We start from the raw sequence: 57671 nt of genomic DNA on the forward strand, positions 1-57671 counted from the left end.
GGCAACATGGTGGCCGGAGTGCCCGGTGCCCTGAGTAATCAGCCACCTGCCGATGCGTCGATTCCTCAAGATGTTGCTCAAATGAAAGATGGCTCGGTGCTCGGTCAAGGATCGGTACGTAAAGAATCGACACGTAACTTTGAATTGGACACCACCATCAGTCATGAGCGTAAGCAAATGGGTGTGATTAACCGTCAAACCGTCGCAGTCGCCATTAAAGATCGCGCCACCATCAATCCTGATACAGGTGATGTGACGTATACACCTCGCAGCGAGGCGGAAATTAACGCGATTCGCCAAGTGCTTGTCGGTACCGTCGGCTTTAGTGAAAATCGCGGTGACTTGCTCAACGTATTAAGTATGCCATTTGCCGAGCCAGAGCAGGAGCAATTGGCGGATGTGCCTATTTGGGAACATCCTAACTTCAACGATTGGATTCGTTGGTTTGCCAGTGCCTTAGTCATTATTGTGGTGATCTTAGTTCTGATCCGCCCTGCGATGAAGAAACTGCTCAACCCAGCGGGTGATGACGATGACGAAATGTATGGACCAGATGGCTTACCGATTGGTGCCGATGGTGAAACCAGCCTAATCGGTAGCGATATTGATGCAGGTGAGCTGTTTGAGTTTGGCTCTAGTATCGATCTCCCTAACCTACACAAGGACGAAGATGTGCTGAAAGCGGTTCGTGCCCTCGTGGCAAATGAACCTGAACTGGCAGCACAAGTGGTCAAAAATTGGATGATAAATGGCTAACGAAATTGTAAACGGGAACGAAGACGGCTCGATGGATACACCAGAAGTTGATATCAGTTCGATATCAGGTGAAGAAAAAGCAGCAATTTTGCTGCTGAGTTTAAACGAACAAGACGCCGCCGGCATTATCCGCCACTTAGAGCCCAAGCAGGTTCAGCGTGTGGGTAGTGCGATGGCGCGCGCCAAAGACCTCAGCCAAGACAAAGTTTCGGCAGTGCACCGTGCTTTCTTGGAAGACATTCAGAAGTACACCAACATCGGTATGGGCAGTGAAGACTTCATGCGTAATACCTTGATCGCGGCACTGGGTGCTGATAAAGCCAATAACTTGGTGGATCAGATCTTGTTGGGTACGGGTTCGAAAGGTCTCGATTCGTTGAAATGGATGGACCCACGACAAGTGGCGAGCATCATTGTTAACGAACACCCACAAATTCAGACGATCGTACTGTCCTACTTGGAAGCCGATCAATCAGCCGAGATCATCGCGCAATTCCCAGAGCGCGTACGTCTTGACTTGATGATGCGTATCGCCAACCTTGAGGAAGTTCAACCTTCAGCACTGGCTGAGTTGAACGAAATCATGGAGAAACAGTTTGCCGGCCAAGCGGGCGCGCAAGCAGCGAAAATTGGCGGCCTGAAGGCAGCAGCAGAGATCATGAACTACCTCGACAACAACGTCGAAGGTTTGTTGATGGAGCAGATTCGCGACCAAGACGAAGATTTGGCGACGCAAATCCAAGATCTCATGTTCGTATTCGAGAACCTTATCGAAGTGGACGATCAAGGTATCCAGAAATTGCTGCGTGACGTCCCACAAGACGTACTACAGAAAGCCCTTAAAGGTGCCGATGATGGTCTTCGTGAGAAGATCTTCAAGAACATGTCGAAACGTGCTGCTGAGATGATGAAAGACGACATCGAAGCAATGCCACCAGTGCGTGTTGCCGATGTGGAAGCGGCGCAGAAAGAAATTCTCGCCATTGCTCGTCGTTTGGCCGACAGCGGAGAAATCATGCTGTCCGGTGGCGCAGACGAATTCTTGTAATTACAGACAAGCCCCGAGTTGGGGCTTTGTTTCCTTAAGAACAATGAAAACTCAATGACTGAGTTTTACATGTGACCATTCAGAGGTAACCGATCCATGGCTAACGAGAGAAAACGTGGTTTTATCCGCCCTGGTGAAGATGATGCCGTTCCACAACCTCAGCGTTGGGGATTGCCTGATTACGGCTCTGAGGTAAACAAGCAAGCCAAAGAAACGGCGTTTAACTACGATCCTGGCTGGATGCCGGATTTCGAACAACCGGAAGAAGAAGCTGTCCTTGAGTTAACCGAAGAGCAAATCGAACTGATTAAGCAAGGCGCTTATCAGGAAGGTTTGTTCCAAGGTCAAGAAGCGGGCTTTAAACAAGGTTTTGATAAAGGCAAAGAAGAAGGTTTTCAAGCCGGTCATGAAGAAGGCCTTGAACAGGGCAAAAATGAAGGCATTGAAGCGGGTCAAGAACACATCAAGCAGCAGGTCGATACCTTTATTAATCTTGCTAACCAGTTTGCCCAGCCATTAGAGCTGATGAACAACCAAGTGGAAAAACAACTGGTGGATATGGTGTTGTGCTTGGTTAAAGAAGTGGTGCATGTCGAGGTACAAACCAACCCGCAAGTGATCTTAGACACCGTTAAAGCCTCGGTTGAAAGTCTGCCTATTGCTGGGCATCCCATTACGCTGCGCCTCAATCCCGACGATGTCGACATCATCCGCTCTGCGTATGGCGAGGATGATCTCAACTTCCGCAACTGGACCTTACTCAGTGAACCAGCCCTGAACCGTGGCGATGTACAAATCGAAGCGGGCGAATCCAGCGTTAGCTACCGGATGGAAGAGCGCATCAAGCAAGTGATACAGAATTTCTGTGGTAAGAATCGTCACCACGGAGGTGAATGATGATTGCGCTAGCAGAGAGACTCAAAAGCTACAGAGTACAAGGCTTGGGCAGCCGTCCGGTCGCCTCAGGTAAACTGGTGCGTGTTGTCGGTCTAACGCTGGAAGCGACAGGTTGTCGAGCTCCCATCGGCAGTTTGTGTTTGGTTGAAACCATGACGGGCCAGATGGAAGCCGAAGTTGTCGGCTTTTCGGGTGACAATCTATTTCTGATGCCGAGCGAGCAAATCGGTGGCATTCTGCCCGGCGCTAAAGTGACGCCGTTAACCAGCGAAAGTGGTTTGCCCGTGGGCATGGAACTGCTAGGTCGTGTGATTGACGGTGTGGGCAACCCCTTGGATGGTTTAGGCCCAATTTACACCGAACATCGCGCTTCTTTTAATGCGGAACCGATTAACCCCCTTGCACGCAAGCCCATTACCGAGCCGCTCGATGTCGGCTTGAAAGCCATTAACGGCTTACTTACGGTGGGAAAAGGCCAACGTATTGGCCTGTTTGCGGGCTCTGGTGTGGGTAAATCGGTCACGCTAGGTATGATGACCCGTGGTACCACCGCCCAAGTGGTTGTGGTGGGATTAATCGGTGAACGTGGCCGAGAAGTTAAAGAGTTCATCGAAGAAATTCTCGGTGAAGATGGACGCAAGCGTTCCGTCGTCGTCGCGGCGCCCGCGGATGCATCGCCGCTTATGCGCTTAAAAGGTTGTCAGACGGCCCTCACCATCGCGGAATATTTCCGTGATCAAGGGTTGGATGTGTTGCTCCTGATGGATTCATTGACACGCTTTGCCCAAGCGCAGCGTGAAATTGCACTGTCGGTCGGTGAACCGCCTGCCACCAAAGGTTATCCACCTTCGGTGTTTGCCAAATTGCCTGCGCTGGTGGAGCGCGCTGGTAATGGCGGCCCGCAACAAGGCTCGATCACCGCATTCTTTACCGTTTTAACGGAAGGCGATGACCTTCAAGACCCGATCGCAGACGCATCGCGCGCCATCTTGGATGGCCATATCGTCCTTTCACGTGAAATGGCCGATGCGGGTCATTATCCGGCGATTGACGTTGAGAAGTCCGTGAGCCGAGTCATGCCACAAATCACTACCGAAGAGCATGTGCTGATGTCGAAAGCGGTGCGCCAAGTGTTGTCTATTTGTCGTAAAAACCAAGATTTGGTGTCGATTGGCGCTTATAAACCGGGTACCGATCCAGCTATTGACAGTGCTTTCACATTGAAGCCGAAGTTGGACGAATACTTGCAACAACGGATGAAAGAAACCGTGCCTTATGCCATGTGTGTCAACATGTTGAAGAACGTGCTTGGAGTGCAGTAATCGATGGAAAACGCAATGGACTTTCTGCTTGAGCAGACCAAAGAGAAAGAAAACCAAGCGGTGATGGCGCTGAATAAGGCGAAATCGGAGCTGGAAGGTTACTACGCTCAATTGGCTCAAATTGAAAAGTATCGCCTGGATTATTGCCAGCAGCTCGTCGAGCGAGGGCAAAATGGTTTAACGGCCAGCCAGTTTGTTCATTTGCATCGATTCCTCGGTAAACTGGATGAAACGCTCTCTAAGCAAAAGCAAGCAGAAACACAATTTAAACAACAAGTTGAAAACTGTGAACATTATTGGCTAGAAGTGCGCAAGCAACGAAAATCCTACGAGTGGATGATTGAGAAAAAACAGCAAGAGAAACTCAAAGCAGAAGCAAAGCGAGAGCAGAAACAGATGGATGAGTTTTCAACCTTGCTCTATTCACGGCGCTAAATGAGAGAAGTGGCTTGCTTTTTGCAGGCTATTTTTTTAGCTCAATACCAAGGCTGGAAAGCATTGGATTTTAACCCATTTTAGCGCGGCTAAGAGACTCGAATTATGAATGTGAATCTGCAACCCGTTTCCACGACAGCAAAGACCACCAGTCAAAGTGGCGAAAGTTTGGCTGCAACCACCACGGCCGACTCGACGGACTCCAAAGGTTTTTTGCAGACCCTTTCTGAAGTCTTCTCCTCTGGAAAAACGGAAGCGGACGGCAATATCGCAGCAAAAGCATCGCAAGGCGCTCAATCGGAAGGCGTTAAAGGGAGCAGTGCTCTTGATAACACTGCTGAGACAAGTGAGGCAAAGGTTGGCCCATCAGATAGTTCGGTTGATGAGGTGTTAGAGCTTGAGTCAGAAGCAGACCTCTCTTCGTCCCAGCGCGTGGCCGAATCGAAATTAGACCAAGACTCTTCAGCAGGACTTAGCAGTGAAGATGACAAATCGAATCAATCACTTAGTCGCGTAAATACAGACAGTGATGTATTGAAAGGCACTCCTGCCGCAGCAAAAGACACCGTGGCACAAGATGACAACGCCAAGCAAGCGGTGATGCAGGAAGGCTCCAAAATTCTAGGTCAGTTAGAACAGTCGAATGCTGCGCTGAAAGAGACAAGTGGCAAAGGCTTGCCACAAAACGCATCGCCAGACATTGAATCGAGCGCAGCCATTGCAGCTGCATCGACTTCTGTGCAGCCACAACGTGATGCACTCGATGACGAACAAGCGTTGATTGCGGCCCAACAAGGGCAAAGCTTGTCCCACTATTCCGCGCATCTTGATCAACAGGCTGTTAGTCAAGCACAACCTATTGATGCTGCTCATCAAGCTCAAATCATCAACGCGCAAGTGGCCGAGACTGAATTGCCACAAGATTGGCGCGAGGTGATGCCGCAGCCTCAAGCGGGCCACCTTGCTAATAGTGCGGCACTCGGCAAGGACGTTCAGCCAAGTGCTGATATGGATCAACAAGCGTTGCTTGTTAGCAGCGCCATGGGCGTCAATTCGGTGAAAAATAGTGCAACGTCTTCAAGTGAAACACCACAAGTGGTGTCACTCGAGTTGTTAGTGGTCATTGAGCAAAAATTAGCGGCGGCGCAACCTTTAAGTGCGCCTGAGCAAAAAATTCTCGATGGTTTGAAATCGGGTCAAATGGTGGCGGATTTCCCCCCATCAGAATGGACGACAAGATTACCTGTTATCGCGGCTACCACTCAGCCGCAACTTACCCCTTCGGAAGGGGGGAGTGAACGACATGCCGCCATTGATTGGACGTCGCCTCAATCCGTTCAGCCAAAGCATCAAGATAGCGCCGCTGCCAAAACGGCAGGCAGCGCAGCATTAGCGCAAGCGGTGCATACGGCACTTGCTCAGCCCAATACGGCCACAACTGTCCCATTGAGCGCAGACAAAGCCGCCATGGTTCTGCCTGATGGCATAACGGCGAATACGATACCAACCGCGTTTAATCCTGCCGCGTCTCCGGATGTGGCTAAATCTCAAGTGCAATCGATGCAGGCGGCATTAGCGGCGGCTGGCCTTGCTAGCGTAAAAAGCTCATCGAAGCAAACAAGTACTGAGACTCAGGGTGCTCAACCAACGGCCTCTCTCTACAGTGCGCAGACAGTGACTGGGCAAACGAGAGCAGAGAACGTCGCAGCGCAACAACCGTCAATGCCATTAACGCGAGAGTTAGCGAATGAGCAGGTGGCAGAAAAAGTGCAAATGATGATGTCAAAGAACCTCAAACAACTTGATATTCGTCTGGACCCACCGGAGCTTGGCCGCATGCAAATCCGCATGACGATGAACAATGACATCGCCAACGTGCATTTCACTGTCACCAACCCGCAAGCGCGTGACATCATTGAACAAACATTGCCAAGACTGCGGGAAATGCTCGCCCAACAAGGGATGCAATTGGCCGATTCGTCAGTTCAACAGCAAGCCTCTGGTCAGCAGCAGAGACAATACAGTGCTGATGGACAAGGGAATGGACAACAAAGCAGCAGATTTGCCTCTTCAAATGAGGAAAACCTTGAGGCTGACGTTAAACTTGACTTAAATGTCACATCAAAGCGTGATGGAATCAGTTTTTACGCATAAAATACAAATTGTTAAGTTTGATAGGTAGAGCAGCTCATGGCAGAAGAATTGCAAAACGGTGAAGAAGCACCAAAAGGGAAAAGTAAACTTCTAATCATCATCATTGCTGTGGTGGTATTACTCGCCGGTGGCGGTGGTGCTGCGTTCTTTTTGATGGGATCGGATCCTGCAGAAGAGGAAGCCGCTGCACAAGTCCAAGCTCAGCCTGTTGAAGCGCCCATCGCATACGTTAATATCGCTCAGCCATTCGTGTTTAACGTCACGGGTGACAACCGCAATCGAATGGTACAGATCAAAGTGCAGTTGATGGTTCGTGGTACAGAAAATGAAAACCTTGCCCGTTACCATTCGCCGTTGATTGAAAGTTCATTGCTATCAACGTTTGCTTCGGCAACGGTTGAGCAGTTGCGTTCACCTACTGGTCGAACGGAGCTACGTGATAAAGCCACAGATGACATTAAAGCAGCGCTGACGAAATCGGTAGGTCAGCCTGTGATTGAGAAAGTATTGTTTACCGACTTTGTGATTCAGTAGGTATAGCGTGACCGATCTATTAAGCCAAGACGAGATTGATGCGCTCCTTCATGGGGTGGATGATGTCGATGAGATAGACGAGCCGATAGAGGATGATCTAGGCAGCGCCGTTAATTTCGATTTCTCCTCACAAGATAGGATTGTTCGTGGTCGCATGCCGACCTTGGAACTGATCAATGAACGTTTTGCTCGTCATATGCGCATCAGTTTATTCAACATGTTGAGAAAAACCGCCGAAGTTTCGATCAACGGCGTGCAAATGATGAAGTTTGGTGAATACCAAAATACGCTATATGTACCCACCAGTTTGAACATGGTTCGCTTCAGGCCGTTAAAAGGTACCGCGTTGATCACCATGGAAGCGCGTTTGGTGTTTATTCTGGTAGAGAACTTTTTTGGTGGCGATGGTCGCTTCCACGCCAAAATTGAAGGTCGCGAATTTACCCCAACAGAGCGACGTATCATACAGCTTCTACTGAAAATCGTATTTGAAGACTACAAAGAAGCTTGGTCGCCTGTGATGGGGGTAGAATTTGAGTATCTCGATTCGGAAGTGAACCCGAGTATGGCGAACATTGTTAGCCCAACGGAAGTGATTGTTGTGAGTTCGTTCCATATCGAAGTGGACGGCGGCGGCGGTGACTTCCATGTGGTCATGCCGTATTCCATGGTTGAACCCATCCGCGAATTGCTTGATGCGGGTGTGCAATCGGACAAAATGGAAACGGACGTACGTTGGAGCTCTGCTCTGCGTGAAGAGATTATGGATTGTCCGGTGAATTTCCGTGTCAATTTGCTGGAGAAAGATATCTCGCTGCGCGATTTGATGGAACTTCGTCCAGGGGACGTCATTCCGATAGAAATGCCTAAGCACGCCGTGATGTTTGTAGAGGAACTGCCTACTTACCGCGTGAAAATGGGGCAGTCTAACGAGAAACTGGCGGTACAAATTTCCGAAGAAATTGAACGCCCTCATGTGGTGAAAACCGATTTAACTTTCTTAGGGAAAGACATCATGTCTGAACTAGAAAGTGACGACGATGATGATTAATGCTCGCGACTGAGAGCAAAATGTTCGTCTAGTATTGAGTTAAATAGTAAGTAAAAACAGGATAGTAAAATGGCATCAAGTGAAGATGAAAGGCTAGCGGCAGAATGGGCAGCAGCTTTGGGTGAAGATCCCGCAGCGCCTGAAATTGATGTTGACGAAGTATTGGCAGCGCCATTAGAAGAGTTGAAAGATACCTCTGCGCCGATCACCGCCGATGAGCGCCGCAAACTGGATACCATTATGGATATTCCAGTGACGATTTCGATGGAAGTGGGCCGCTCACAAATCAGCATTCGTAACTTACTTCAGCTTAACCAAGGTTCGGTAGTCGAACTGGATCGTCTGGCTGGTGAGTCGCTCGACGTATTGGTCAACGGCACGTTGATCGCCCACGGAGAGGTTGTTGTGGTCAACGATAAGTTTGGTATTCGTCTCACCGACGTAATCAGCCAAACTGAACGTATCAAAAAACTGCGTTAATGCTTATGAGACCAAGCCGTTATCGCCATCGCTTATTTGGTCTTACAGGAGCACTGGTCGCCATGACGAGTGCTCCTCGTGTTTGGGCCGCGCCTCAAGCGCCGGAGCTTGACCTTGCCACCACGTTTGCTTCTCTTCTCCTCGTTATCGCTTTTATTCTCTTTTTAGCTTGGCTGATGAAGCGCATCCAAACGCCAGCATTCGGCCAGAAACACGGCCTAAAGGTGGTGAGTCAAATTGCGGTGGGGACTCGAGAGCGCATCGCTGTTGTTCAGGCGGGGGAAGAACAATTTTTAGTGGGCATCACCAGTCAGTCTATCCAGCTGATTGCAAAATTAGAGCATCCGTTAAAACAGGAGGAGTTGGCTAAAACGGGATTTGCACAACAATTTAGCCAGCTACTGAAAAAGAATGAACAATAAGCAACTTCTGACCACGTTTTGGCTATCACTCAGCTTACTGATGGCATCCCTATTATCCTTTTCGGCTTGGGCACAAGCGGAAGAGACCGCGTTGCCAGCCAATCTTGCACCGGGCGGTAGCGTGACGGTTTCACAAATGCAGAGTGACACCAGTAAGAGTGAATTTATGAGTGTGGGTAGCGGAGGCGGTATCCCAGCGTTCACCATGACCACTAACCCTGACGGCAGTGAAGATTACTCGGTCACGTTGCAGATTTTAGCGTTAATGACCATGCTTGGCTTCTTGCCAGCAATGGTGATTTTGATGACCTCATTCACCCGGATTGTGGTGGTGATGTCGATTTTGCGGCAGGCTATGGGTCTGCAACAAACGCCGTCAAACCAGGTCATTATTGGTATTGCACTCTTCTTAACCTTTTTTATCATGTCGCCCGTGATTAACGAAGTGAATGAACAAGCGGTTCAACCGTACCTGAATGAGCAGCTCACCGCACGCGAAGCGTTTGATGCCGCACAAGGGCCAATGAAAGCGTTCATGCTCAAGCAAACACGCGTGAAAGATCTCGAGACATTCGTCAATATGTCAGGAGAGCAGGCCACCAATCCCGAAGACGTTTCTATGGCGGTGTTGATTCCCGCGTTCATCACCTCTGAGCTGAAAACCGCATTCCAAATCGGATTCATGCTGTTTTTGCCGTTCCTTATCATTGACCTTGTGGTGGCTTCGGTATTGATGGCGATGGGTATGATGATGTTGTCACCGATGATCGTCTCGCTGCCGTTTAAGCTGATGTTGTTCGTGTTAGTCGATGGCTGGAACCTAATCCTTTCCACTCTCGCAGGCAGTTTTGCTTTGTAGCGGTAAGGAGACGCAATGACACCTGAAGTTTTTGTTGAGCTGTTTCGTGAAGCACTGTGGATGGTTCTCATCATGGTGTGTGCCATCATTATTCCCAGTTTGTTGGTGGGTTTGATTGTGGCCATCTTTCAGGCGGCGACCTCGATCAACGAACAAACCCTGAGCTTTTTGCCACGTCTGATTGTGACTTTATTAGCACTAATGCTCTTTGGCCATTGGATGACACAGATGTTGATGGAGTACTTTTTCGCGCTAGTGGAACGTTTTCCGCAAGTTCTGTACTAGGCGGGAGGAGCGATGGAATATCCAACCACCATTATTCTGGACTGGATAGCCAACTATTTTTGGCCTTTCACCCGTATCTCATCCATGCTGATGGTGATGACGGTGACGGGTGCGCGTTTTGTTTCTCCTCGAATTCGTCTCTACCTTAGCCTTGCCATCACCTTGGCCTTAATGCCAGCGATTCCGGCGGTGCCAGAAGATCTCCAACTGCTCTCATTTCAAGGCTTTTTGACCACCTTTGAGCAAATTGTTATTGGTGTAGCAATGGGGATGGTCACGCAATTTATCATCCAAACCTTTGTCCTGTTGGGTCAGATTTTGGGTATGCAATCGAGTTTGGGTTTCGCATCCATGGTGGACCCGGCCAATGGTCAAAACACGCCGTTGCTTGGTCAGTTGTTTATGTTCTTGTCGACCATGTTTTTCCTCGCCACCGATGGTCACTTGAAAATGCTGCAATTGGTGCTGTTTAGCTTCAAAACCTTGCCCATAGGTAGTGGTTCATTGAATGCGGTTGATTTTCGTGAGCTGGCACTGTGGCTGGGCATCATGTTCAAAACCGCGCTGAGTATGTCACTCTCGGGCATCATTGCGTTGCTGACGATCAACCTCTCCTTTGGTGTGATGACCCGAGCCGCACCGCAGTTGAATATTTTCTCCCTCGGTTTTGCTTTCGCCTTGTTGGTGGGGTTACTGATTTGTTGGTACATCTTGGCTGGCTTATACAGTCACTATGAGCTGTACTGGTTGCAAGGCGAACAGCAGGTTTGCCGATTTATTCGTTTGAATTGCTAGGAGGCTGGTTTGGCAGAGTCAGACGGTCAAGAACGTACCGAAGAAGCCACGCCCCGACGGTTACAACAAGCACGGGAAAAAGGCCAAGTTGCCCGCTCAAAAGAGCTGGCTTCTGTGTCTGTATTGGTGATTGGTGCCGTTTCCCTGATGTGGTTTGGCGAAAGCCTCGCAAGGGCGTTGTTCAAAGCGATGGGACGTTTGTTTAGCCTCTCTCGTGAAGAAATTTTTGACCCCAGTAAGCTGTTTGATATTGCCAGTGGCGCATTAAGCGCTTTGCTCCTTCCTCTGCTGCTTATCTTGTTTGCGCTCTTTGTCGCTGCTGCAATTGGTTCCGCCGGCGTTGGTGGCATCAGTTTTTCCGTGGAAGCGGCGACGCCAAAATTATCGAAAATGAACCCACTGAGCGGCATCAAACGTATGTTTGGCTTGCAAAGTTGGGTTGAGCTCATCAAATCAATTTTGAAAGTCGCTTTGGTGACGGGCGTAGCGATCTACCTAATTCAAGCTTCACAGGAAGACTTAATCCAACTCAGTTTGGATGTCTATCCGCAGAATATTTTCCACGCTTTGGACATACTGCTGAACTTCGTTTTGCTGATCAGTTGCTCGTTGTTGATTGTGGTGGCGATCGACATTCCTTTTCAGATTTGGCAACACGCTGACCAACTGAAAATGACCAAGCAAGAAGTGAAAGACGAATACAAAGACACCGAAGGTAAACCTGAGGTGAAAGGCCGTATCCGTATGTTGCAACGCGAAGCCGCTCAGCGACGTATGATGGCGGACGTTCCGACCGCGGATGTGATAGTGACCAACCCGGAGCACTTTTCTGTTGCACTGCGTTATAAGCAGAACAGCGACAGAGCGCCAGTGGTAGTGGCGAAAGGGACGGATCACATGGCGATGAAAATACGTGAAGTGGCGCGCGAGCACGATATTTCTATTGTGCCAGCGCCGCCATTGGCGCGTGCGCTCTATTATTCCACCGAGCTTGAACAGCAGATCCCTGATGGTCTATTTACCGCGGTTGCACAAATACTGGCTTACGTGTTCCAGTTGAAACAGTACCGGAAACGGGGCGGCCATCGGCCGAAACTGCAAGACTATGATCTGCCGATTCCACCCGATCTCAGACATTGATAGTCGGCGATTCTTTTGTTCTTAAGTCTCTTGTCATTATTTTGGCGCATGAGCTGGTATAGAGATTGCTAGCTAGCACTTAATTCGGATGATAAATACAGATGACGACAGTCGTTGTCTTCCATATCAATAACTTAAAGCTATCCATTGAGACGAAGTAATGGCTAAGAAATTTACTCTGCCGTTTGCAGATAAGTTGCCTAAAATCCCCCAACGTTCAGTACCAGCCATTGGCGCGCCGATTATGGTGTTGGCCACCTTGGCCATGGTGGTATTGCCAATTCCTCCGTTTCTACTGGATATGTTCTTTACCTTTAACATCGCCTTAGCCATGGTGGTGCTATTGGTCACGGTTTATACCCGAAGACCACTCGACTTCGCTGCCTTTCCTACCGTTCTACTGATTGCGACCTTGCTGAGATTGGCCTTGAACGTTGCTTCAACGCGTGTGGTTCTCCTGAAGGGTCACGAAGGGGGAGACGCAGCGGGTAACGTTATCGAAGCGTTCGGTAACGTGGTGATCGGCGGTAACTACGCCGTTGGTCTTGTGGTGTTCCTGATCTTAATGATCATTAACTTTATGGTTGTCACCAAGGGTGCGGGCCGTATTTCCGAGGTAAGTGCTCGCTTCACCTTGGACGCTTTGCCTGGTAAGCAGATGGCGATCGATGCCGATTTGAACGCGGGTTTGATAGACCAAGAACAAGCGCGCTTACGCCGTTTTGAAGTGACCAAAGAAGCCGATTTCTACGGCTCGATGGATGGTGCATCGAAGTTCGTTAAAGGTGACGCCATCGCCGGTATTTTGATCTTGTTCATCAACATCATTGGTGGTTTGAGCATTGGTATGGCGCAGTATGATCTCGGTTTCTCCGACGCCATCAAAATCTATACATTGCTAACCATTGGTGATGGTCTGGTGGCGCAGATCCCATCCCTGTTACTTTCTATCGCAGCGGCGATGATGGTGACTCGTCAGAATACCGATGAAGACATGGGTGAGCAGATGCTCTTCCAAATGTTTGATAATCCAAAAGCACTGACGATCACCGCGGCGATTCTAGGCATCATGGGGATTGTACCCGGTATGCCTCATTTTGCTTTCCTGACGCTAGCGGCGATCGCCGGAGCGGGTGCTTACTTTATTGATAAGAAGCAGAAGCAAAAGGCCAAAGAACCGAAAGTGCCCGTGGTGGCAGACAGCAGCAATGCTCCCTCTGTACGTGAACTCTCATGGGATGACGTACAGCCGGTCGACATCATTGGTTTGGAAGTAGGTTATCGCTTGATCCCATTGGTAGATAGAGACCAAGGTGGCGAACTGCTTGAGCGTGTGAAAGGGGTTCGTAAGAAGCTCTCGCAAGATTTTGGCTTCCTGATCCCGCCAGTGCACATTCGTGACAATTTAGAACTCACTCCGAACAGTTATCGAATCACCTTGATGGGCGTGGCAGTGGGTGAAGCTGAAATTCGCCCTGATCAAGAACTGGCCATTAACCCAGGTCAAGTGTATGGCATGATCGATGGTGAACCGACTATCGACCCAGCCTTTGGACTGGAAGCGGTGTGGATTCGACCAGACCAAAGAGAACACGCTCAAGCATTGGGCTACACCGTGGTGGACTCTTCTACCGTACTGGCCACGCACATGAGCCAGCTTCTAACTAACAATGCCTCTCAGCTCTTAGGCCATGAAGAAGTACAGAACTTGCTGGAAATGCTGGGCCGAAGTGCACCGAAACTGGTCGAGAATTTTGTCCCTGATCAGCTCTCGTTGGGCTCTGTGGTGAAAGTGTTGCAAAACCTACTTAATGAAGCGATTCCAATTCGTGACATTCGTACGATTGTACAAACCTTGGCTGAATATTCCTCAAAGAGTCAAGAACCCGACATCCTGACAGCGGCGGTACGTATTTCATTGAAGAGACTAATCGTTCAGGAAATCAATGGAATAGAGCCTGAGTTGCCAGTTATTACCCTGATTCCAGAGCTGGAACAAATATTGCATCAGACCATGCAAGCGTCAGGTGGTGAGTCTGCGGGCATCGAACCCGGTTTGGCTGAAAGATTGCAATCATCGTTGATGATGGCGACTCAGGAGCAAGAGCTCAAAGGCGAACCAGCAGTCTTACTCACCTCCGGCGTGCTGCGGTCCACTCTGGCGAAATTTGTTAAGAACACGATTCCTAACCTCAGAGTGCTTTCGTATCAGGAAATTCCTGACGAAAAACAAATTCGAATTGTACAGGCTGTGGGTAACTGATCTATTAATTAATAACTGATGGTTAAGCCCTGTTTAATGGACGAATGGTTTGAAAATAAAACGATTTTTTGCCAAAGACATGCGAACTGCATTACTCCAAGTAAAAGAAGAACTTGGCGTTGATGCTGTCATCATGTCGAATAAAAAAGTGGCCGGTGGCGTTGAAATCGTCGCTGCGATTGATGGTGACAATCAATCCTCCACTTTTGGCAGCATGCCTAATTTAAGTCGCCGACAAGCGACAGCAACCCCGTCGACAGCAGGGCAATACACTGCGCCTCCCGCACGTAAAGCGACTCGCGATCTTCAAGACGATCGCGTCAGTTTGCAGAGCGAGAAGACCAATGGCGGATCCATGACCAAACGCTTTGCCAACATGCTTAAGCAGTACAGCAATACAAGCGAAGAGAGCAGCTACCGAGATGAATCGGCCGACTCTCTGAACTCATTGCTGGAAAGACAAAATAAGCATCGTGAAGAGCAAAATGGCAATGTCCGTATTCGCGAAAACTCGCCTTTGGCGAAGCTGATTGCGGAAGACCGTCGTATTCCACGCCCTGAGCCTCGTCTTGACCCAACGCGTTACGACCGCCGTAAGCCTCAAACTGAGCAGGAAGAAGGTTCTAACGAGCTAGAGAACATGCGCGAAGAGATGACATCGATTCGTCGTTTGCTTGAGCATCAGGTATCGGGTTTATTGTGGCAGGAAGTGGAAAGAAGAGAACCGCTGCGCGCCATGCTTATCAAACGTCTCGAGCGTATGGGGGTGTCGCCTGAATTGGCGGATCAGATGGCGTGTTACATTCCAGAAGATACCAAGCCTGCCCGTGCATGGAAGGCTTTGCTCGCTTTGGTCTCAGACCAAATTAATGTCACCAAGCAAGATATTCTAAAGCGTGGTGGGGTTGTGGCATTGTTAGGGCCAACGGGTGTTGGCAAAACCACCACCATCGCAAAATTGGCAGCGAGAGCGGCTATGGAGTATGGCGCGAATAATGTCGCGCTTGTCACCACAGACACCTACCGTATTGGCGCTCACGAACAGCTTTCGATCTACGGCAGAATTATGGGATGTCCTGTAAAAGTTGCTAAAGATTCTAGTGAGTTAGCCGATGTAATCTATCAGCTTAGAAACAGAAAACTGATTTTAGTTGATACCGCAGGTATGGGGCAGCGCGATGTACGTTTATCGGAGCAGCTCGATACGCTCATGCAAGAGAGTGGGGAAGTAATACACAGCTATCTGGTACTTCCCGCTACAGCTCAAAGACGAGTGCTGCAAGAGACCATTGATCATTTTCGAAGAATTCCACTTTCAGGTTGTATCCTGACCAAACTGGATGAGTCACTCAGTTTGGGCGAATTTGTCAGTGTTGTGATTCAAAACGCGTTACCTGTGGCGTATATCGCTAATGGGCAGCGAGTTCCCGAAGATATCGTGATAGCACAACCAAAATATTTGATCGCGAAAGCGAATGAACTGCTTGAGAAGTCGACAGAGAATGAACCTCACTACTGGAACAGTGACAACGAAGGATTCTAGGCGGCGGACTACTATGACTGAGAATATGATACACGATCAAGCTAGCGGCCTCCGTCGCTTAACACAACCATCATTGACCAAAGTGATTGCAGTTACTGGCGGTAAAGGTGGCGTGGGTAAATCAAATGTGACCCTAGGTTTGGCCATTGCGATGGCTCGCCAAGGTAAGAAAGTAATGGTACTGGATGCTGACCTAGGTCTGGCTAATGTCGACGTTATGCTCGGAATTCGTTCAAAACGTAACTTAGGACATGTATTAGCAGGTGAATGTGAGCTAAAAGATGCTATTGTTGAAGGACCATATGGTATTAAAATAATACCAGCCACTTCTGGAACACAGAGTATGACAGAGCTTTCACATGCACAACATGTGGGTCTGATTCGTGCTTTTGGTAGCCTAGAAGACGATATGGATGTGTTGCTGATAGATACAGCAGCCGGCATTTCTGATATGGTAATCAGTTTTTCACGTGCAGCTCAGGATGTGATTGTCGTAGTGTGTGATGAACCTACCTCAATTACCGATGCATATGCTTTAATTAAGCTATTGAGTAAAGAGCATCAGGTTCAACGCTTCAAGATTGTTGCAAATATGGTCAGAAGCTACCGAGAAGGTCGAGAATTGTTTGCAAAATTGACGTTGGTCACAGAGCGATTCTTGAATGTGAGCCTCGAACTCGTAGCATGTATTCCGTTAGATGATAAAGTTCGACAAGCGGTTAAAAAACAAAAAATTGTTGTGGACGCTTTCCCGCGTTCTCCAGCCGCCTTGGCCATCAGTTCGTTAGCAAATAAAGCGCTGACCTGGCCAATTCCAAAGAGCCCAAGTGGTCATTTGGAATTCTTTGTCGAACGATTGCTGACACGTAATGCATTTATAGAGGAACCTTTTGGTGAATAAAGCGCTCACTTATGACCAGCATGCAAATGTGAACAGTCAAAAACTGTTCATAGAAAGGTATTCTGTGCTGGTCAAACGCATTGCTCACCATTTGTTAGGGCGATTGCCTCCTAGTGTTCAGGTCGAGGATCTGATCCAAGCGGGTATGATTGGCCTGATAGAAGCTCAACAAAATTATGACGCCTCAAAAGGCGCAAGTTTTGAAACTTATGCTGGCATTCGTATCCGTGGTGCTATGCTTGATGATATCAGGCGTGGTGATTGGGTGCCTCGTTCGGTACACAAAAGCAATCGAGAGATTAGCCAAGCGATAGCCGAACTCGAGGGATTGCTAAACCGAGATCCTACTGATGCCGAAGTAGCAAAGCACATGGGATTGTCTTTAGAGCAGTATCACGGTGCTTTGACAGATATCAATTGTTCTCGCTTGATTGGTATTGAAGATCTTGGTGTGTCGGATGATGTGATCACCTCGGTGGAAGATTCAGAAAACAATACCCCGTTTAAGGGCGTTGCTGATGAATATTTCAGAAAAGCGCTGGTTGAATCAATAAAACAATTACCAGAACGTGAAGCTTTGGTACTTTCGCTCTATTATGATGAAGAGCTAAACTTAAAAGAAATTGGGGAAATTCTGAGTGTTAGCGAGTCTCGCGTCAGTCAGATATTGAGCCAGTCAATGCAACGTTTGCGCACTAAGCTTAGTGCTTGGACACAAAATGATTAAAACACTGATTTTGACATTCAGTGGAGGCAATTTTGAATAAAAACATGAAGATCCTTATTGTTGACGATTTCTCAACAATGCGCCGTATTGTAAAGAACCTGCTTCGTGATTTGGGTTTCAATAACACTCAAGAAGCTGATGATGGTCTGACAGCGTTACCTATGCTGAAAAAAGGTGATTTCGATTTCGTCGTTACGGATTGGAATATGCCTGGCATGCAGGGTATCGATCTGCTGAAAAATATTCGTGCAGACGCTGAACTGAAGCATCTACCAGTGCTGATGATCACCGCAGAAGCGAAGCGTGAGCAGATCATCGAAGCGGCTCAAGCAGGCGTTAATGGTTACATTGTTAAGCCATTCACCGCAGCAACCCTGAAAGAAAAACTAGATAAAATTTTTGAACGTTTATAAACCTCGTTTGAAGATTACTTCGTCAGAGCTGCTATAAGCATTCATGCAATGCCAACCATTATATTGGCAGCTCATAAACGCAGCATGCTTCCGAAGCATAAACGAAAAGGGTCTATTCAGAATGATCTCATTAGAGCAAGCAAAGTCTCTAGTTGAATTACTGGAACAGGGAGAGCAGGCAGCCGCCGATGAGCTGGTTGCGTCAATCTATGAGGAAAAAGGCAATCCAATGCTGCAAGAGATTGGTTCGCTTACTCGAGATCTGCACACTTCCCTGAAGAATTTCAGCTTAGATCAACGGATGACAGAAATTACAAACGATGAAATCCCAGATGCAAGGGATCGCCTTCAATATGTCATCGAAAAAACCGAACTCGCAGCAAACAAGACCATGGATGCTGTCGAGCTCTGTCTCCCAATAGCCGATAATCTTCACGAATGCTTGCTACAAGTCCGTCCTCAGTGGAATGAACTGATGCACGGTCGCATCGAATTGAGTGAGTTCAAGGCCCTTTGCCATCGTATCGAAGATCTTTTAGTTCAAGTCGAAGGCGATAGCACAGAATTACGCGGCCAGTTAACAGAAATTTTGATGGCACAAGATTTCCAAGACTTAACTGGGCAGATTATCCGTCGTGTCATCACACTCGTAAACGAAGTGGAAGGGCGATTGGTCGATATCCTAACGGTGTTTGCTGGAAATAAACCGCCGAAGGACAAAACTCAAGAAACACAGAATCTTGCCGAAAAAGAAAAAAGTGGCAGCGAGCCAGAGGGTCCGATTTTGCACCCCGAGTTGCGTGAAGACGCAGTTGCATCGCAGGATGAAGTCGATGATTTGTTATCCAGTCTTGGATTTTAAAGGTAACGTATGAGCTACGATTTAGACGAAGATATCCTTCAGGACTTCCTAATAGAAGCCGGGGAAATTCTGGAACTGCTTTCTGAGCAGTTAGTAGAATTGGAAAATAACCCAGAAGACAGGGATCTTCTCAATGCTATTTTCCGTGGATTCCATACCGTTAAAGGTGGCGCTGGATTTTTGTCGCTCACCGAGTTGGTTGAAACTTGTCATGGTGCGGAAAACGTGTTCGACGTATTGCGCAATGGCCAACGTTCCGTTTCTCCAAGCCTAATGGATACAATGCTGCGTTCCTTAGACACGGTAAACCATCAGTTTAAAGCGGTTCAAGATCGAGAGCCTCTCGAAGCTGCGGATCCTGAATTGCTCGACGAGCTGCATCGTTTGTGTCGCCCTGAATCGGAAGATGAAGTGGCTGCACCTGTCGCAGAAGAAGTCGTTGTAGCAGAGCCTGAACCTGAAATTATTCCAGAACCTGTTGTCGAAGCGCCTGCGCCAGCCAGCTCCGCGATTTCTTCAGTGGATGAAATCACTCAAGATGAGTTTGAAAAACTGCTTGATGAGCTGCATGGCAAAGGGGCCGCACCCAGCGCAAAAGCAGCTGCGCCAGCAGCACCTACGCCACCATCAGTGAGCGCATCGGTAGATAGCGGTGACATCACGGACGACGAATTTGAAAAACTGTTAGACGAATTACACGGTGCGGGCAAAAGCCCATCGGCGTCTGACTTCCAAGCAACGCCACCACCAGAGCCAGCTAAACCAGCGGCAAAAGCACCAAGTGCTGGTGATAGCGACTTGATGACCGACGAAGAGTTCGAAAAGCTATTAGACGAGCTGCATGGTTCAGGTAAAGGTCCCACCCTTGAGGAGTTGGATTTCGCAACCAAGCCTGCATCAGCAAATGTCGCTCCTGCGCCAGAGCCAGCTAAACCAGCAGCACCAGTTGCGCCGAAGCCAGCGGCGGCGCCTGCACCAGCTCGCGCAGAAGTAAAAGCGCCGGCGGTGCAAGAAGCGAAAGCCCCAGCGGCGCAACAAGCAGCGAAGAAACCACAGGCAGAAGCGACGGTACGTGTTGATACGTCGACGCTGGACACCATCATGAACATGGTTGGTGAGCTTGTACTGGTTCGAAATCGTCTTTTGAGTCTCGGTCTGAATAGTAACGATGAAGAGATGGCGAAAGCGGTAGCTAACCTAGATGTGGTGACCGCGGACCTGCAAGGCGCAGTAATGAAAACGCGTATGCAGCCCATTAAGAAAGTTTTTGGCCGTTTCCCTCGCGTTGTTCGTGACTTGGCGCGTAACCTACAAAAAGACATCGTGCTGGAAATGCGCGGTGAAGAAACGGATCTCGATAAAAACCTTGTTGAGGCGCTTGCGGATCCTTTGATCCACTTGGTGCGTAACTCGGTTGACCATGGTATTGAGATGCCTGATGACCGTGCAAAAGCAGGTAAGTCTCGCACGGGTAAAGTGATACTCTCTGCATCTCAAGAGGGTGATCATATCGAACTCGCGATCATCGATGATGGCGGCGGTATGGACCCAGATAAACTTCGTGGCATCGCAGTGAAACGCGGCATGATGGATGAAGATGCTGCTGGCCGTTTATCTGACAAAGAATGTTTCAACTTGATCTTTGCACCAGGATTCTCCAGTAAAGAGAAAATTTCAGACATTTCTGGACGTGGTGTAGGTATGGACGTGGTGAAAACCGCGATCAATACCCTAAATGGTTCGATTGATATCGATTCAGAGTTGGGCAAAGGAACTAAGATTACCATCAAAGTTCCGTTGACCTTGGCGATTCTACCAACACTTATGGTTGGTGTGGCTGGCCATCCGTTTGCGTTGCCATTGGCTTCTGTAAATGAAATCTTCCATTTAGATCTTAGCCGTACCAACGTTGTTGATGGTCAGTTAACCATCATCGTACGTGAAAAAGCGATTCCGCTGTTCTATCTACAAAACTGGCTCGCACCGAAGTCTGGTAAAGCGCAACTGCGCAAAGGACATGGTCACGTCGTTATCGTACAAATCGGCAGTCAACGCGTCGGTTTTGTTGTGGATACCTTGATTGGTCAAGAAGAAGTGGTTATCAAGCCATTAGACAACTTACTGCAAGGTACACCGGGCATGGCGGGTGCAACGATCACCAGTGATGGGCATATTGCTCTGATTCTGGATGTTCCTGATTTGCTAAAACAGTACGCAGCGGCATCGCGTCTGTAATCAGGGCTTAGTATTACAATAAGGATTCAAATGGCGATAAAAGTATTAGTAGTTGATGACTCCAGTTTTTTCCGACGTCGGGTGAGTGAGATCATCAATGCAGAATCGCGCCTAGAAGTGATTGATGTGGCGGTAAATGGTAAAGAGGCGGTTGAAAAAGCCAAACGCCTCAAGCCGGACGTCATCACTATGGACATTGAAATGCCTGTCATGGACGGCATTTCAGCTGTTCGTGAAATCATGGCGTCGGTACCGACGCCTATTTTGATGTTTTCTTCGCTTACTCATGATGGTGCAAAAGCAACGCTAGATGCATTGGATGCCGGTGCTTTGGATTTCTTACCGAAGAAATTTGAAGATATTGCTCGTAACCGAGATGAAGCCGTTTCGCTACTGCAACAGCGCGTCATTCAGATTGCTTCAAAGCGTGCATTTATGCGTCGTCCCGTGGCCTCTTCTACGCCAGTTCAAGAAAGGCCTCAAAGTACGTTAAATCGCCCTACGACAGGGTTACGCCGTGAAGCGTCGGCTCAAGCTCCCGTTTCTCGTGCACCTGTGGCGGCTAAATTCAGAGCTTCAGGAAAAAAATACCAGCTGACTGCGATTGGTACCTCAACTGGTGGGCCTGTCGCATTGCAGAAAATTCTGACCAAGCTACCAGCAAATTACCCTCATCCCATTGTACTTATCCAGCACATGCCTGCGACATTTACAGCCGCTTTTGCTAGCCGCCTAAATTCACTGTGTAAGATTCAAGTGAAAGAAGCGGAAGATGGCGACGTGCTACAAGCGGGCGTCGCTTATTTGGCGCCAGGTGGCAAGCAGATGATGATAGATGGCCGCCCTGGTGCAGCAAGATTGCGCATTATCGATGGTGGTGAACGCATGAACTATAAGCCTTGCGTGGACGTCACTTTTGGATCTGCAGCGAAAATTTACGCCGACAAAGTTCTCTCTATGGTGTTGACCGGGATGGGTGCGGATGGCCGTGAAGGTGCGCGAATGCTGAAATCGGCAGGAGCGACTATCTGGGCTCAGGATGAAGATAGCTGTGTTGTTTATGGCATGCCACAGGCTGTGGCCAAAGCAGGATTGTCAACTGAAGACCTGCCTTTGGAACGTATCGCCGAACGTATGCTAGTTGAAGTGGGACTAGCATAAGGACAGATATGATAGTTTGGAGTGTTGCAAATCAAAAAGGTGGTGTTGGTAAAACCACCACCACCGTCACTCTAGCTGGGCTACTGAGCAAAAAAGGCCATCGTGTTCTTTTGGTTGACACCGATCCACACGCATCACTAACGACCTATTTAGGCTTCGACCCCGATGCGGTCACCAGCAGCCTATTTGATCTTTTTCAACTTAAAGAGTTTACGCGTGAAGCGGTTAAACCGTTGTTGTTGAAAACAGATGTAGAAGGGATCGATATCATACCCGCGCACATGTCTTTGGCGACCTTAGACCGAGTGATGGGCAACCGCAGTGGAATGGGCTTAATCTTAAAGCGTGCGTTAATCGCGTTGTCCAAAGATTATGACTATGTGCTGATTGATTGTCCGCCAATTCTTGGCGTCATGATGGTCAATGCTCTGGCGGCCAGTGACCGAATCTTAATTCCAGTTCAAACGGAATTCTTAGCCATGAAAGGCTTAGAGCGAATGATTCGTACGCTCGCGATTATGCAAAAATCGCGTCGAGATCCCTTTAAAGTCACCATTGTGCCAACGATGTACGACAAACGCACCAAGGCGTCGTTACAAACGTTAACGCAGCTTAAGAAAGATTACCCAAATCAAGTTTGGACATCGGCGGTGCCAATTGACACCAAGTTCAGAGACGCGAGCTTAAAACGTTTACCCGCTTCGCATTTTGCAGAAGGGAGCCGCGGGGTATTTGCCTACAAACAATTGCTGATTTACTTAGAGAGGTTAGCGATTGATGAGTAGCAAAGAAGCGGTGTTATCCAGTGAAAAAGCGTTAGATGATTACTTCAGCGCACTCTTAGACGAAGAGCAAGAGCTGGAGCTTATTGTTGAAGAGGATGAGCAGACTGCCGATTGGTCAGGGGCATCTTACGAACCAGAACTGCAAATCAAGTATTCAGAGCCAGAGTCTTATAGTTATGCCGAAACAGAGCTAAAAGAATTTGAAGCCCCGAATCTGGAAGATGTTGAACGCTTACTCAGTCAACTTGAGTCAACCAATGTCGTTGACGAATTGGGTCTCGACGATATTTTGGCGCAAAACACCGCGTCCATCGCTGAGCTTCAGCAAGAAGCCAGTCAGGTTGCCGAAGACGTCGCTGTCATCGAAGAAGAACCTGTCGCCATCTTGGAAGAGGAAATCCAAGATTGGACAGTAGAAACCGAGGTGGTTGAAGAGATTCAGGATTGGCAAGTCGATGTCGAGGAGCCAGAAATTGCGCCTGTCGAGATCGAACCTGAAGTTGAAACCATTGAGGCTGAAGTAGAGCAAATCGCCGAAGACGTTCAGGTTGAGTTAGAAACGCAAACGTCTGCTAGTGAACAGAAAGATTGGACGTCGACTCAACGAGATATCGCTTTCCAAGTGCTCTATTTTGACGTCAACAGCGTCACCTTTGCTGTTCCGTTGGATGAGTTGGGTGGCATCCATCAACTGACACAGTTGAACCACTTAATCGGCAGACCGGGTTGGTACCTAGGCTTGCAAACCAATCGGGATCAGCAACTGGATGTGGTTGATACGGCACGCTGGGTCATGCCAGACAAACTGGCTGATGAAGAATACAAATCGAACTATCAATATATTGTCATGCTAGGTAATAGTATGTGGGGTTTAGCCAGCAATAAGTTGCTGGGCACTGAGCTTCTTTATCCAGAAAAAGTGCGTTGGCGCGAGCAATCGGGTAAGCGTCCTTGGCTTGCTGGCATGGTGAAAGAGAAAATGTGTGCTTTAATTCATGTAGACGCATTAATTTCCATGCTAAATGCCGGGCTGGATGTAAAATCATTAAATTCAGAATTTTGAGAAGTCGGGAACGACATTAACGAGGATTAGCCATGTCTCATTCTAACGAAGTAGAAGTTAAAAAAGATCACACAAATGATGAAGTACTTCAGTGGGTGACGTTCCAGCTGGAAGAAGAAACTTACGGCATTAACGTAATGCAAGTTCGTGAAGTGCTTCGTTATACAGAAATTGCACCTGTTCCGGGCGCGCCAGATTACGTTTTAGGCATCATCAACCTACGTGGTAACGTCGTAACGGTTATCGATACACGTTCTCGTTTTGGTTTGATGGAAGGTGAAGTGACAGACAACACCCGTATCATCGTGATTGAATCTGAGCATCAAGTGATTGGTATCTTAGTCGATAGTGTTGCGGAAGTGGTTTACCTACGTTCATCTGAAATTGACTCGACGCCTTCTGTGGGCACAGACGAAAGCGCGAAATTCATCCAAGGTGTAAGTAACCGTGACGGCAAACTATTGATTCTAGTTGACCTTAACAAGCTACTGACTGACGAAGAATGGGATGAAATGGCTCATCTATAATGGTTGAGATGTTTTCTAATAGTCCAGCGTTGCTTGTTGGTGTTGGACTTTTCGTCTTACTGTTGTTGGTTGTGCTTCAGCTACGGATAAAAGCGACGTTGCAAACGCGTTTGGATAGCCAAGGGCAGAAGCTGCGTAGCAGCGAGAAAGAGTTACAAAAAGCGAACAAGCAGCTATTAGAAGTGAGATCGGTTGTTATCGGTTTAGGCCAACGCGTCAGCGAGCAACAAGAGATCATTCAACACTTAACAGAGCGCGTGGTTGAGCTTGAGCAAGCGGATACCGATGGGCGTTTGTATACTCGAGCCAGCAAAATGGTTCAACTTGGTGCAGACGTCAATGAACTGATTAAAGAGTGCGAACTGCCAAAAGCAGAAGCCGAGTTGATGCTTTCTCTGCAAAAGAAAATTGCAGGTAAAGAGAAAATTCCACCGCTAAGCAGCCAATTGTCGGACTTAGACGAAACGGCGGCAAAAAAAGCACCGACGCGTCGTCGATAGTGTGATTTAAACAGTTAGAGAGACAAAAAGAAGCTTCGGCTTCTTTTTTTGTATTTGGCCAAAAATGGCCATTTCTCCATGATTCATGCATCTGAAGGAATAGAGGTGGAAAGTTCAAGGAACTCAATAAAATTGAGAGACTTATCACTCTATAGAGGTAAATTTAAATAAATGTGATAACAGGTTAACAAATTCTCACCAACTGACAAACATAGAGGCTTTGTTATCCTGTCTTGTCACTTATTAGGTGTGTTAATATACCCCTCTAATTTGTGTCGCTATGAAGCCTTATGCTAGAAGTATCCAATTTAACTGCTATTCGCGATGAACGCGTCCTTTTTGAAAATCTTCAGTTTGAAATCAAACCCGGTGAGTTGGTGCAGATTGAAGGTCGAAACGGTACGGGTAAAACAACGCTACTTCGAATCGTGACTGGGCTTGGCGATAGAGATGAAGGCGCCATCAAATGGAAAGGGGAGGCGATCGAAAAAAGCCGCGACCAGTTCCATCAAGACTTGCTTTTTTTAGGTCATCAAACCGGGGTAAAAAGAGAGCTCACCGCGTTTGAAAATTTACGCTTTTATCAATCGATTCATAATTCAGATTCCTCTTCAGAACGGATTTTTCATGCCCTGACTCAAGTTGGATTGGCAGGTCGAGAAGATGTGCCCGTTGCACAATTGTCTGCTGGACAGCAGAGACGCGTGGCGTTGGCTCGTCTTTGGTTAAGTCATCAGATTCTTTGGATTCTTGATGAGCCGTTAACCGCCATCGACAAACAGGGTGTCAAAGTACTTGAGTCACTGTTTTCCAACCATGTTGATAATGGGGGCATCGTAATCTTGACGACACACCAAGATATGTTTGCAGATAGCCCGAAACTAAGAAAAATTAAATTGGGTGATTGAGATGATTGCTGCAATGACAACCATTATTCGCCGTGAGCTGCTTATTGCCTTTCGCCGCCAAGCTGACATTTTGAACCCACTGTGGTTCTTTATCATTGTCATTACGTTGTTCCCCCTCAGTATTGGTCCTGAGCCAAATTTGTTAGCGCGTATTGCAGCAGGCATTGTTTGGGTAGCGGCATTGCTATCTGCTCTATTATCTTTAGAGCGTCTGTTTCGCGATGATTTTCAAGATGGTGCGCTTGAACAAATGATGTTGATGCCGATCCCATTGCAACTTGTGGTGATTTCAAAGGTCATAGCTCATTGGTTATTAACGGGACTGCCATTGATACTGATCAGTCCGTTGTTGGCGATTTTGCTCTCATTGGATTTTAATACGTGGCTTTCGGTGGTACTGACGCTTCTTGTCGGAACGCCAACGCTGAGTTTTATCGGTGCAATTGGTGTGGCGTTAACGGTTGGATTACAAAAAGGCGGTGTATTACTCAGCCTGTTAATCTTGCCTTTGTATATCCCAATTTTGATTTTTGCGACGTCAGCGATTGATGCTGCAGCATTGGGTATGACGTATAACGGCCAGTTAGCCATATTGGGAGCGATGTTGGTCGGCGGTATGACACTGACACCGTTTGCCATTAGCGCCGCCCTGAGAGTCAGCGTTAACTAACTATACCGAGAATGATTAACTGAGGTTAATACAAGATCGGATCAAAGAATTATTATTAAAGCACTGCTAGTGTAACACGCTAAGTTTGTGCCTGAGTGAAGTAAGAGTGAGAACTAAACATGTGGAAATGGCTCCATCCTTATGCAAAGCCAGAAACAGCCTACCAGCTTAGTGGTAAGTTGTTACCTTGGTTTTCCGTTTTAGCCCTGATCTTTTTGACGGTAGGTACAGTGTGGGGACTTGCATTCGCACCCTCCGACTATCAACAAGGTGACAGTTTTAGAATCATCTATATCCACGTCCCATCTGCGATTTGGTCGATGGGTGTGTACATGTCGATGGCCATTGCCGCATTTATCGGCCTAGTTTGGCAAGTCCGTCTTTCTGAAATGGCAGCGTTGGCGATGGCGCCAATCGGTGCTGTTTATACCTTTATTGCGTTGGTAACAGGTGCCGTATGGGGCAAGCCGATGTGGGGTACTTGGTGGGTATGGGATGCTCGCTTGACTTCAGAATTAATTCTTCTATTTCTTTACTTGGGTGTGATTGCGCTTTATCACGCATTTGATGACCAGAAAACAGCGGCAAAAGCAGCGGGCATCCTGGCCATTGTTGGTGTGATTAACCTGCCAATTATTCACTTCTCCGTAGAGTGGTGGAATACCTTGCACCAAGGTGCCACCATTACCAAATTTGCTAAGCCTTCCATTGCTTCGACCATGTTATGGCCGCTGCTAACAAATATTTTGGGCTTTGCGTTTTTCTTTGCCGCGGTGACGATGGTGCGTTTCCGTAATGAAATCATCAGTAAAGAAAGTCATCGTCCTTGGGTGCGCCAGTTGGCGCTTGGCAAGACTCAGTGAGGGTTTTAGATCATGCATTTTGAATCTCTGAGCGAATTTTTTGCTATGGGTGGGTACGCTTCTTACGTGTGGGGCGCTTTTGGTATTACCTTTTTGGCCATGCTGATTCTATTGATCAGCAGCTTACGTCGTAGCGATGCGCTTCTTCAAGAAGTAAAAGCGAAGATAGATCGTCAGGCACGTATCGATGCCGCGAAGAATATGGAGAACACCCTATGAATCCAAGACGTCAAAAGAGACTGGGGATTATTTTAGCGATTTTAATCGGTGTCAGTGCCACTATCGGTTTGATGATCTACGCCTTGAACCAAAACATGGACCTTTTCTATACCCCAACCGAATTGGTGAATGGCAAAGATGATGGCACTAAGCCAGAAGTTGGTCAGCGCCTACGTATTGGCGGAATGGTGGTGATGGGGTCTGTGAGACGCGATCCAGAATCTCTCAAAGTACGCTTTGATCTTGCGGATGTGGGCCCTAAAGTGACCATCGAGTACGAAGGTATCCTGCCAGACTTGTTCCGTGAAGGACAAGGTATCGTGGCTCAAGGTGTCTTAAAAGACGCCACGACGGTTGAAGCGTTTGAAGTTTTAGCAAAACATGATGAAGAGTACATGCCACCAGAAATCGCAGAGGCGATGAAAAAAACGCATGCACCGCTTCAATACTCTGAAGAACAAAAACAAGGAAGCGGCCAATGATTGCTGAAATCGGTCACTTTGCCCTCATCGTCTCACTGGCGATGGCGGTATTATTGAGCTTACTGCCCCTGTGGGGAGCCTCAAACAACAACACCATGTTAATGAACAGTGCACGTCCGCTCTCTTGGGCAATGTTCATCATGCTGTTTATCTCTTTCATCGTGCTGAGTTACGGCTTCTATGCCAATGACTTCACGTTGCAATACGTCGCAAGCAACTCAAATAGTCAGTTACCTTGGTATTATCGCCTTACCGCGGTGTGGGGTGCGCATGAAGGTTCATTGTTGCTATGGGTACTTATCCAAGCCGCATGGACGGTTGCGGTGGCCACATTCAGCCGCGGCATGCCACAAGAATCTGTGGCGCGAGTACTTGCTGTGATGGGGATGATTTCAGTTGGTTTCCTGCTGTTTATTATCGTTACTTCAAACCCATTCTTGCGTACGTTGCCATTCTTCCCAGTCGATGGTCGTGATCTAAACCCACTGTTGCAAGACCCGGGTTTGATTGTTCACCCACCTATGCTCTACATGGGTTACGTTGGCTTCTCCGTGGCATTCTCTTTTGCGATTGCCTCGCTGATGACAGGTCGTCTTGATACTGCGTGGGCTCGTTGGTCTCGCCCGTGGACAACCGCTGCATGGGTTTTCCTGACATTAGGTATTGCACTTGGCTCTTGGTGGGCATACTACGAGCTTGGCTGGGGTGGTTGGTGGTTCTGGGATCCAGTAGAAAACGCCTCTTTCATGCCTTGGCTTGCGGGTACGGCGCTAATGCACTCACTTGCGGTTACTGAAAAACGCGGCACGTTTAAAGCCTGGACAGTGCTACTGGCGATCTCTGCGTTCTCATTAAGCTTGTTGGGTACTTTCTTAGTCCGTTCAGGCATCTTGGTGTCGGTGCACGCGTTTGCATCCGATCCTTCTCGCGGCATGTTTATTCTTGGTTTCCTCGTCTTTGTGATTGGTGGTTCGTTGCTGCTGTTTGCTGTTAAAGGTGCAGCGGTGCGCGTGCGTGGTAATTTTGACTTGGTTTCTCGAGAAAATGCACTACTGGCAAACAACGTACTATTGATTGCCGCCTTAGTGGTTGTGTTGGTGGGTACGCTTTTACCATTAGTGCACAAGCAAATTGGTTTAGGCTCGGTTTCTATCGGCGCACCTTTCTTCGACATGCTATTTGCATGGCTGATGATGCCTTTTGCGTTCTTATTGGGTATTGGTCCTCTGATTCGTTGGAAGCGTGACCAACTTTCACACCTGATTAAACCAATGGCCATTTCTGGTGTGCTGGCATTTGCATTAGGCTACCTATGTGTCTATCTGTTCGCGGATTTCTTCGATGTGATGGCATACATTGGCTGGGTGATGGCTATCTGGATCATCGCAATGCACGGCTTCGAGCTTTATGAACGTGCAACGCATCGTCATCCATTCTTGACTGGTGTTCGTAAGCTACAACGTAGTCACTGGGCAATGATGTTGGGCCATGTTGGTCTCGCAGTGACGGTGATTGGTATTGCGATGGTGCAAAACTACAGTATTGAACGCGACGTGCGTTTGGCGCCTGGTGAGCATTTCCAAATTCAGGGTTACGATTTCTATTTCTCAGGTCTTCGTGACAAAGATGGTCCGAACTACGACGGCTATATCGCAGACTTTGAAATCACTCATAACGGTCAGTACGTCAATACATTGCATGCAGAAAAGCGTTTTTATCGCACTGCAAAATCAATGATGACCGAGGCAGCAATTGACCGTGGCATCACGCGAGATCTCTATATTGCTATGGGTGAGCGCTTGGAAGATAACCGTTCTTGGGCTGTTCGTATTTACTACAAACCGTTTGTACGTTGGATCTGGGCAGGTTCTCTGATTATGTCGTTTGGTGGCTTGTTGGCCATGTCAGACAGGCGTTACCGTTTCCGCAAAAGCAACAAAGCCGAGACGAAAACCAAGCTAAATGAGCAAGAGGCATAAGATGAACAAGAAAATTCTGTTTATACCGTTGTTTGCCTTTATGGCACTGGCTGTGGTTTTTGCCACTCAGTTGGTTAAAAACCAACAAGGTGATGATCCAACCAAGTTGGAATCGGTTTTGGTGGGCAAGCCAGTCCCGACTTTTAAGCTGGAAGATCTGGCTGAACCAGGAAAGCTCTACGACCAGTCGGTTTTCAAAGGTGAACCGCTGCTGCTTAATGTCTGGGCGACTTGGTGTCCAACGTGTTACGCCGAACACCAATACCTCAACGAACTTGCAGGCAAAGGCGTCAAGATCATCGGTATGAACTACAAAGATGATCGCACCAAAGCGGTGGGCTGGTTGAATGACTTAGGCAATCCATACCTCATTAGTTTGTTTGATGGCAATGGCATGCTTGGTCTCGATCTTGGTGTTTACGGTGCGCCGGAAACCTTTATTATCGATGCCAACGGCGTGATCCGTTACCGTCATGTTGGGGATGTAAACCCGCGTAACTGGGCTGAAACACTGGAGCCGCTCTACAACAAATTGGTCGAGGAGGCGAAACAATGAAAAAGCTTCTTTTAGCCCTTTTTGCTGCAATTACCTTCTCGCTTGCGGCACACGCAGCAATTGAGGTGTATGAGTTTGATAACCTTCAGCAGGAACAACAGTTCAAAGAGTTAGGGCACACCTTGCGTTGTCCGAAGTGTCAGAACAACACAATTTCCGACTCCAATGCCGAATTGGCTCAAGATTTGCGCCAGAAAGTGTATGAGATGACCAAAGAAGGCAAGTCTAAGCAAGAAATCGTTGATTACATGATTGCTCGCTACGGAAACTTCGTGACTTACAACCCACCATTGACGCCAGCAACATCCATTTTGTGGCTAGGACCCATTGGGGTTATTGTCATTGGTTTTACTTTGATTGTTTTGAGAAGCCGTAAACGCAAAACAGCCAACCAAGCCGAGGATGAGGCATGGGATGCTGAAAAAGAAGCTCGTCTTAAAGCGTTATTAGACGAAGAGAACAACGGAGACAAACAATAATGACTCTTTTTTGGTTATCCACTGTCGCCCTTACTTTGGTGGCATGCGCATTGATTGCAATGCCGTTGTTAAAGCAAAAAGCCAATAATGACGACGTATTACGCGACGAGCTGAACAAAGCTTTCTATAAAGATCGCCTCTCAGAACTTGAGGAAGAGACATCAGAAGGGTTGGTTGAAGATCAGCAAGATTTGATTGCTGACCTGAAACAATCACTGCTCGATGATGTACCGGGAGAAAAGAAACAGGCTGAAACCAAAATTTCGCCGATGGCCGTCTTAATCCCGTCGGTGATTTTGACTGTCGCGCTAAGCTATGGTCTATACATCAAGTTTGGTGCCTATCAAGATGTGGTGAAATGGCAAGAAGTGAATGCGAACTTGCCTGAGCTTTCGAAAAAATTGATGTCTTCCAGCGCTGAACCGTTAAGCGACGATGAAATGGAAGATCTGACTTTAGCATTGCGTACCCGTCTGCATTATCAGCCTGATGATGCGACAGGGTGGTTGTTACTAGGCCGCATTGCTCTGGCGAATCGCGACGTCAACACCGCAATTGATGCGATGCAAAAAGCGTTTGATCTGCAACCAGAAGATGCTGACATCAAACTGGGTTACGCACAGGCATTAATGTTGTCACAAGACGAAATGGACCAAAATACGGCTCGTTCGATTTTGAGCCAGTTGGTTCGTGAAGATTATGTTGACTTACGCGTATTCTCTTTGCTGGCATTTGATGCATTTGAACGTCAAGACTTTGCTGCTGCCATTAAGTACTGGAGCATCATGCAACAAATGATTGGTCCAGAAGACAGCCGATACGAAATGCTGGCGCGCAGTATTGAAAGTGCCAAGCAGCGTATGGGCGAGAATGTCGCCACAGGTAAGAGCGTTGCCGTTACCATTGAGCTTAGCCCGCAAGTGCAGGCGGATCCGAACTCAGTACTGATCGTCTCTATACATAATGCGGATGGCTCACCAATGCCTGTTGCTGCGGCTCGTTACCCACTGGGGACATTCCCTCGTACCGTGGTATTGGATGATGGCAATAGCATGATGCAAGGACAAAAGCTTTCTAGCTTAAGTGAGCTGATGGTTCGCGCCCGTATCGATAGTGATGGTAACGTGGCAACTCGTGACGGTGACTGGTATGGCGAAAGCGAACCCGTTGCGTTGGGAACACCAGTGACAGTCAGTATTAATAATCAATATTAATCTTGTTGGCTATCAAGTAGAATCATCAAGGTCAGTGAATACTGGCCTTGATTTTTATCTATCGGCAAAATAGTTGCCAACGAAATGGAAATAAAAATGCATTACAAGGGGAAGTCTCTCGCGACACTATTACTACTCTTGTTCGGCTTGGCTGGATGTTCAAGTGTGCCAGACGAACAACAAGAGCAGAACGATGAGGCATCAGCACAACACCACTATGAAGGCGATCCGTTTGAGTCGTTTAACCGCTCAATGTGGACCATCAACTACGATTATCTTGACCCTTATATCGTGCGTCCTGTCTCTTTGGCTTACGTTGAGTACACGCCTGGGCCAGTAAGAGTCGGCGTCGCCAATTTCCTCTCTAACCTCGATGAGCCTTCCAGCATGGTGAATAACATCATTATGGGAAATGGGCAGCGAGCGGTGGACCACTTCAACCGTTTCTGGATTAACTCGACCTTTGGCTTGCTCGGTTTGATCGACATTGCCTCTGCAGCAGGCATCACCAAGCATGATGAAAAAGCGTTTAGCGACGCCGTCGGCCACTATGGCGTTGGTAATGGTCCCTATTTGATGATCCCGGGCTATGGTCCTTACACCGTAAGGGAAGTGACTGATACCGTTGATGGTATGTATGTTCCTCTGGTGTACCTCAATTTTTGGGCTGGGCTGGGTAAATGGGCGCTAGAAGGAATGGAAAAACGCGCCTTACTCGTGAATCAAGAAGGACAGTTAGAAGCCTCTCCGGATCCTTACGCGTTAACTCGTGAAGTGTATCTCCAGCGCCAAGCATTCAAAGCGGAGATCAAAAAAGAGGAAGTGGATGAAGAGGAAGAAGCGCTGCTTGATGAGTATTTAGACGAGTATTAGTTGTCGACTAAAGGTGGTGTTCTCAGTCCTCTTAAACCCAATGAGCAATTAAAAAATCCGCAGATAGCGAAAATGAAAAAGGGCTTAGTCAACACTAAGCCCTTTTTGATCTGCGTATGAACGAGATTAGAAGCGGTAGTTCGCTTGAACACCAATTAGCCACACGTTACCCGTGGTTTCACCGACAAACTGACCGCCAATAGCTTGTGCTTTGTCATCCGATTCGTAACCACGTGATTCCTTAATTGGCGCATCTTTCGCAATGATATAGGTAAAGCCTGCGTCTAGTGTGAAGTTCTGAGTCCAATCGTAAGTTGCACCAACGCTCAACCAAGTACGATCCGTTTCTGGAATGGTGATGGTACGGTTTTTATCGCTCACGGCTGAGGTGTCATAAGCAATACCGGTTCTTAGCGCCAATTTAGGCTGTAGTTGGTATGTTGCACCAACGGCAAAGCGGTAGTTGTCTTTCCAGTTTTCTACTTTCACCATTGAGCCTGGATTGTTGTCTAAATTCGCATAAAGCTCTTTAAAACTGCTCCAGTCTGTCCAGTTAATACTGGCATGTAGCGCTAGCTGTTCAGAAAGCTGGTGGAAGCTTGCGAGTTCTGCGGTTGCAGGTAGAGTTAGTGCCATGCTTCCCGTATCGTAGAAGTTAGGTGTATTTTGGAAAGCAATACCTTCTGCGTGACCTTCCAATTTTAGTTCCACTTCAGATTTATACGTAAAGCCAACACGGTGATTCTCGTTGATCTGCCATGCTGAGCCAATTTGCCAACCCCACGCGGTGTCATCACCTTCCATATATTTCAAAGTGGTACCCTGAGGTAAGCTGATTGGAGCCCCGGTGATTGGATGCTTACCTACAATATTGTTTTTGGGAGCAGTTGCGCCAAAGCTACCTTCAGCAATAATGTAACGAACACCACCGCCAACGCTGAACTGCTCGTTAAGTTGGTAAGCAAGGTTTAAGTTCGCTTCTTTACTGATCACGCTGGCTTCGTTACCAAAGTGAGAGGCAGCGAAATCTTTGCCTAGGTCAGTTTCCATACCGTAGTTGGTGCCTAGTGCAAAACCAATCGCAAGTTGGTCATTGTAACGATGCGAGATGTAAAGGTTTGGAATAATTGCGTCGTGGGCAAAATCTTCAGAGCTTGCCGCAGTATTACCGAGCATTGGATGACGAACTTCGCCTTCCACATCAATATTTGGGTTTACATAAATCGCGCCAACAGATACTTGTGTACCCTCTAGGTAGGTCAGCATCGCTGGGTTACGCCATTGTGCGCTTGCGTTGTCTGCCATCGCTGCTTCACCAGCGTATGCGCGGCCAAGGCCTGTTGCCGAGTATTCTGCTAACTGGAAGCCTGCTGCATTTGCAAGATTTGCACTAGAAAGTAGGCCAAAAGCGACTGCTGTTGATAGAAGAGTCTTGTTGGTTTTCATTATGTTTGTTCGCTGAATAAGTGAATATGTGGGGACGAATTGTAGATCTAGAGCAAAAGCTTTAAAAACCAAATGCCAATAAAACAGTGTATTCAGACTAATTAACTATAAAAACGATACTGGATGATTGAATATGCTATTTGTTATCGGCTTGTTTTGAAATTTGAGCGTACACGCGTGTAATGAAATGGCCAATCCAGCAAACAGTTGTGCTCTGAAATAGTGAGATATAGACGGGAAAATAAAGAAAAAGGGCTGGTAGACCAGCCCTTTAGCACAGAGGTTTTCTCTAATTTTCTATTAGAAAGTACGGCTATATTGTAAGCCGAACAAGATAGCGTCAGCGTGAGTTGTAGCCGTTAGTGATGACACGCCAGCAGTAGATTCATTAACCTTAACATCGTCACCCATCAGGTAGGTAAAGCCAAAGTCCACGTTAGACTTAGTATCAATGTGGTAAGTAAAACCAGTAGATAGCCATTGACGATCTGAGTCAGGCACTGAAACCGATGTTAGTGAATCTTGTGCACTGGTGTCATACATATAACCCGCACGTAGCGTCCAGTCGTTGTTTAGGTAGTAAGTACCACCAATAGCGTAGTGCCAACCATCTTGCCATTCATAAGCTTTGTCGTAGCTTGCACCGATTGCTGGTGAATTGTCTTTTAAGTTACGGAACTCAATTTTATCAAATGTGCCCCAGCCAATGTATTGGATAGAGTAGTGAACCGCAAATTTGGTGTCGGTAATTTTATGGTAACCCGAAAACTCCGCCATATCTGGTAGTGGTAGAGTGATCTTTTGGCCTTTGTCATCTTCCGCTTCCATTTCTGGACTGTAGCGGTAAGAGAAACCAAAACGGTTGTTTTCATCTAGTTCAAATACAGTGCCCACATTGAAACCAACAGCCCAGCCGTCTGCTTTGTCTACGTCGACTAAAGTGCCGATTAGAGCATGTTCACGTTTCATTGTGCCTTGGCCGTAGATGATGTCTAAACCAGCACCGAAGCTCCATTGCTCGTTAAGGCGATATGAGCCTGCTAAGCCAAAGTTGGCGCTTTTCACATCCGTCAGGCCGCCATACTCGCGAGCAACAAAACTGTCATCAAACTCTGTTTTAGTACCAAAGTTTGAATAGGCGTTAATACCCCAAGCAAACTTATCGTTTACTGGCATGATAAAGTGAATATTTGGCGCAATAGAGGTATCGCCAGCATCGTCATAGTTCGATTCTTTACCTGCTGGAGCTGTTAAACCTTGGTACCTTGCATCTTTCACTTCAATCATTGAAGTTATGCTTTCAAAACCAAGCGATAGGGCTTTTTCATCAAAAAGCGCCATAGCGGCTGGGTTACGTGCCATAACGGCGGCGTTATCTGCAATGACTGCATCACCGGCGAATGCGCGGCCGATACCCGTTGCAGATTGTGCATTAAGTTGGAAACCTGCTGCCATTGTTTGGCCTGAAGCCAATGCAACAGTCACTGCTAGGAGAGACTTTTTAAACAGACGCATGTTCTGAGTCATTTGATTATTCCTTTTTGTTGCCGCCTCTAAATGGGCGTTGTTTTTGAGCAATTGCTCAGTGGTGGCTGATCCTAGTCGTAAGAGTAGCAGATACAAATCCGACCATTGACCTAAAATGGGTGAAAATTGCAAAACTGGCGGTTATCTGGCAGGAAATGGCGGCTAAAGCGCATAAAATAGAGTTTTAACTCTACCAATATGAGTTTGGTGAATGGTTCTGTGCGGATTAATAATGTAAAAAGCCGCAAGTTAGCAGTAACTTGCGGCTTTTGTCTGCGAAATACTGACTAAACGAGAGGTTTAATCATAGGTGCGAGTTTTTCAGCAAATTTCTTGGTGTCTTCGCCATTTTCTCCCACCAAGATCAAGCTGGTATCACCAATAGGAACGATAATGCCATTCATCCCGTCTTTGGCGAAATCAGCTTCTGCTGGGCTCTTAATTGGGGCGATAAACAGCGTGATCTTGCCTTTATCTCCCTGGAAAATCATATGCAATGCATTGGCATGGCCAAAACCACAGTGATTCAGGTAATAAACGTGGTATGGGAAGTTTGCATCAAAGTAGTAATCCAGTGGCGATAATTTGGCGTTGATCTGTACGGAGGTCACTTGCTCATCGATGTGTCGCACAAAGCCACTTTCTGCGACCACGTGTTTCATTGCCGTATCTGCCAAGCTTGCTTGTGCAGGTGGCACAATGAGGTTACCCCAGTTAATTTGACCGACCAATAGGCCTGTAGTGAAGGCAAATGAAGCGGCTAGCGCCATTGCTTTACGGACGAAATTTGGTCTGACAATTTTATCATCACTCGCGTAAGACGTTTGTTTAAACAAGATTTTGTCAACAAGCTCTTCAGGCACATCCACTTTCATTGCTTGTTTGATTTGCGCATCCAAATCCAGCACATCTTCAGCAAATTTTGCATTGGAATCGCTGCTGTTGAGCGCTTGCAAAACTTCTTCGTCACGGCTTTTCGGGTCCGACAAAATACGGCGACGAAATTCTAAATCATCCATTTTTTTGCCCCCTTTGAGTTTGGTCTGAGTCTAACAGCTCTTTCAACTGATTTCTTGCGCGAAACAGACGTGTCATTACCGTATTTTTATTGAGATCAAGGATGTCTCCGATCTCTTCACCGCTAAATCCCCCCACAACTTGGAGAAACAGTGGCTCACGATATTCCACATCTAACTTCATAATTTGCGCTTGCAACCATTCTTGCTGGTGGTGTTCATCATCAGTGACTTTGGCATCATTGCCATAGTCATCAATATCCACGAGGTCGAACTGTTTTCTTTCAAAACGACGTGCATTCTCTCGTCTCAAAATCGTAATGAGCCAAGATTTTGCGGCTTTTTCATCTTGTAGGCTATCTAGAGATTTCCACGCTCTAAGGCAGGTCTCTTGCACAAGATCTTCGGCAATGGATTGATCTTTGCAAAGCCAGTAAGCGTAACGGTACAAATCTCGATGATAGGCTCGTACAAGTGCTTCGTATTTTCTTTGTCTGTCCATTTCCGTATTGACCGGAGTGTCAGACGTTTTCTTTCGGAATAATTCAAATATTGCCACAGAAGCCTCCATACCTGCTCTGTGTGGGAATAGGAATGCATTTTTAATCGTATGATTCCTATCTGTTTTATCAATCAAGCGAGCCCGACACTTAGTCTAACGTAAATATTGATAAAAGAAATATTACAATTATCTGTTGTATAACAAACAAGATTTTGATTCCGCTTTAACGTCGGAACCCCTTTGGACCTTATTGTTGAAGAAGAGTTCTATTTAGCATATCGATAATTTTACACCTAAATGGGACGAAAACTGGGCGTAAAGTGGTGTTAGCGCTCTTTCGTAAGCGAAGAAGGATAGAAATAAAGTGCAATTTAGATGATAAAGATCAGGGAAAGTCAGGAATAACGCTTTGTATACGCACCAGTTAGCGCTAAATCACCATAAAATTGATCTAATTCAAAATCTGTAGCGACAAACTGGCTATAGTAAACCCTGTCATCTAGTTAACCCTTTGGGTTAGCGTGTTGAGCAAGATGACACTTCCTTTTGAAGGCTGACTTTACTTTCTCCTAATCAGGAAACTGATTATTTTCAATTGGCGTAAGTTAATTGTTTTATACCAATTCCAACCACACAGTATTGTGTGGTTTTTTTTTGCCTCTCAACTACCTGCCGTTGACATTCTGATTAATAATTGTCTGTAAGTTATTGAAATAAAAATAAGCTTGCAGAGGGATTAGAATAATAGATCTACTAACCTCACGTTTATTTAAACGCATGTTTGATAAATTTAACAAACTGATTACAATGCATCAGGTCAGACCTCTTGTTATTAAGGAGAAACAATGGGCAAGCAGGAAGTGAAAACACGTCAGGGCGAGCGTGTTGCTATCGTCGCGGGGTTAAGAACTCCCTTCGCTCGTCAAAGTACAGAATTTAGTCAGGTGCCAGCTGTCGACCTAGGAAAAATGGTTGTTAGCGATTTGTTAGCGCGTACTGATATTGATCCGAAGCTGATTGAGCAAGTGGTGTTTGGCCAAGTAGTTCAAATGCCGGAAGCGCCAAACATTGCCCGTGAAATCGTGCTGGGGACGGGGATGAACATTCATACGGATGCCTACAGTGTCACCAGAGCGTGTGCCACCAGTTTCCAATCTGCGGTGAACGTGGCAGAAAGTATTATGGCCGGAGCGATTGATATTGGTATTGCCGGTGGTGCGGATTCTTCTTCTGTCTTGCCTATCGGTGTCTCGAAAAAGCTTGCCGCGAGTTTGTTGGCGTTAAGCAAAACCAAGACGTTGGGTCAAAAACTGAAAGTGCTTTCTGGTTTAGGACTGAAAGATCTCATGCCGGTACCCCCTGCTGTGGCGGAGTATTCTACAGGGCTTTCCATGGGCCAAACCGCAGAGCAAATGGCAAAAACGCATGGCATCACGCGTGCGGAGCAAGATGCGCTGGCGCATCGTTCTCACACGTTAGCGTCGCAAGCGTGGCGTGACGGCAAGATTGCCGGAGAGGTGATGACGGCATTCCCAGAACCCTATAAGAAGTGGATTGCGGAAGACAACAATATTCGTCATGACTCTACCTTAGAAGGCTATGCCAAACTTCGTCCAGCGTTTGACCGTCAATATGGCAGTGTGACCGCAGCAAACAGTACACCGTTAACCGATGGTGCTGCTGCGGTGTTGTTGATGCGTGAAGGCCGTGCCAAAGAATTAGGTATGGAGATCCTTGGTTACATCCGTGGCTACGCTTTCTCAGCGATCGGCGTTGAGAGCGATATGCTAATGGGCCCCTCTTACGCCACGTCGAAAGTTCTACAAAGTACAGGTTTAGCGCTTTCTGATCTCACTCTGATTGATATGCATGAGGCGTTTGCAGCGCAGGCACTGGCGAACGTGAAAATGTTTGCTTCAGATAAATTTGCTCAAGAGAATCTTGGCCGTTCAAAAGCGATGGGTGAGATTGATATGGACAAGTTTAATGTGCTCGGCGGTTCCATTGCTTATGGTCACCCTTTTGCTGCAACGGGCGCACGCATGATGACGCAAACGTTGCGTGAGTTGAAACGTCGTGGCGGTGGCTTAGCGCTGAACACGGCTTGTGCGGCTGGTGGTCTGGGTGCTGCGATGATTCTGGAGGTTGAATAATGAGTGAGCAAAAAGCGTTTAATCTAAAGATTGATGAGCAGAACATTGCGTGGCTTGGCATTGATGTTCCAAACGAAAAAATGAATACCCTTCAAGCGGCTTTTGCCGATGAAATGAAGGCGATTTTTGCTCAACTGAAAGACAGCAGCGGCCTGAAAGGGCTGATCGTGCATTCGTTGAAACCTGACAACTTTGTTGCAGGCGCGGATGTGCGAATGCTAGAAGCGTGCAAAACAGCGCCAGAAGCAGAAGCCCTTGCACGCCAAGGACAAGAGTTATTTCAACAACTTTCTGATTTGCCTTATCCAGTGGTGGCTGCAATCCACGGCCCGTGTCTGGGTGGCGGCTTGGAATTGGCGTTAGCGTGTGACTTCCGTGTGTGTAGTGACGATGACGCCACTCGTCTTGGTTTACCAGAAGTCCAGCTTGGTCTATTACCGGGCTCTGGTGGTACTCAGCGTCTCCCTCGTTTGATTGGTCTTCTTCCTTCATTGGATCTTATCCTGACGGGTAAACAGCTTCGAGCCAACAAAGCCAAAAAATTGGGCGTTGTTGATGCCTGCGTGCCACAAACTATTTTGTTGGATGTGGCAAAGCAGTTTGTTGAAAAAGGCAAGAAGCGCGCAAAACAAAAAGTGACGACAAAAGAGAAATTGCTCTCTGGGAGTGGGCTAGGGCGTAAGTTTGTGTTTGAACAAGCGGCGAAAAAAACGCACGAAAAAACACGTGGTAACTACCCTGCGACTGTCGCCATTTTGCAAGTCATCCAGCATGGCCTTGAAAAAGGAATGAAACAGGGCTTGGAGCTGGAAGCGAAGCGCTTTGGTGAGTTGGTCATGAGCAACGAGTCGAAGGCTTTGCGTTCGATTTTCTTTGCCACCACGGAAATGAAAAAAGAAACGGGCAGTGAAGCAAAACCAAGTAAAGTCGGAATGGTCGGCGTACTTGGCGGCGGCTTGATGGGTGCGGGTATCAGTCATGTCAGTGTGGCAAAAGCCAAAGTGCCAGTACGCATTAAAGACGTCAGCAATGACGGCGTGCTGAACGCCTTGAAATACAACTACAAGTTGTTTGATAAGCAGCGCAAACGTCGCATTCTCTCCAAGGCGCAACTGCAGAGCAAAATGCTGCAATTGAGCGGAGGAACCGATTTCACCAGCTTTAACCGTACCGACGTGGTAATTGAAGCGGTCTTTGAAGATCTGTCGCTCAAGCAACAAATGGTGGCGGATATTGAAGCAAATGCGAAGCCGGAGACTATCTTCGCGACGAATACCTCTTCTTTGCCAATCCATAAAATTGCCGAGAAGGCGCAGCGGCCTGAGAACATTGTGGGTTTGCACTACTTTAGTCCGGTAGAGAAAATGCCCTTGGTGGAAGTCATTCCGCATGAATCAACGTCGGAAGAAACCATTGCCACGGTGGTCGCTTTGGCGAAGAAACAAGGCAAAACGCCGATTGTGGTGAAAGATCAAGCGGGTTTCTATGTGAACCGAATTCTTGCGCCGTACATGAATGAATCTGCGCACATTTTGCTAGCAAATGAGCCGATCGATAAGATCGATACCGCATTATTGGATTTTGGCTTCCCTGTCGGTCCAATTACGTTGCTGGATGAAGTGGGTGTAGATATTGGTGCGAAGATCATGCCTATCCTTGTCGCTGAGTTGGGTGCTCGCTTTAAAGGGCCAGATGTGTTTGATGTGCTTCTCAATGATGGCCGCAAAGGTCGCAAGAGTGGAAAAGGCTTCTACACCTATAAAGGCAAGAAGAAAGAAGTGGATAAGTCCGTTTACAAACTGCTGAAACTCACCCCAGAGTCGAAGCTGAGCGACAATGACATTGCGCTGCGTTGTGTGTTGCCAATGCTCAACGAAGCGGTACGCTGTTTGGATGATGGCATTATTCGTTCTCCTCGCGATGGTGATATTGGGGCTATTTTTGGTATCGGTTTCCCTCCTTTCCTCGGTGGCCCGTTCCGTTATATGGACCAATTTGGTTTGAAGGAACTGGTAGAGAAAATGAACCAATTCGCTGAGAAATATGGCGATCGCTTTGCGCCGTGTGATGGCTTACTCACGCGTGCGGGAGAAGGACGTCGTTTCTATGACAACTAGTTTCTAAACCAACCAATGGTTTAGTGCAAAAAGTAAAACAGGCTACTCTCGGGTAGCCTGTTTTGTTTGCTTCTTTGTCTGCCTGCTTGTTACTTTGCTCAATATCTAACCCAGATTGAGTGCTAACCGAGGCCGACATCTTTTGGCCTTAACTGAAACTCTTCAATAGAGCCAATTTCCTGACCAAGGTGAATTTTCGGTGCATCGGCGTGGGCGATACCTTGGGTATGCATCACTAAACGATTCGCTGTTCTTGGTTTGAGTTCATTTACCACAAAGCGGATCATGTCGGCACGAGTTAAATTTTTCAGCTCCTCGAGCACTTTCTCGCGCTGATTGAACTCAGTGTCTTTATTGCCGATGGCAACCCACAAACGCTGCGCTCTGCTGCGTAAGGTGGTGTCTGGAGCTGAGATTTGGTTCCAGAGCCCGCGCTTACTGCTGTGCCATTGATATTCATTGAGCTCTAGCAACACCATGTAAAACGCATTCAAAAATTCATCGATCGAGCGCACTAATTCCGCTGGTGCTGAGTTTGGCGATTGCACATACAGCACGATACCGGGGTGTTTGTTTAATGGCATGTTGCCGGTTCCCACCATGTAACCAAGTTGCTGTTTGGTGCGAATTTCGTGGAAAAAGGTTGCAGACATCAAGTGATTTGCCAAAGAGTAAAGTGCGATGCTGTGAGGTGAAGTGTCTTCACATTGATGATAAATCACCACAGCAGAGTCCTGCTGGCCACATTCCACTTCTCGTTGGAAGCTGCCATTTGCACCAAGCATAATCAGTGGACGTAAGGCTTCTTCGTAGCGCTGCTCTTTCACTCTCAAGGCATTTTTCAGTGTCGTGGCCATATCATGCGCTTGTTGACGCTGCCAATCGCCGTAGACAAACATCTCCACATGCAGCTCAGCAAGAATGGCATCGACGAACTCGGCCAACTCTTCCACTTCAATCTCTTGTAAGGCTTCAATGAGTTTGGAAAAGGGAGGGTTGTTTGGCTGTAAAATGCCTGTCATTGCATTAAATAGTTGAGAAATAGGACGATCTTGCGCCGAATTTCGCCAACTGCGAAGCAATTGTTTTTTGATGTTGTCAAATCGAATCGGGCTGAAATCTCGCGTTGCAAAGCGCTTGAGGATCATCTCAAGCAGTTGTGGCAGTTTTTGTGAGAAACCTGAGAGCGTTAGGGTGACGCCGCCTTGGTGAGCGTACATGTTGTACCCCATTCCAGCGATTTCGGCCTGATAAGTTTCTTTGGCCAACGAGTCGAGGAACATCTCAACGCACAGGCGGGTTTTGACAATATTCTTCGCAGAAGAAACCGCGTGTGGGCTGTCTATCGCCACGTAAAGCACCCCTTTAGGTACTTTAAATTCGGTGTCCTGTAGGTGCCAGAGACGGAACCCTTCAAGATCTTCAATCAACTGTGGCAGGGTTTCATCCGCTTCGAGCGGGTTGGGATCCAGTTCGTAACAGATAAATGGGTTGCGCGCTGGAAGCTCAAACCCCCAACCTGGGTTAATTTGCGCATAGTTTTGTTTTTGCTCGTCGCTAAATGGCGTGACACGGTATGGGGTGAAGTACCATGCCGCTTCTTTGTCTGCCTCAAAGCCTTTCGCAATCAACGTCACACGCAGATTCTCAACGGTAAAATAGTCAAACAAAGAGCGCAGTAGCGTCTCATCGTACTTCGCCATTTTATAATCGCCATAGATGGTGTCTTCCGCAGCGTAATGCTGCATGTTAATCACCAAATGACTGACCATGTCGAGTGGTCGAGAGGGCTCTTGGAAGCGAAACGCAGATTCAAGTACCGCTTGCTTCTCTTTGTATCGCCACTCTTCAAGCCCTTCTGCTTTGATCAAACGAATGTACTGGAAGACAGCTTGAATAATCTCGTCGGTATGGGCGAGCCCGTCTTTCGTCAAAGTACAACTCACGGTGAAATCACGGTAATTACTGCCAGCAGCACCACCGCCCGCTGAGAGGGAGGTCACCCAGTTTTTGTTTTTCAGTTTGAGCATCAAACTGCCTTCACCCTCATATCCAAGCAGATGGGCAAAGTAGGAAAGCGGTTTGGTTGAGTAGTGATGATCCATGCCTGGCAGCGGGAATGTCATAATGAGCTTACGTATCTCTTTGAGCGGCTCAATGTTCACCAAAATGCCAGTGCTGTTTTCATCACTGATGGGGGCCTCTATCGATTTACCCGCTAAATGGTTGTTGGCGATAGGGCCGAACTTTTCTTCTGTCCACGTTTGCAGCTGATCAAGACTTTGCGGTCCATAGATGGTCAAGGTCATTAAATCGGATGAATAATGAGTGCGATAGAAGTCTACGATCTCTTGGCGAATGGAAACGCCACCTCTGTCGTTGAGTGTCTCCAAGTTACCGACGGAAAATTTTGCAAAAGGATGATTCGGATTAACCACTTCCTTATTAACTTGATAGAAGCGTCTTGAGTCGTCGTTCAATTTCAGACGATATTCCGATTCAACCGCTTGGCGCTCTTTATCCAGAGCCTCTTCGTTAAACAAAGGCGCGACAAAAAACTGACTAAATCGGTCTAGCGCTTTTTCAAAAACATTGGCGCTGACGTCAAAAAAGAAACAAGTATGCTCAGTCCCTGTCCAAGCATTATTGCTGCCGCCATGCTGGTTAATATAGCTTTGAAAATCGCCTACTTTAGGGTATTTTTCCGTCCCCAAAAACAGCATGTGTTCAAGATAATGGGCAAGGCCTTCTCGTTCGATAGGATCATCAAAATGCCCGACATTGACCGCAAGAGCCGCAGCTGATTTGGTGGCGTCTTCGGAGCTGATCAGCAAAACTCTCAACTGGTTATCGAGCGTCAAGTAACGATAGTGATGAGTGTCATTTGGACTTAAGTGCACGTTGCGTCTCCGAAAATGTCAATATTGTTATTATGAACCTGAAAAGAGCGGGTGCAAATTCTCTGTGGTATTTCCATGGCGAATATTGAGATTGATAACGCTTTGCGTACCTCTCTTTAACAGATTGTTAAGAAAGTCGAAGTCTTTAGCAAGTGAATTGATATAATTGTCGCGGCTGAGTCGAATAAGATCATCAAATAAATACTCGTCATTGTGCTGTGATGGCAGCGCAAAGCGGATCGAAAAATGCAAAGAAGAATGCAAGCGCCTAAACGCGTCAAATGATAATGATCCGAATTGAGTCCAAGGATATTACATGAAAGTACTAATTATGCGTCACGGTGAAGCGGAACATTTCGCCGACAGTGATGCACAACGAGCCTTAACCACTCGTGGTCGTCTAGAATCGGATACCGTAGCGAAAGCTTGTGCCGAACATGGCATCACACATTTTGATAAGGTTCTTGTTAGCCCTTACCTTCGAGCGCAACAAACTTGGCAAGAAATCAGTGGCTATTTTCAAGCCGACGCAGTGGAAATCTGTGAAGACATCACCCCTTATGGGCAGTCTGAGCAAGTTTATGATTACCTGTGCGCGCTGATTGAAGTCGAGCAGCCAGAGCAGATTCTGCTGGTTTCACACCTTCCTTTGGTGGGCTATTTGACGGCGGAATTTGTCAAAGACATGTCTGCGCCGATGTTCCCGACATCCGGCATGGTGTGCGTGGAGTTTGAACCGAGCCAGCATCGTGGCGAAATCCGTTTTAGTTTAAGACCGTAGTTAGAGCCCAATAGTGGTTAGAGCACGATAACGGAAAGAAGGACGCTGCAGGAGAGAGTCACCTGCAGACGTGAGAGCGGTTTTATTTCTCAGGGATTGAGAGCAGAACAAGCAGAGCGCCATCTCCGCCAAATTCAAGTGGTGCTTGGTGGAAAGCCAGCACATCTGGATGCTGCGCGAGCCACAGTGGCGTTTTTTGCTTGAGAATGTGCTTCCCGATACCGTGCTGCACGCAAGCACAATGCACTTCATTTTTCACACAGTACGCGATCATTGCGCCAAGTTCACGCTTCGCTTCTTGTTGTGTCATCCCGTGCATATCAAGAAACACATCGGGGACATACACCCCGCGTCGTAGGCGTTTGACTTCATAGGTGGATACATCGTCACGTGCGTAACGGGTCGGCCCTTCTTCGCTTAAAAGAGGAACAAACTCGTCTGAGAAATAGAATTCAGAGTCACTGGCTTCACGGCTAATACGCTTGATTTCTTTTTGTTTAGTATTTCTGTTTGGTTGCTGGACTATGGTATCCTGAGGCAACTTTTTTATGCCCTGTACTGCTTCCCGGAATAATGAGAAATCGTCGTCAAGGTCGTTGTCTTTGTTACTCATGGGTTTAACACTAAATATTTACATCATTGGCAGTATTGTAGCGCTTTTCGGAGGCAATTTTGGATAAGATTTTTGTAGAAGAGGCAGTTTCTGAGCTTCATTCTCTTCAAGATATGATTCGTTGGACAGTGAGCCGCTTTAATGCCGCCAATTTGTTTTACGGTCACGGCACTGATAATGCTTGGGATGAAGCGATTCAGCTAATCCTTCCTACGCTCTATTTACCGATTGATGTGCCTCCGCATGTATTGAACTCACGTTTGACCAGTAGCGAGCGTTTACGCATTGTTGAGCGTGTGGTTAAGCGTATCAACGAACGTACGCCAACCGCTTACCTGACCAACAAAGCTTGGTTCTGTGGTTTAGAGTTCTTCGTTGATGAGCGCGTACTTGTGCCACGTTCGCCAATTGGTGAACTTATCCAAGCACAATTTGAACCATGGTTAATCGAAGAGCCAGTGCGCATTATGGATCTGTGTACGGGCAGTGGCTGTATTGCAATTGCCTGTGCTCATGCTTTCCCTGAAGCTGAAGTGGATGCCATTGATATCTCGGTAGACGCACTCGCGGTAGCCGAGCAAAACATTCAAGACCACGGCATGGAGCAGCAAGTTTTCCCTATTCGTTCCGATCTATTCCGTGATTTGCCAAAAGAGCAATACAACATCATCGTGACCAATCCACCATACGTGGATGAAGAAGACATGAATAGCCTACCAACTGAGTTCACTCATGAGCCTGCATTAGGTCTTGCCGCTGGAACGGATGGTCTTAAACTCGTGCGCCGTATTTTGGCGAATGCACCGGATTACCTAACAGAGAAAGGTATTTTGGTCTGTGAGGTGGGCAACTCAATGGTACACATGATGGAGCAATATCCACATATTCCATTCACTTGGCTTGAATTTGAAAACGGCGGCCACGGTGTCTTCTTGCTAACGCGCGAACAGTTGTTGGAGTGTGCTGAGGATTTCCGTCTATACAAAGACTAAGCATTAACCCCTTTGCTGACACTTTTTGAGAAAACGCCCGCTTTAATGATTTAAGCGGGCGTTTTTTTTCGAGATGACCGAAAAAGACAAAATTGATCGTTTTAGGGGTTTACATCAAAACACAATAGCGCCACTATGAAATCACGAAGAATTGAAATGTATAGCCTGGTTTACAGCGCTAACAATATTTGAGGAAGTAATGGCAGGAAACAGTATCGGACAACATTTCCGAGTAACCACGTTCGGAGAAAGTCACGGTATCGCACTGGGATGTATTGTGGATGGATGTCCTCCAGGGCTTGAAATTAGTGAAGCAGATCTGCAGACCGATCTGGATCGCCGACGCCCAGGTACATCACGTTACACCACCCAACGCCGCGAGCCGGATGAAGTGAAAATTCTTTCAGGGGTGTTTGAAGGGAAAACAACAGGCACATCGATTGGTTTGTTGATTGAAAATACCGACCAACGCTCGAAAGATTACTCAGACATCAAAGATAAATTTCGTCCGGGTCATGCTGATTACACTTATCACCAAAAATATGGGATTCGTGATTACCGCGGTGGTGGTCGTTCTTCGGCACGCGAAACCGCCATGCGAGTGGCTGCTGGAGCGATTGCGAAGAAATACCTCAAGCAAGAATTTGGCGTTGAGATCCGCGCTTATCTTTCACAAATGGGCGACGTTGCGATTGATAAAGTGGATTGGAACGAAATTGAGAACAACCCATTTTTCTGCCCTGACGTCGACAAAGTTGAGGCTTTTGATCAACTGATCCGAGACTTGAAAAAAGAAGGCGATTCGATCGGTGCCAAGATTCAAGTGGTGGCGACGAATGTTCCTGTTGGTTTAGGTGAGCCCGTGTTTGACCGTCTTGATGCGGATATTGCTCATGCTTTGATGAGCATCAATGCGGTGAAAGGCGTGGAGATTGGTGATGGCTTTGATGTCGTGAGCCAAAAAGGCAGTCAGCACCGTGACACGCTTTCTCCTCAGGGTTTTGGCAGTAACCATGCTGGTGGTATCTTAGGTGGTATCTCAACCGGACAAGACATCGTTGCCAATATTGCGTTAAAACCAACCTCAAGCATCACAGTGCCAGGGGACACCATCAACGTGGATGGTGAATCTACACAGCTCATTACCAAAGGTCGTCACGATCCTTGTGTTGGCATTCGCGCTGTGCCCATCGCTGAAGCCATGTTGGCGATTGTGGTAATGGACCACTTACTGCGTCATCGTGGACAAAATCATGGCGTCAGCACGCAAACGCCAAAAATCTAGTTCTCTAGTTTAAAGTTATTGAAATATAAACAAAAAGGGTGGCCATCAGGGCCACCCTTTTTATATGGGTTAATATGAGATTTCGTGTCTTAATGCACGGCTTCTTCAGAGTCCAAGTGGAATGACGGTAAGCGCCATTTAAATCGGACTGCCGCCATGCGCAGCACATAACCTACCACGAGTGTGACGATAGTGGCCGTGACGTCTGGGATTTCAAATGCCAACAATGTCAGGTAAAGACCCGATGCCAAAAGCGCAATGGATGCGTAAAGCTCTTCATGCAATACCAATGGTGTTTGACGACAGATGAGATCGCGCAGTAAACCACCAAAAACACCAGTCACTAGAGCTGAAACCATACAAATGCCCGGATGTAAGCCCATCTGCAGCGCAATTTTAGTACCAATAATGCTAAATACGATGAGGCCGAGGGCATCAAGGCGGATAAACAAGCCTTTGAGTTTGATCACCCACTTGGCAAGCCCCGTTGTTAAGATGCCCGCCACACAAGTGATAGCAAGAAACTCTGGATTTTTTACCCAACCAAGTGGGTAGTGTCCTAGTAGGATGTCTCGTACCGTACCACCGCCAATGGCTGTTGCGCTGGCCACCAACATTACACCAAACCAATCCATTTTTCTGCGTCCGGCGCTTAGCGCACCTGTCATGGCTTCTGCCGTGATGCCAATGACATACAAAACACTTAACAACATGTTGAAACGCTCTAGTAACACTTCCTTTGCGTCATATATACAAAGGGTGGAATAACAAATAAGGCGTGAGTTTAGTCACAAATGATTGGGTTGACGAATGAGAAATAGTAGGGGAAAGCACGCTTTCAAATAAGGTGAGCTAATTCAAATTGCGCTGTGTTTTGGAACAATCGTTTACCTCATTCTAAAAAAGAGCGACAATGCGCAGCGCAAGTCAAAAGAAGTACAGATCGAACCATGAGTCACCATTATCAAGACCTCATCACCATTTTTAATCAGACCTTTTCTAAGTCATTCAACACCAAGTTAGAGTTGGGTGGCGATGAGCCAATTTATTTACCCGCGGATACCTCAGTTCCCTATCATCGAATTATTTTTGCTCGTGGTTTTTATGCCTCTGCATTACACGAAATAGCCCATTGGTGCGTGGCTGGACCAGAGCGCCGACTCCTCGAAGACTTTGGTTATTGGTATGAACCCGATGGAAGAACGGCTGAGGTGCAAGCCGAGTTTGAAAAAGTTGAAATTCGCCCACAAGCGTACGAATGGATTTTGGCACTCAGCGCAGGCTTTCCTTTTAATGTAAGTTGTGACAACCTACACGGCGATTTCGAGCCTGACCGTTTGGGCTTTATGCAGAAAGTGCATCAGGAAGTTCTGTCGATATTTGAGGCGGGGTTCCCCCCTCGTGTGCAGATGCTTTCCGACGCATTGCGGAATTTTTATCAAGTAAAACCCTTAGAAGTAGGCGATTTCATCGTTAAGTAACCACGAGATTATCCATGATTATTGAATTTGAAGAAAAACTGTTGGAACTGATTGATGCACGTATTGAAACGGCATCAGAAGATGAACTGTTTGCAGGTGGTTATTTGCGTGGCCATATTTCGCTCTCTGCTGCGTCTTGCGAAGACGATGGCGTAAACGATGTGACGGAACTGAAATCGCGCATTGAGCAGAGTTTAGAGAATGCTCGCTCAGAACTTGCGCCAGCAGATCGCATCATCGTCAGCGACTTGTGGCAAGAGCTCCAAGCGCAAGCTTAACCTCTGTTTCAATAAAAACGCCTCGTCAATACAACGAGGCGTTTTTGTTTGTGCGTATCTTCAACTTACAGCTCGGTAATGGCTTTGCCTTTGCGCAGTTTTCTTACCCACATGCGGCTTGGGTGTAACTCTTCAAGCACGTCAACAGGCAAAGGCAGCGGGTCGTTACAGATTTGCGAGGCGAGCAACTCAGCCATCAGTGGGGCAGAGCTCAAGCCACGAGAGCCAAGGCCAAGGAGGCAGAATAAGTTCGGAAACTGAGAAATTACCTCAATCTCTTCTGCTTGAGTGTGCGGCAAATTGGCGTATTGACGCTTAATGGCCGAGAAGTCGCCGACATTGCCAACAAACGGCAGATGATCTCGACTCACACAGCGGATCCCTTGGCGAGATAAATTGCCAGATGTATCCACTTCTTTTGCCCACGCTTGGTTTGGGACACATTGCGTCAGTTTCTCGGCATTCTCTTGTTGCGCATTGGCATCAAACTCAGTATCCAAATGGCGGCGATCGTAACTCGCGCCAATGCAAAGATGCTGATTGTTTGGGTTGACGGGAGTCATGTAGCCGTCGTAACAAAGCACACTTTTGAGCTTAGAGAGCGTCTCAGTAGCAGGGGCATGGCTGACTTGACCTTTGACTTGGCCAAGCGGAATGTCAGCGGTTTGGTTGAAGGTTTGGAACTCATGACCATTGGCAATTACCACAGCGCGATAAGTATCGTGTTGGCCTTGAGTATGGACTTGCCATTGCTGTGACATTTCGTCCCAGATGAGTTGTTCAACACTCTGCTCAAATTTGGCCGTGAAGTTGTCGAGGGTGCCCAATTGCGCAAAGAGGGCTTGGGTTAGCTCTGCCGGGCATAGCCAGCCGCCAAGTGGATAATGAACCGATGCCATGTCGATCGGCAAACCAATTTTTGCTGCGGTTTCTTCTACGGAGAGCTTTTGAATCAACTCGGGTGCAAAGTTCCCTGAGAGCATCTTGTCCAACTTATTGGTTGATTTTTCATCCCACATCAACTGGGTCACGCCACACCAATCATGATCGAAGGTGAGCGCTTGTGCGGCTTGCTCTACAAACTGGCGAGCAAACAAAAACGCGGGGGCAAATACGCGTGAAACGCCATCATGACTACCATTGAGTAAAGGGTAAACTGCGCCTTGTCGGTTACCCGATGCGCCTTCTGCCGCTTGGGCGTGTTTACAATAGAGGGTTACTTTTTGCCCACGTTGAACCAAGGCTTTTGCGAGGGCTGCGCTGGCAATCCCTCCGCCAATGATGGCAATAGAATCGAGATGAGATGCAGAGGTGCGATTGAAGTAAGGCGCGTGGCGACTTTGTTGTTGTCTTGTTTCCATGCAGCCTGCGATCATTTCTCGCTTGGTGCCAAAGCCTTTCACTTTTTTCATGGCAAAGCCCGCTTCAATCAAGCCTCGTCTTACAAAACCCGCAGAGGTAAACGTCGCCACTCGACACTCAGATCTCGCCAGTTTCGCCATGCCATTGAAAAGATCCTGATTCCACATCTCGGGATTTTTACTTGGAGCAAACCCATCGAGGAACCAAGTGTCGATGATGCCTTCTTCACCGTAAGGCACCGAGGGTAGGCAATCTTTAATATCGCCCAGCCACAGATCAAGCGTGACGGCGCCATTGTCCAGCACAATGCGATGACATTCTGGAACGGCAGGTGGATAATGACGATGAAGTTTTTCCGCGAGTTCTGCCAACTCAGGCCAAGCTTGATGCGCTTTGATCAAATCTTGTTGGCTAAGGGGAAACTTTTCAAAGCTGACAAAATGTAACTCTTTGAGTGCTGCGTCAGGGTTTGCACGGCGAAAGTCATTGAACGCCTGCCAAACCGCGAGGAAATTCAACCCAGTGCCAAAACCCGTTTCGCCAATCACAAAACGACGGCGGTCAAATTCTTGCCATCTTTCAGGAATAAGATTTTGTTTAAGAAACACATAGCGCGTTTCTTCTAGGCCGTTCACATTGGAGAAGTAAACGTCATCAAATTGGTCAGAAACCGGTGTGCCGACTTCATTCCAGCCGAGTTCTGCATGGGTAATGGATGTCATAGTAGGATGTTAATCTGTGATGTAGCGCGGTTAGAATAGGGCGATTGTACGAATTTCTGGGAAAGCTGACCACTTTTGTTATGCTTCTTAGTTATTATCTAGCGGATTTTGAATTATAGGAATGTCACATGAAACGAGTCGTAATCACCGGTATGGGTATTGTTTCAAGTATCGGTAACAACGTCGAAGAAGTGCTTGCTTCTCTAAAAGCAGGTAAATCAGGTATCACTTCGTCTGAGCAATTCAAAGAGAAAGGCCTGCGTTCTCAGGTGTGGGGCGATCTGAAAATTACTCCTGCCGACCATATCGATCGCAAACAAATGCGCTTTATGGGCGATGCGGCTGCGTATGCATACCTATCGATGGAACAGGCAATCGCGGATGCGGGCCTGACAGAAGATCAAGTTTCAAACGACCGTACAGGTATCGTTGCGGGTTCTGGTGGTGCTTCATCACTAAACCAAGCGGCGGCAGTCGACACGCTACGTGAAAAAGGTGTGAAACGTATCGGTCCTTACATGGTGCCTCGTACCATGTCATCAACCGTTTCTGCGTGTTTGGCAACACCATTTAAGATTCGCGGTGTGAACTACACCATGAGTTCAGCGTGTGCGACTTCAGCACACTGTATTGGTCACGCAGCGGAACTTATTCAACTTGGCAAACAAGATATCGTGTTTGCAGGTGGTGGTGAAGAACTCGATTGGACATTGACTATGATGTTCGATGCGATGGGCGCACTGTCAACCAAATACAATGAGACGCCAGAAAAAGCGTCTCGTACTTACGATGCAGACCGTGATGGTTTTGTTATCTCTGGCGGCGGCGGCATGCTGGTGATCGAAGAGCTTGAGCACGCCTTAGCGCGTGGCGCGAAAATTTACGGTGAGATCGTCGGCTATGGTGCGACATCGGATGGTTACGACATGGTGGCACCATCCGGTGAAGGCGCTGTGCGTTGTATGAAGATGGCGATGCAAGATGTAGAGAAAATCGACTACATCAACACGCATGGTACTTCAACGCCAGTAGGCGATGTGAAAGAATTGGGTGCGATTCAAGAAGTCTTCGCGGGTAACAGCCCTGCCATTTCAGCAACCAAAGCGATGACAGGTCACGCATTGGGTGCCGCAGGTGTTCACGAAGCGATTTACTCAACACTGATGCTACACCACAACTTTATTGCGCCAAGCATCAATATCGAAAACCTAGATGCAGCGGCTGAAGGTCTTGATATTGTGACTGAAATGCGTGAAGCAGAATTGAATACAGTGATGTCGAACAGCTTTGGTTTCGGTGGTACCAATGCGACTTTGGTGATTAAGAAATACCAAGGTTAATGGCAAAGCTCAGCCGTGTTGCATCGCAGCACGGTCACCAGTTTCCAGAGCTTGATCAGTACCACTGATCGAACAGACGCAGACTCTGTCCCATGGAGAGCGGGACAGGATCCTTTTGTTCTGGAATTTTACCCGGTCTTGTACCGGGTTTTTTCTTTTTGTTTGTCGGTGAATGTGTTGAGATTTTTATGAAAAAGGGCACAATCACTGCAACTTTCCAATATGGATCTGGGATTTGCCACGATGAAAATTCTTGTTGATGAAAACATGCCTTACGCCGAGACGCTGTTTAGCCAGCTTGGTGAAGTGATTTTGAAGCCGGGCCGCAGTTTGACGGCTGACGACTTGGTGGATATTGATGCACTGATGATTCGCTCAGTGACGAAAGTGAACGCTGCATTGATCAGCAAAGCCAACAAACTGAAGTTTGTCGGTACCGCAACAGCAGGCATGGATCACGTTGACCAAGCGCTATTGAAAGAAAAGGGCATTTACTTTACCGCGGCTCCAGGCTGCAACAAAGTGGGTGTCGCCGAGTATGTCTTTAGTGTCATGATGGTACTGGCACAGCAGCAAGGTTTTTCGGTTTTTGAACAAACCGTTGGCATAATTGGTGCTGGACAAGTTGGCAGTTACTTACAGCAATGTTTGGAAGGCATCGGCATTAAAGTACTGATTAATGACCCTTTTAAGCAAGAAGAAGGGGACGAACGTGAGTTCACCTCGCTGGATCGTTTGTTGCAAGAAGCGGATGTCATCACCTTACACACGCCAATCACACGCGACGGTAAATATCCGACACATCACCTGATCAACGAAGAAATTCTAAACTCATTGCGTGCGGATCAAATTTTGATTAACGCTGCACGTGGTCCTGTGGTCGATAATCAAGCGCTTAAGCATCGTCTGCAACAAGCTGATGGCTTTACGGCGGCACTTGACGTGTTTGAATTTGAGCCAGAGGTTGATATGGAGCTACTGCCTCTGTTAGCATTCGCCACCCCTCACGTGGCTGGTTATGGTCTTGAGGGGAAAGCTCGCGGAACCACAATGATCTTCAATAGTTATTGTGAGTTCATCGGTAATGAACTTCGTGCGCATGCCAGCGACCTCTTGCCAACTGCGCCTGTGCCAAAAGTGGTACTGGATCGCAAGTGGGATGAAGCAACGCTCCATACCCTGACGCAATTGGTCTACGATGTGCGTAGAGATGACGCACAATTCCGACGTGAAATCGGTGCGCCAGGTGCGTTTGACCTAATGCGCAAAGAGTATTGGGATCGTCGTGAATACAGTGCAGTCACGCTAGTGGGAAGCGCGCAATGTCGTCTAAAACCACTAGCAAAACTAGGTTTTCAAGTTGAGGTAAGTCAATGAGCCAACAATACAATGTTGCCATTTTAGGGGCGACCGGAGCGGTCGGTGAAACCATTCTTGAAGTGCTTCAAGAGCGCAAATTTCCTGTCGGTGAGTTGTACTTGCTAGCCAGTGAGCGCAGTGAAGGTAAGACTTACCGTTTCAACGGTAAAACAATTTACGTGCAAAATGTTGAAGAGTTTGACTGGTCGCAAGCGCACATCGGTCTGTTCTCTGCTGGCGGTGATCTTTCTGCAAAATGGGCGCCTATCGCAGCAGAGGCTGGTGTAGTCGTGATCGACAACACGTCACATTTCCGTTATGAGTACGATATTCCATTGGTGGTTCCAGAAGTTAACCCAGAAGCCATTGCTGAATTCCGTAACCGCAATATCATTGCCAATCCTAACTGTTCAACCATCCAGATGCTGGTGGCACTTAAGCCAATCTACGATGCAGTAGGTATTGAGCGCATTAACGTTTGTACATATCAGTCGGTTTCTGGTGCGGGCAAGGCAGGTATTGATGAGCTAGCGGGACAAACCGCGAAACTCTTAAACGGTATTCCGGCGGAAAACAAACAGTTTTCTCAGCAAATTGCGTTTAACTGTATTCCACAAATCGACAAATTCATGGATAACGGCTACACCAAAGAAGAGATGAAAATGGTGTGGGAAACGCAGAAAATCTTTAATGATGCGTCGATTACCGTTAACCCAACGTGCGTGCGCGTCCCGGTTTTCTATGGTCACGCTGAAGCGGTTCATATCGAAACGGGTTCACCGATTGATGCAGAAGAAGTGGTTCGTCTACTGGAAGAAACCGAGGGCGTTGAAGTATTCCATGGTGAAGACTTCCCAACCCAAGTTCGCGATGCCGGTGGTAAAAACCATGTGATGGTTGGTCGCATCCGTAACGACATCAGCCATCACAGTGGCGTGAACTTGTGGATCGTGGCTGATAACGTGCGTAAAGGTGCCGCAACCAATGCTGTTCAAATCGCAGAAGTGTTGATTCGCGACTACTACTGATCTCGAAACACTCGGCTTCAAGCCTTAAGAATACTCAAGCCTCGCCATGTGCGAGGCTTTTTTGTTCGATTAGAGAGCAATTGTGTGAGATTAGTACGAATATCATGTCAGACCCACATTTTTTGGCTTAATTCCTATAGTTTTGCCGTGGTTATCCGATATATTTAACAGATCATGATTTAAATTATAACTAAGCACAGAGCTGAGCCTTCTATGCGTCAAATTTTTAAGCGCCTGTTAGCCCCTTTATTGCTAATGACTGCGCTACCGACATCAGTTTCACAAGCGGACGGCATTCGATTAGTCGGTCCTACTGGTGAAGTGCAATCATCGCCAAGTTTTTCAGAACAAGTTGAGCGTGCCAACTCGCCACTGCCTGTTTCCGATGAACCTTCTCGTTTCTATGGCCCAACAAGTGCAAACGAAACCTTGTGGTCAATCGCCAGCAAATTACGCCCCGCAAATAACGTCTCGGTACAACAAACTCTCTTAGCCATTTACCGATTAAACCCGCAGGCGTTTGAAAACCAAAATATTCACAGTTTAGTGCCTGGTAGTACCTTACGTGTACCGTCGCTTGCTCAAGTCCGCAGCGCCTCAACCGATCAAGCGGTTACGGTGATGAAAGCACATCAGGATAAGCTCAACGCGACTTCTCGTCCTATTGCGCCAACGCCAGTTACTCGCCCGGTCAAGGTAACGCCAGCGACACCAGCCCAAGCAGTGAGCGAAACGGTGAAGGTGGAGTCCCCAGTCGACACTACACCAGTGAAGGCTCCAGAGGTCCCTCAAGTGAAAACGCTTGAGAAACAGCTCGAGATGTCTGAAAGCGAATTAACCGCACTGGAAGAAAAGAACCACAATTTGCGTTTGATGTTGGCGGAAGTTCAGTCCGAAGTGGATGGATTGAAAACGGAGCTGGGTGATGAAAACCGTATCCGTTCCGAAGTCGAGAAGTTACTCGCAGAAGAAAAGGCGAAGCTTGAAGAACAGCAACGCATGCAACCATCGGCGTTTGATCAATTCTTATCAAATGGCTGGATGGTGGCTGCCGCTGCCCTGATTCCTGGGGCATTGATCGGCCTTTTGATTGTGATGCTACTGGGGCGCCGCAAAGAAGCGGAACCAAGTGCAAGTGAAACACAAACTGAAGCGCCATTAACACCACCGCCAATGTCAGATTCGGATCTGGACGATCTGACCGATGATCTCACCCTCGATGATGACCTCTTCAGCGACAGCGATGACAATAGCGAGTTGCTGTTTGATGACACTATGGGAGACGACGAAAACGACGTCTTTGGTGATCTTGACGACAGTGATCTCGATTTCAATCTTGAAGGCGAAGATGGTGAAGACCCATTTGCT

The 57671-nt window shown here is 47.4% G+C and carries 55 protein-coding genes (2 of these 55 cut by a window edge); 47 read left to right on the forward strand and 8 right to left on the reverse strand.

Annotation, left to right across the window (positions count from 1 at the left end; translation table 11 throughout):
- The 36 genes from fliF to PQQ36_RS08495 all read left to right on the forward strand — a co-directional run.
- Positions 1-756 carry the final stretch of a flagellar basal-body MS-ring/collar protein FliF gene (fliF, locus tag PQQ36_RS08320; protein WP_226048905.1) on the forward strand. It extends 924 nt beyond the left edge of the window, so 756 of the gene's 1680 nt are visible here — the last part of the coding sequence; its start codon lies off the left edge, out of view; the stop codon is at positions 754-756.
- Complete coding sequence (gene fliG / locus PQQ36_RS08325; RefSeq protein ID WP_011079835.1) at positions 749-1804, forward strand: flagellar motor switch protein FliG; 1056 nt, start codon at positions 749-751, stop codon at positions 1802-1804. Before fliF ends, fliG begins: the two co-directional genes overlap by 8 nt.
- Positions 1805-1900: 96 nt before the next feature.
- Entirely contained in the window at positions 1901-2701 is an 801-nt protein-coding gene (gene fliH, locus PQQ36_RS08330; protein ID WP_225470476.1) for a flagellar assembly protein FliH, read from the forward strand.
- On the forward strand, positions 2701-4023 hold the full coding sequence (gene fliI / locus PQQ36_RS08335) for a flagellar protein export ATPase FliI (protein ID WP_026130674.1): 1323 nt from the start codon (positions 2701-2703) through the stop codon (positions 4021-4023). The genes fliH and fliI overlap by 1 nt, the downstream gene beginning before the upstream one ends.
- A 3-nt stretch (positions 4024-4026) precedes the next feature.
- A complete protein-coding gene (gene fliJ, locus PQQ36_RS08340) occupies positions 4027-4458 on the forward strand; it encodes a flagellar export protein FliJ (RefSeq protein WP_013571300.1) in 432 nt (143 codons plus the stop codon).
- 105 nt (positions 4459-4563) lie between these two features.
- On the forward strand, positions 4564-6612 hold the full coding sequence (locus PQQ36_RS08345; RefSeq protein ID WP_273660726.1) for a flagellar hook-length control protein FliK: 2049 nt from the start codon (positions 4564-4566) through the stop codon (positions 6610-6612).
- Positions 6613-6648: 36 nt separating this feature from the next.
- Positions 6649-7146, forward strand: coding sequence for a flagellar basal body-associated protein FliL (fliL, locus tag PQQ36_RS08350; protein ID WP_011079840.1), 498 nt, complete (start codon positions 6649-6651; stop codon positions 7144-7146).
- 7 nt (positions 7147-7153) lie between these two features.
- Complete coding sequence (fliM, locus tag PQQ36_RS08355) at positions 7154-8197, forward strand: flagellar motor switch protein FliM (RefSeq protein WP_011079841.1); 1044 nt, start codon at positions 7154-7156, stop codon at positions 8195-8197.
- 69 nt (positions 8198-8266) lie between these two features.
- Positions 8267-8677 (forward strand): flagellar motor switch protein FliN, encoded by a 411-nt coding sequence (gene fliN, locus PQQ36_RS08360; RefSeq protein ID WP_011079842.1) that lies wholly within the window; start codon positions 8267-8269, stop codon positions 8675-8677.
- Positions 8677-9099, forward strand: coding sequence for a flagellar biosynthetic protein FliO (gene fliO, locus PQQ36_RS08365; protein ID WP_225470478.1), 423 nt, complete (start codon positions 8677-8679; stop codon positions 9097-9099). The genes fliN and fliO overlap by 1 nt, the downstream gene beginning before the upstream one ends.
- Positions 9089-9958 carry a flagellar type III secretion system pore protein FliP gene (gene fliP, locus PQQ36_RS08370; protein WP_225470479.1) on the forward strand — a complete coding sequence of 290 codons (870 nt, stop codon included), beginning with the start codon at positions 9089-9091 and terminating at the stop codon, positions 9956-9958. The genes fliO and fliP overlap by 11 nt, the downstream gene beginning before the upstream one ends.
- Positions 9959-9973: 15 nt before the next feature.
- A complete protein-coding gene (gene fliQ / locus PQQ36_RS08375) occupies positions 9974-10243 on the forward strand; it encodes a flagellar biosynthesis protein FliQ (RefSeq protein WP_011079845.1) in 270 nt (89 codons plus the stop codon).
- Between the two features lie 12 nt (positions 10244-10255).
- On the forward strand, positions 10256-11038 hold the full coding sequence (fliR, locus tag PQQ36_RS08380; protein WP_011150913.1) for a flagellar biosynthetic protein FliR: 783 nt from the start codon (positions 10256-10258) through the stop codon (positions 11036-11038).
- Between the two features lie 9 nt (positions 11039-11047).
- Complete coding sequence (gene flhB / locus PQQ36_RS08385) at positions 11048-12178, forward strand: flagellar biosynthesis protein FlhB (RefSeq protein ID WP_011079847.1); 1131 nt, start codon at positions 11048-11050, stop codon at positions 12176-12178.
- A gap of 160 nt (positions 12179-12338) precedes the next feature.
- Complete coding sequence (flhA, locus tag PQQ36_RS08390) at positions 12339-14441, forward strand: flagellar biosynthesis protein FlhA (protein ID WP_011079848.1); 2103 nt, start codon at positions 12339-12341, stop codon at positions 14439-14441.
- Between the two features lie 49 nt (positions 14442-14490).
- A complete protein-coding gene (flhF, locus tag PQQ36_RS08395) occupies positions 14491-15984 on the forward strand; it encodes a flagellar biosynthesis protein FlhF (RefSeq protein WP_011079849.1) in 1494 nt (497 codons plus the stop codon).
- 13 nt (positions 15985-15997) lie between these two features.
- The gene (locus tag PQQ36_RS08400; RefSeq protein WP_011079850.1) at positions 15998-16885 is read left to right on the forward strand and encodes a MinD/ParA family protein; all 888 of its coding nucleotides are present in this window, start codon (positions 15998-16000) and stop codon (positions 16883-16885) included.
- Entirely contained in the window at positions 16878-17612 is a 735-nt protein-coding gene (locus PQQ36_RS08405; RefSeq protein WP_011079851.1) for an RNA polymerase sigma factor FliA, read from the forward strand. The genes PQQ36_RS08400 and PQQ36_RS08405 overlap by 8 nt, the downstream gene beginning before the upstream one ends.
- 44 nt (positions 17613-17656) lie before the next feature.
- On the forward strand, positions 17657-18025 hold the full coding sequence (gene cheY / locus PQQ36_RS08410) for a chemotaxis response regulator CheY (protein WP_017052487.1): 369 nt from the start codon (positions 17657-17659) through the stop codon (positions 18023-18025).
- 121 nt (positions 18026-18146) lie between these two features.
- Positions 18147-18887, forward strand: a complete 741-nt coding sequence (locus PQQ36_RS08415; RefSeq protein ID WP_011079853.1) for a protein phosphatase CheZ — start codon at positions 18147-18149, stop codon at positions 18885-18887.
- 9 nt (positions 18888-18896) lie between these two features.
- Positions 18897-21122, forward strand: a complete 2226-nt coding sequence (locus PQQ36_RS08420; protein WP_011150907.1) for a chemotaxis protein CheA — start codon at positions 18897-18899, stop codon at positions 21120-21122.
- A gap of 30 nt (positions 21123-21152) precedes the next feature.
- Positions 21153-22283, forward strand: coding sequence for a protein-glutamate methylesterase/protein-glutamine glutaminase (locus PQQ36_RS08425; protein ID WP_011150906.1), 1131 nt, complete (start codon positions 21153-21155; stop codon positions 22281-22283).
- Positions 22284-22291: 8 nt separating this feature from the next.
- Complete coding sequence (locus tag PQQ36_RS08430) at positions 22292-23068, forward strand: ParA family protein (RefSeq protein WP_011079856.1); 777 nt, start codon at positions 22292-22294, stop codon at positions 23066-23068.
- The gene (locus PQQ36_RS08435) at positions 23061-24131 is read left to right on the forward strand and encodes a chemotaxis protein CheW (protein WP_273660727.1); all 1071 of its coding nucleotides are present in this window, start codon (positions 23061-23063) and stop codon (positions 24129-24131) included. The genes PQQ36_RS08430 and PQQ36_RS08435 overlap by 8 nt, the downstream gene beginning before the upstream one ends.
- Positions 24132-24163: 32 nt before the next feature.
- Complete coding sequence (locus PQQ36_RS08440) at positions 24164-24658, forward strand: chemotaxis protein CheW (RefSeq protein WP_011079858.1); 495 nt, start codon at positions 24164-24166, stop codon at positions 24656-24658.
- Entirely contained in the window at positions 24658-25158 is a 501-nt protein-coding gene (locus tag PQQ36_RS08445) for a DUF2802 domain-containing protein (protein ID WP_011150904.1), read from the forward strand. Before PQQ36_RS08440 ends, PQQ36_RS08445 begins: the two co-directional genes overlap by 1 nt.
- 290 nt (positions 25159-25448) lie before the next feature.
- Positions 25449-26066 carry a cytochrome c biogenesis heme-transporting ATPase CcmA gene (ccmA, locus tag PQQ36_RS08450; protein WP_045596740.1) on the forward strand — a complete coding sequence of 206 codons (618 nt, stop codon included), beginning with the start codon at positions 25449-25451 and terminating at the stop codon, positions 26064-26066.
- Position 26067: 1 nt separating this feature from the next.
- Complete coding sequence (ccmB, locus tag PQQ36_RS08455) at positions 26068-26736, forward strand: heme exporter protein CcmB (RefSeq protein ID WP_013571307.1); 669 nt, start codon at positions 26068-26070, stop codon at positions 26734-26736.
- 119 nt (positions 26737-26855) lie between these two features.
- Positions 26856-27599, forward strand: coding sequence for a heme ABC transporter permease (locus tag PQQ36_RS08460; RefSeq protein ID WP_011079862.1), 744 nt, complete (start codon positions 26856-26858; stop codon positions 27597-27599).
- 12 nt (positions 27600-27611) lie between these two features.
- Positions 27612-27818, forward strand: coding sequence for a heme exporter protein CcmD (gene ccmD, locus PQQ36_RS08465; protein WP_273660728.1), 207 nt, complete (start codon positions 27612-27614; stop codon positions 27816-27818).
- Entirely contained in the window at positions 27815-28300 is a 486-nt protein-coding gene (ccmE, locus tag PQQ36_RS08470; RefSeq protein ID WP_011079864.1) for a cytochrome c maturation protein CcmE, read from the forward strand. The genes ccmD and ccmE overlap by 4 nt, the downstream gene beginning before the upstream one ends.
- A complete protein-coding gene (locus PQQ36_RS08475) occupies positions 28297-30279 on the forward strand; it encodes a heme lyase CcmF/NrfE family subunit (protein ID WP_011079865.1) in 1983 nt (660 codons plus the stop codon). The genes ccmE and PQQ36_RS08475 overlap by 4 nt, the downstream gene beginning before the upstream one ends.
- 1 nt (position 30280) lies before the next feature.
- A complete protein-coding gene (locus tag PQQ36_RS08480; RefSeq protein ID WP_011079866.1) occupies positions 30281-30835 on the forward strand; it encodes a DsbE family thiol:disulfide interchange protein in 555 nt (184 codons plus the stop codon).
- Complete coding sequence (locus PQQ36_RS08485) at positions 30832-31314, forward strand: cytochrome c-type biogenesis protein (RefSeq protein WP_011079867.1); 483 nt, start codon at positions 30832-30834, stop codon at positions 31312-31314. The genes PQQ36_RS08480 and PQQ36_RS08485 overlap by 4 nt, the downstream gene beginning before the upstream one ends.
- On the forward strand, positions 31314-32528 hold the full coding sequence (gene ccmI, locus PQQ36_RS08490; RefSeq protein WP_045623953.1) for a c-type cytochrome biogenesis protein CcmI: 1215 nt from the start codon (positions 31314-31316) through the stop codon (positions 32526-32528). The genes PQQ36_RS08485 and ccmI overlap by 1 nt, the downstream gene beginning before the upstream one ends.
- 84 nt (positions 32529-32612) lie before the next feature.
- Positions 32613-33401, forward strand: coding sequence for an MlaA family lipoprotein (locus PQQ36_RS08495; protein ID WP_038941252.1), 789 nt, complete (start codon positions 32613-32615; stop codon positions 33399-33401).
- A gap of 126 nt (positions 33402-33527) precedes the next feature.
- On the opposite strand, the gene PQQ36_RS08500 is transcribed toward PQQ36_RS08495, so the two are convergent.
- The 4 genes from PQQ36_RS08500 to PQQ36_RS08515 all read right to left on the reverse strand — a co-directional run bounded on the left by PQQ36_RS08500 (position 33528) and on the right by PQQ36_RS08515 (position 37961).
- On the reverse strand, positions 33528-34847 hold the full coding sequence (locus PQQ36_RS08500) for an outer membrane protein transport protein (protein WP_273660729.1): 1320 nt from the start codon (positions 34845-34847) through the stop codon (positions 33528-33530).
- Between the two features lie 300 nt (positions 34848-35147).
- Positions 35148-36374: an outer membrane protein transport protein gene (locus PQQ36_RS08505; protein ID WP_080609152.1), complete on the reverse strand. Its 1227-nt coding sequence runs from the start codon at positions 36372-36374 to the stop codon at positions 35148-35150.
- A gap of 287 nt (positions 36375-36661) precedes the next feature.
- Positions 36662-37393 carry a DUF3379 domain-containing protein gene (locus tag PQQ36_RS08510; RefSeq protein WP_273660730.1) on the reverse strand — a complete coding sequence of 244 codons (732 nt, stop codon included), beginning with the start codon at positions 37391-37393 and terminating at the stop codon, positions 36662-36664.
- Positions 37386-37961, reverse strand: a complete 576-nt coding sequence (locus tag PQQ36_RS08515; RefSeq protein WP_011079873.1) for a sigma-70 family RNA polymerase sigma factor — start codon at positions 37959-37961, stop codon at positions 37386-37388. Before PQQ36_RS08515 ends, PQQ36_RS08510 begins: the two co-directional genes overlap by 8 nt.
- Positions 37962-38737: 776 nt before the next feature.
- Between PQQ36_RS08515 and fadI the strand changes: the two genes are divergently transcribed.
- Together fadI and fadJ are read left to right on the forward strand one after the other, a co-directional pair.
- Positions 38738-40045 carry an acetyl-CoA C-acyltransferase FadI gene (fadI, locus tag PQQ36_RS08520; RefSeq protein WP_011079874.1) on the forward strand — a complete coding sequence of 436 codons (1308 nt, stop codon included), beginning with the start codon at positions 38738-38740 and terminating at the stop codon, positions 40043-40045.
- Positions 40045-42162: a fatty acid oxidation complex subunit alpha FadJ gene (fadJ, locus tag PQQ36_RS08525; protein WP_011079875.1), complete on the forward strand. Its 2118-nt coding sequence runs from the start codon at positions 40045-40047 to the stop codon at positions 42160-42162. The genes fadI and fadJ overlap by 1 nt, the downstream gene beginning before the upstream one ends.
- A 122-nt stretch (positions 42163-42284) precedes the next feature.
- Here fadJ and PQQ36_RS08530 read toward each other — a convergent pair whose 3' ends face one another.
- Positions 42285-45062: an insulinase family protein gene (locus PQQ36_RS08530; protein ID WP_011079876.1), complete on the reverse strand. Its 2778-nt coding sequence runs from the start codon at positions 45060-45062 to the stop codon at positions 42285-42287.
- A 316-nt stretch (positions 45063-45378) separates the two neighbouring features.
- Between PQQ36_RS08530 and sixA the strand changes: the two genes are divergently transcribed.
- Positions 45379-45843 (forward strand): phosphohistidine phosphatase SixA, encoded by a 465-nt coding sequence (gene sixA, locus PQQ36_RS08535; RefSeq protein WP_108694314.1) that lies wholly within the window; start codon positions 45379-45381, stop codon positions 45841-45843.
- An 82-nt stretch (positions 45844-45925) separates the two neighbouring features.
- Here the strand turns inward: sixA and smrB are convergent, their stop codons facing one another.
- Positions 45926-46456 (reverse strand): endonuclease SmrB, encoded by a 531-nt coding sequence (smrB, locus tag PQQ36_RS08540; RefSeq protein ID WP_011150890.1) that lies wholly within the window; start codon positions 46454-46456, stop codon positions 45926-45928.
- Positions 46457-46515: 59 nt separating this feature from the next.
- Between smrB and prmB the strand changes: the two genes are divergently transcribed.
- Positions 46516-47448 carry a 50S ribosomal protein L3 N(5)-glutamine methyltransferase gene (prmB, locus tag PQQ36_RS08545; protein ID WP_273660731.1) on the forward strand — a complete coding sequence of 311 codons (933 nt, stop codon included), beginning with the start codon at positions 46516-46518 and terminating at the stop codon, positions 47446-47448.
- 199 nt (positions 47449-47647) lie between these two features.
- The gene (gene aroC / locus PQQ36_RS08550) at positions 47648-48733 is read left to right on the forward strand and encodes a chorismate synthase (RefSeq protein WP_011150889.1); all 1086 of its coding nucleotides are present in this window, start codon (positions 47648-47650) and stop codon (positions 48731-48733) included.
- An 89-nt stretch (positions 48734-48822) separates the two neighbouring features.
- Here aroC and PQQ36_RS08555 read toward each other — a convergent pair whose 3' ends face one another.
- Positions 48823-49446, reverse strand: a complete 624-nt coding sequence (locus PQQ36_RS08555) for a trimeric intracellular cation channel family protein (RefSeq protein ID WP_013571317.1) — start codon at positions 49444-49446, stop codon at positions 48823-48825.
- Positions 49447-49683: 237 nt separating this feature from the next.
- Here PQQ36_RS08555 and PQQ36_RS08560 point away from each other — a divergent pair, with 237 nt between their 5' ends.
- Together PQQ36_RS08560 and PQQ36_RS08565 are read left to right on the forward strand one after the other, a co-directional pair.
- Complete coding sequence (locus PQQ36_RS08560) at positions 49684-50214, forward strand: elongation factor P hydroxylase (protein ID WP_273660732.1); 531 nt, start codon at positions 49684-49686, stop codon at positions 50212-50214.
- A 14-nt stretch (positions 50215-50228) separates the two neighbouring features.
- Positions 50229-50492, forward strand: coding sequence for a YfcL family protein (locus PQQ36_RS08565; protein ID WP_011150887.1), 264 nt, complete (start codon positions 50229-50231; stop codon positions 50490-50492).
- Between the two features lie 65 nt (positions 50493-50557).
- Here PQQ36_RS08565 and mnmC read toward each other — a convergent pair whose 3' ends face one another.
- Entirely contained in the window at positions 50558-52576 is a 2019-nt protein-coding gene (gene mnmC, locus PQQ36_RS08570) for a bifunctional tRNA (5-methylaminomethyl-2-thiouridine)(34)-methyltransferase MnmD/FAD-dependent 5-carboxymethylaminomethyl-2-thiouridine(34) oxidoreductase MnmC (protein WP_273660733.1), read from the reverse strand.
- Positions 52577-52704: 128 nt separating this feature from the next.
- Between mnmC and fabB the strand changes: the two genes are divergently transcribed.
- From fabB to PQQ36_RS08590, 4 genes are all read left to right on the forward strand, one after another.
- Positions 52705-53916 (forward strand): beta-ketoacyl-ACP synthase I, encoded by a 1212-nt coding sequence (gene fabB, locus PQQ36_RS08575; protein ID WP_011079885.1) that lies wholly within the window; start codon positions 52705-52707, stop codon positions 53914-53916.
- 243 nt (positions 53917-54159) lie between these two features.
- Complete coding sequence (locus PQQ36_RS08580; protein WP_061059137.1) at positions 54160-55293, forward strand: 4-phosphoerythronate dehydrogenase; 1134 nt, start codon at positions 54160-54162, stop codon at positions 55291-55293.
- Positions 55290-56303, forward strand: a complete 1014-nt coding sequence (locus tag PQQ36_RS08585; RefSeq protein WP_011079887.1) for an aspartate-semialdehyde dehydrogenase — start codon at positions 55290-55292, stop codon at positions 56301-56303. The genes PQQ36_RS08580 and PQQ36_RS08585 overlap by 4 nt, the downstream gene beginning before the upstream one ends.
- Positions 56304-56516: 213 nt before the next feature.
- Positions 56517-57671 carry part of the coding region annotated (locus PQQ36_RS08590; protein ID WP_273660734.1) for a FimV/HubP family polar landmark protein on the forward strand (this coding region is incomplete at its 3' end). 3068 nt of the annotated region lie beyond the right edge of the window, so 1155 of the 4223 annotated nt are shown.

Source organism: Vibrio sp. CCUG 15886, from assembly GCF_028570825.1.
GTDB lineage: Bacteria > Pseudomonadota > Gammaproteobacteria > Enterobacterales > Vibrionaceae > Vibrio > Vibrio vulnificus_B.

Bases quoted from the DNA above. Each gene is read 5' to 3' on its own strand.
- fliG (WP_011079835.1), top strand. From the start codon at position 749: ATGGCTAACGAAATTGTAAACGGGAACGAAGACGGCTCGATGGATACA.
- fliH (WP_225470476.1), top strand. From the start codon at position 1,901: ATGGCTAACGAGAGAAAACGTGGTTTTATCCGCCCTGGTGAAGATGAT.
- fliI (WP_026130674.1), top strand. From the start codon at position 2,701: ATGATTGCGCTAGCAGAGAGACTCAAAAGCTACAGAGTACAAGGCTTG.
- fliJ (WP_013571300.1), top strand. From the start codon at position 4,027: ATGGAAAACGCAATGGACTTTCTGCTTGAGCAGACCAAAGAGAAAGAA.
- PQQ36_RS08345 (WP_273660726.1), top strand. From the start codon at position 4,564: ATGAATGTGAATCTGCAACCCGTTTCCACGACAGCAAAGACCACCAGT.
- fliL (WP_011079840.1), top strand. From the start codon at position 6,649: ATGGCAGAAGAATTGCAAAACGGTGAAGAAGCACCAAAAGGGAAAAGT.
- fliN (WP_011079842.1), top strand. From the start codon at position 8,267: ATGGCATCAAGTGAAGATGAAAGGCTAGCGGCAGAATGGGCAGCAGCT.
- fliO (WP_225470478.1), top strand. From the start codon at position 8,677: ATGCTTATGAGACCAAGCCGTTATCGCCATCGCTTATTTGGTCTTACA.
- fliP (WP_225470479.1), top strand. From the start codon at position 9,089: ATGAACAATAAGCAACTTCTGACCACGTTTTGGCTATCACTCAGCTTA.
- fliQ (WP_011079845.1), top strand. From the start codon at position 9,974: ATGACACCTGAAGTTTTTGTTGAGCTGTTTCGTGAAGCACTGTGGATG.
- fliR (WP_011150913.1), top strand. From the start codon at position 10,256: ATGGAATATCCAACCACCATTATTCTGGACTGGATAGCCAACTATTTT.
- flhA (WP_011079848.1), top strand. From the start codon at position 12,339: ATGGCTAAGAAATTTACTCTGCCGTTTGCAGATAAGTTGCCTAAAATC.
- PQQ36_RS08400 (WP_011079850.1), top strand. From the start codon at position 15,998: ATGACTGAGAATATGATACACGATCAAGCTAGCGGCCTCCGTCGCTTA.
- cheY (WP_017052487.1), top strand. From the start codon at position 17,657: ATGAAGATCCTTATTGTTGACGATTTCTCAACAATGCGCCGTATTGTA.
- PQQ36_RS08415 (WP_011079853.1), top strand. From the start codon at position 18,147: ATGATCTCATTAGAGCAAGCAAAGTCTCTAGTTGAATTACTGGAACAG.
- PQQ36_RS08420 (WP_011150907.1), top strand. From the start codon at position 18,897: ATGAGCTACGATTTAGACGAAGATATCCTTCAGGACTTCCTAATAGAA.
- PQQ36_RS08425 (WP_011150906.1), top strand. From the start codon at position 21,153: ATGGCGATAAAAGTATTAGTAGTTGATGACTCCAGTTTTTTCCGACGT.
- PQQ36_RS08430 (WP_011079856.1), top strand. From the start codon at position 22,292: ATGATAGTTTGGAGTGTTGCAAATCAAAAAGGTGGTGTTGGTAAAACC.
- PQQ36_RS08435 (WP_273660727.1), top strand. From the start codon at position 23,061: ATGAGTAGCAAAGAAGCGGTGTTATCCAGTGAAAAAGCGTTAGATGAT.
- PQQ36_RS08440 (WP_011079858.1), top strand. From the start codon at position 24,164: ATGTCTCATTCTAACGAAGTAGAAGTTAAAAAAGATCACACAAATGAT.
- PQQ36_RS08445 (WP_011150904.1), top strand. From the start codon at position 24,658: ATGGTTGAGATGTTTTCTAATAGTCCAGCGTTGCTTGTTGGTGTTGGA.
- ccmA (WP_045596740.1), top strand. From the start codon at position 25,449: ATGCTAGAAGTATCCAATTTAACTGCTATTCGCGATGAACGCGTCCTT.
- ccmB (WP_013571307.1), top strand. From the start codon at position 26,068: ATGATTGCTGCAATGACAACCATTATTCGCCGTGAGCTGCTTATTGCC.
- PQQ36_RS08460 (WP_011079862.1), top strand. From the start codon at position 26,856: ATGTGGAAATGGCTCCATCCTTATGCAAAGCCAGAAACAGCCTACCAG.
- ccmD (WP_273660728.1), top strand. From the start codon at position 27,612: ATGCATTTTGAATCTCTGAGCGAATTTTTTGCTATGGGTGGGTACGCT.
- ccmE (WP_011079864.1), top strand. From the start codon at position 27,815: ATGAATCCAAGACGTCAAAAGAGACTGGGGATTATTTTAGCGATTTTA.
- PQQ36_RS08475 (WP_011079865.1), top strand. From the start codon at position 28,297: ATGATTGCTGAAATCGGTCACTTTGCCCTCATCGTCTCACTGGCGATG.
- PQQ36_RS08480 (WP_011079866.1), top strand. From the start codon at position 30,281: ATGAACAAGAAAATTCTGTTTATACCGTTGTTTGCCTTTATGGCACTG.
- PQQ36_RS08485 (WP_011079867.1), top strand. From the start codon at position 30,832: ATGAAAAAGCTTCTTTTAGCCCTTTTTGCTGCAATTACCTTCTCGCTT.
- ccmI (WP_045623953.1), top strand. From the start codon at position 31,314: ATGACTCTTTTTTGGTTATCCACTGTCGCCCTTACTTTGGTGGCATGC.
- PQQ36_RS08495 (WP_038941252.1), top strand. From the start codon at position 32,613: ATGGAAATAAAAATGCATTACAAGGGGAAGTCTCTCGCGACACTATTA.
- PQQ36_RS08500 (WP_273660729.1), bottom strand. From the start codon at position 34,847: ATGAAAACCAACAAGACTCTTCTATCAACAGCAGTCGCTTTTGGCCTA.
- PQQ36_RS08505 (WP_080609152.1), bottom strand. From the start codon at position 36,374: ATGACTCAGAACATGCGTCTGTTTAAAAAGTCTCTCCTAGCAGTGACT.
- PQQ36_RS08510 (WP_273660730.1), bottom strand. From the start codon at position 37,393: ATGGATGATTTAGAATTTCGTCGCCGTATTTTGTCGGACCCGAAAAGC.
- PQQ36_RS08515 (WP_011079873.1), bottom strand. From the start codon at position 37,961: ATGGAGGCTTCTGTGGCAATATTTGAATTATTCCGAAAGAAAACGTCT.
- fadI (WP_011079874.1), top strand. From the start codon at position 38,738: ATGGGCAAGCAGGAAGTGAAAACACGTCAGGGCGAGCGTGTTGCTATC.
- fadJ (WP_011079875.1), top strand. From the start codon at position 40,045: ATGAGTGAGCAAAAAGCGTTTAATCTAAAGATTGATGAGCAGAACATT.
- sixA (WP_108694314.1), top strand. From the start codon at position 45,379: ATGAAAGTACTAATTATGCGTCACGGTGAAGCGGAACATTTCGCCGAC.
- smrB (WP_011150890.1), bottom strand. From the start codon at position 46,456: ATGAGTAACAAAGACAACGACCTTGACGACGATTTCTCATTATTCCGG.
- aroC (WP_011150889.1), top strand. From the start codon at position 47,648: ATGGCAGGAAACAGTATCGGACAACATTTCCGAGTAACCACGTTCGGA.
- PQQ36_RS08555 (WP_013571317.1), bottom strand. From the start codon at position 49,446: ATGTTGTTAAGTGTTTTGTATGTCATTGGCATCACGGCAGAAGCCATG.
- PQQ36_RS08560 (WP_273660732.1), top strand. From the start codon at position 49,684: ATGAGTCACCATTATCAAGACCTCATCACCATTTTTAATCAGACCTTT.
- PQQ36_RS08565 (WP_011150887.1), top strand. From the start codon at position 50,229: ATGATTATTGAATTTGAAGAAAAACTGTTGGAACTGATTGATGCACGT.
- mnmC (WP_273660733.1), bottom strand. From the start codon at position 52,576: ATGACATCCATTACCCATGCAGAACTCGGCTGGAATGAAGTCGGCACA.
- fabB (WP_011079885.1), top strand. From the start codon at position 52,705: ATGAAACGAGTCGTAATCACCGGTATGGGTATTGTTTCAAGTATCGGT.
- PQQ36_RS08580 (WP_061059137.1), top strand. From the start codon at position 54,160: ATGAAAATTCTTGTTGATGAAAACATGCCTTACGCCGAGACGCTGTTT.
- PQQ36_RS08585 (WP_011079887.1), top strand. From the start codon at position 55,290: ATGAGCCAACAATACAATGTTGCCATTTTAGGGGCGACCGGAGCGGTC.